Consider the following 57431-nt stretch of genomic DNA (forward strand, 5'->3'; position numbering starts at 1 on the left):
GTCCTTTGGTAAAATGCGCCCTTATTGCCCGCGCAAGCGCTCGTTGCCATGCATGCACGTTCAGAACAAAAACGCCAAACCCGCCAAGCGCTGCTTGAGGCCACCCTGCAACGGGTCGCCGACGGTAAGTCGTTCGCCAGTATCAGCCTGCGCGAAGTGGCCAAGGGTGCCGGTATCGTGCCCACGGGCTTTTATCGCCACTTTGCCGACATGGATAACCTTGGCTTGGCGTTGGTCCGGGAAGTGGGCGATGCGTTTCGCGACACCATTCGCCTGGTGCGCCATAACGAGCTTGAAATGGGCGGCCTCACCGATGCGTCGGTGCGGATCTTTCTCGACGCGGTACAGCACCACCGCAGCCATTTTCTGTTTTTGGCGCGCGAGCAATATGGCAGCTCCCCCCGCGTGCGCAGGGGCCTGCGGGCGTTGCGCTCGGACATCGGCTCAGACCTTGCGGCAGACCTGGCACGCATGCCACGCTGGCAACATCTGGACCGCCCGGCGCTAGAGCTGATGGCCGACCTGGTAGTCAAGACAGTGTTCGCGACCCTCCCAGAGTTGCTCGACCCTGAATACGCCGATGCCACCGGCATGAGCCCAGCGCAGAAGATCCGCCAGCAGCTGCGATTTATTTTCGTCGGCGCCAAACACTGGCCGGGCTTGGCACGACTTGCACCATAATGGTGCTATATACAATGCAACGCACCACGATAATTCATATATATGCCCTTTGATCAGGCATGCCTTGCCTTTTTTAAGGGGCTCGCCAAGGTACCCGGGGTTGGCAAGGCGATTGCTGTGCTAGCCCACAGAGCCTAGCCGGAAGCGCACACATATGTTGGTCATCCACCACCGGACCGCGGAAAAACCTGACTGGTCAGCCGAAATTCACCTCAACTACGAAGCACGTAGCAAAAGCCGGCTGCGCTGTTTTAGTGCCAGCGGCGAAGAGGTCGGGTTGTTTCTGGAACGCGGCCAGCCTCCGCTTCGCCACGGTGAATACCTTCAGGCGCAAGACGGGCGAATCGTAAAGGTATGCGCGTTGGCCGAAAAACTGTTGCACGTAACCTGCGCCAACAGTTTTGAATTGACCCGCGCCGCTTACCACCTGGGCAACCGCCATGTGGCCTTGCAAGTGGGCGATGGCTGGCTGCGCCTGTTGGACGACTACGTGCTCAAAGCCATGCTCGAACAGCTCGGCGCCCGCGTCGAAGCTATCGAGGCCCCCTTCCAGCCCGAACACGGCGCTTACGGCGGTGGTCACCACCACTCGCACCACGGCGACGAACAGTTCAATTATGCCCCGCGGCTGCATCAGTTCGGCGTGCGTACATGACCCCCGCCTGGGCCATGTTGCGTTTGGCCAGCCCGCAGTTGCCCATTGGCGGCTATAGCTATTCGCAAGGGTTGGAAATGGCCGTGGAACAGGGTTTGGTGAACAGCCCTGGCACCGCCGCCACTTGGTTGCGTGACCAACTGGCACTGAACCTGGCACGCTTCGAGGCGCCCTTGCTGCTCGCTCACTGCCAGGCGGCCCACCAAGGCGATTGGGCCCTGCTGGGCGTGCTTGCGGAGCAACACCGCGCCAGCCGTGAAACTCGCGAAATGCAGCTTGAAAGCCGGCAAATGGGTTATTCGCTGCGCCAGTTGCTCGAAGGCTTGCCGGAGCTGGATGCCCCCGCGCGGCGGTTTTTGCACGGTACCGCAGAGCCTCATTTGGCCCTGGGCTGGGCCTTGGCCGCCCGTGCCTGGGGGCTTGAGCCCAGCGAGGCGCTGGCCGCCTGGCTGTGGAGTTGGCTGGAAAACCAGCTGGCGGTACTGATGAAAACCCTACCCCTCGGCCAGCAGGCCGCGCAACGCCTGACCAGCGAGTTGCTGTCGGCCTTGCAGGCAGCACAACAGCAGGCTGAACACACCGACCCCGACCATGTGGGCAGCGCGCCCTTTGGCCTGGCTTTGGCGAGCATGGCGCATGAGCGCCAGTACAGCCGCCTGTTCCGTTCATGAGGAGAACATGATGAACACCCAACCCCTGCGCGTCGGCATCGGCGGCCCGGTGGGCTCCGGCAAAACCGCGCTGACCCTGGCCCTATGCCTGGCTTTGCGCGACCGCTACAACTTGGCGGTGGTGACCAACGACATTTACACCCGTGAAGACGCCGATTTTCTGGTGCGCAACCACGCCTTGGCGCCGGAGCGCATCATCGGCGTAGAAACCGGCGGTTGCCCGCATACGGCCATCCGCGAGGACGCGTCGATCAACCTCGAAGCCGTCGACCAGCTCAACCGGCGCTTCCCTGGCCTGGACTTGATCCTGGTCGAATCCGGTGGCGACAACCTCTCGGCCACCTTCAGCCCAGAGCTATCAGACCTTACCCTGTACGTGATCGACGTGTCGGCTGGCGACAAACTGCCGCGCAAGGGCGGCCCGGGTATCTGCAAATCGGATTTGCTGGTCATCAACAAAATCGACCTCGCCAGCCAGGTGGGTGCCTCGCTCGAACTGATGAACAGCGACACCACCCGCATGCGCGGCGGCAAGCCTTTTGTGTTCAGCAACCAGAAAACCGGCCAGGGCCTGCAGCAGATCATTGAATTCATCGAGCGCCAGGGCCTGCTTAATGCGGCCTGACACCCCTACAACAAGGATTTGCACATGACCTTTAAACAAGCATTTACCGGCCTCGCCTGGCTGCTCGCCCCCGCGCTGGCCTTTGCACACCCCGGCCACGGCGACAGCGGCCTGCTCGCCGGGGTAAGCCACCCCTTGGGTGGGCTGGACCACCTGTTGGCCATGCTTGCCGTCGGCCTTTGGGCGGCACAGCAGCAAGGCAAGGCACGTTGGCTGCTGCCTTGCACCTTCGTCGCAACCATGCTGCTGGGCGGGGTGCTAGGTTTTGAGGGCTGGCAGTTGCCGGCCATGGAAAGCGGCATCGCCGCTTCGGTACTGGCCCTGGGGCTGGCGGTCGCGCTCGCCGTTCGCCCACCACTGACCGTGGCCATGGCCGCTACCGCGCTGTTCGCGCTGTTCCACGGTGTGGCCCACGGCCTGGAATTACCGGCCATGAACAGCCCTTGGGCTTACGCCGCCGGGTTCGTCACCGCCACCGCTACCCTGCATGCCATAGGCTTCGCCGTGGTGCGCCTGCTGCCAAGGGCTGCTGCCCCGCTGGTGCGGCTGGCCGGTGTCGGCTCGGCCCTGGCTGGCGCCTGGTTGCTGGCAGGCTGAGCCTGCCGCGCGGGCAGGTATCTGTTACAGTGCGCGCTTTTGCCCCCTGCTGTGACGACCATGCCCGCCCTCACTCCCCGCGCTGAACTCGCCGCCACCTTCGCCCGCCTTCACGGCCACTTCCTGCAAACGGTGGTGCCGCTGTGGGAGGGCCCAGGCTGGAACGCCCAGATGCAATTGGCCTATGAGGCCCTGGGGCCAGACCTTGCCCCCGCCCCGGTGCAGCGCTACCGCGCCATGGCCTGCGCCCGCCAGCTATTCTTGTTCACCTCTCTGGCCCCCCGCGAAGGCGCAGCCAAGCGAGCTACGGCGCTGTTCAAGTCGCTCGGCGCGCATTTTGCCGACCCGGCTCACGGCGGCTGGTTTTATAGCATCGATGCCGCCGGGCAACCGCTGGATCGCAGCAAAGACCTCTATACCCATGCCTTTATCGTGTTCGCCACGGCCCACTACCTGGCCCTAACCCGCAGCCCGGCCGCCGGAGCGCAATTGGACAGCGCGCTGAAGGTGATTGCCACGCGCTTCGCCCGCGGCGATGGGCTGTACCAGGCAGCGCTGGCTGAAAACTGGGCCGACCTGGGCCAAGGGCCTTTGCAAAACCCGCTGATGCATTTGGCCGAAGCCTTCCTGGCGGTGCTCGAAGCGCGCCCGGATACCACCTGCGAGGCGGCCCTGGTGGCCCTGTGCGACGCGATGCTGGCGCGGTTCATCGACCCAGAGCACGGTGTGCTAATGGAAAAACCCTCGGGTAGCGCCGGCAATTGGTTCGAGCCAGGCCACCAGTTCGAATGGTATTACCTGCTCAAGGCCTCACCGCTGTTGCGTGAGCACCCCCTGTGCGCGCAGTTGGAAAACACCTTCAGCTACAGCGAGCGAATCGGCGTACACGGCGGCGATGTACTGGCGATGCTGGCGGCCAGCGGAGAGGTCAAAGACGGCACCCGGCGCATTTGGGCCCAGGCCGAGTACCTGCGCGCGCTCACGCTGCGCCCCGGTGCCGACACCCGAGTGCTGGCGCAACTGCAGCGCCTGCAGGGGCAGTTTTTGCACCCGGGGGGGTGGTACGAATGCCGTGACGCCCACGGCGCGGTGAGCCGCCACGACATGCCGTCCACCACGCCTTATCACCTGGCCACGGCGTATGCCGCCACTCAGCGGTTACGCTCGATCGCGAACCCCGCCCACGATTGACTCACCGGCATCACTTCGAGCCTGTTGATGTTGATGTGCGCCGGCTGGTTCATGATCCAGAAGATGGTATCGGCGATGTCTTGCGGCTGCACCGGCTCAGCGCCGGCATAGGTTGCATCGTACTTGCTTTGGTCGCCACCGAAGCGCACCAGCGAAAACTCGCTTTCGCACAGCCCCGGCTCCAAATTGGTGACTCGCACCCCAGTGCCCTGCAGGTCGCAGCGCAGGTTGAGCGAGAATTGCCCAACGAACGCCTTGCTAGCCCCGTACACGTGGCTGCCGGGGTAAGGGTAATTGCCGGCCACCGACCCCAGGTTGACGATACTGGCGCCACGGCCATGGGCAATCAGCCGTGGCAACAGCAGGCGGGTGGCGTAGATCAGCCCCTTGACGTTGGTGTCGACCATGGTTTCCCAGTCATCGAGGTCGCATTTCGGCGCCGGGTCGGTGCCCAGCGCCAGCCCGGCATTGTTGATCAAGCCGGTGAGTTTTTCGAAGCCAGCGGGCAGGCCGTCAATGGCGCGCTCCATGGCGGCGCGGTCACGCACGTCGAGCACCAGTGGCAGCACTTCTACCTGCTGCGCCAATTCGCTGGCCAGCGCCTGCAGGCGTTCCTCGCGGCGGCCGGTGAGCACCAGTGACCACCCCGCGGCCGCGAAGCGGCGGGCGCATGCCTCACCAAAGCCGGATGTAGCACCGGTAATAAAAACAGTGGAAGCCATCATGTTCTCCTCATAGGGGCACTGTACGCAGGGGCGACAGCATGCATCGCTCGGCACCGCGAGGCAAGGCAACCGCACAGGGCCTACCACGGTTTTCCCGCAGGTTATCCACAGAACAGTGCACACCCTTTGGGCGGCGATGGGTGCGCGTGCAACTGCCAGTGGCGTCGCGCAGAAAACGCCCCAGAAAAGTTTTTTTGTTGACGCCCGGCGTCGGGCGCTCATTCCGTTCTTGGGCCATTCAAGGGCCGTCGCGCTCAGCCCTTTGAAATGGCCGCCTAGGGGCATGTACTCATGGATTTCCCACAGAGTTATCCACAGGCCACAGCGGGGCGGCTACTGGATATCAAAACAGTTGACAACTGCGCTATTGCCTCACAAAAAACACGCTGTACAAAAAATAGCCAATTTTTTAGAACCCGCGGCTGGCGGGGCTTACAGCGGTATGCCACCAACTTGTTCACAGGCGATTCCACATAATGCGTGGACAACTCAGCCCGCAGAAAAAACCCTTTGAAACGCGCCAAAATGTCGCAGCCCAACATCGGTAGAAAAAGGTTTTCCACATTGGCCGCAGCGCCGTTGGAAGGCGCATCAATGGCCGCCGAGGTAGGCATTGCGCACTTCGTCGTTGGCCAATAGCTCCTTGCCGGTGCCGGCCATGCGGATCTGCCCGTTGACCATCACATAGGCGCGGTCCGACAGCTTCAGGGCATGGTTGGCATTTTGCTCTACCAAGAAAATCGTCATGCCCGTTTGCGCCAGCTCCCGCAGCGTCGCGAAGATTTGCTTGACCACGATAGGCGCAAGCCCCAGCGAAGGCTCATCGAGCAACAGCAGCTTGGGCCGGCTCATCAATGCACGGGCGATGGCAAGCATCTGCTGTTCGCCCCCGGACATCGTCATGGCCCGCTGGTTGCGGCGCTCTTTCAAGCGCGGGAACAACTCGAACATCCGCTGCATGTCTTGGCTGGCGTGCTTATCGCCAATGGGGATGGTGCCCATCAGCAGGTTTTCTTCCACGGACATGTCCGGGAACACGCGCCGCCCTTCCGGCGACTGAGCGATCCCGTTAGCGGCAATGTAATGCGGCGTTTTTCGCGTGATGTCGGTGCCCTGGTACAGGATCTGCCCAGCGGCGGCCCGGGGCTGGCCGAAGATCGACATCAGCAGGGTGGATTTACCCGCGCCGTTGGAGCCGATCAGGCTTACCGTTTCGCCCGGGGCGATGTGCAGCGACACCTTTCTCAGCGCCTGGATCGGCCCGTAGAACACATCCACATCCTTGAATTCGAGGATCGGTGTACTCATGCCACTTCCTCCTCGTCTGCACCCAGGTAGGCGGCGATCACCTTCGGGTCGTTGCGGATGGCTTCGGGTTTGCCGGCGGCAATCACATTGCCGTGGTCCAGTACCACGATGTCATCGGAAATGCTCATCACCATGCCCATATCGTGCTCGATCAGTACCACCGTCATGTCGTGGTGATCGCGCAGGTGCCGGATCATGCCACTGAGCGCTTCGGTTTCTTGTGGGTTCAGGCCGGCGGCGGGCTCGTCCAGGCAGATGATCTGCGGGCGCGTGCACATGGCGCGGGCGATCTCCAAGCGGCGTTGCTGGCCGTAAGACAACTCACCGGCCAAGCGGTTGGCGCTGTCGACCAGGTCGACCACCTCCAGCCAATAGAACGCCGTGTCGAGGGCACTGCCTTCGGCCTTGCGGTAGCCCTTGGTATTGAAAATACCCGCCAGCAAGTTGCGGTTGACCCACATGTGCTGGGCCACCAATAGGTTCTCGACCACGGACATTTCTTTGAACAGGCGAATGTTCTGGAAGGTGCGGGCCATACCGGCCCGGTTTACCAAGTGGGTACCGCCAAACATTTTGTAGTACACACGGCTGGCAAAGCGTGAAGGCGAGACGAAATCCGGGCCCTCGAAGGGGCCGCCGAGCAGCCTGAGCACGTTGACCTCGCCGCCTTTCGCATTGAGGTGGATGTTGCCCGCGGTGGCACGGTAAAAGCCGGTAAGGCAGTTGAATACCGTGGTCTTACCGGCCCCGTTGGGCCCGATCAGGGCAAAAATCGAATTGCGTTTTACCTTCAGGTTCACGTCCGACAAGGCCTTGATACCGCCGAAGTGCATCATCAGGTGCTCGACCGAAAGAATGATATCGTCGCTCATGGCGCCACCCCTTTACGCAGCGCCACACCGGTGCGGCTGACACGGATCAACCCACGGGGCCGCCATATCATCATCAGCACCATCAGCATGCCGAACAGCAGCACACGGTAATCGGCAAAGCTGCGCAGCAACTCCGGTGCCGTGCTCAGCACGAACGCAGCGATCACCACCCCCACCGTTGACCCCATGCCGCCCAGCACCACGATGGCCAGAATCAGCGCAGACTCGAAAAAGGTGAACGAGGTGGGGTTCACAAAGCCTTGGTAACTGGCGAAGAACACCCCGGCGATGCCAGCGGTGGAGGCGCCGAGGGTGAACGCTGAAAGCTTGACCAGCACGTGGTTCAGGCCCATGGCGCGGCAGGCGATTTCGTCTTCGCGCAGCGCCTCCCAGGCACGGCCCACCGGCATGCGGGTAAGGCGGTGCTTCACGTACAGCACCAAGAGCACGATCAAGAACAGCACCGCATAAAGGAAGATGAATTTGGCGTTTGCGTTGTATTCGAAACCAAAGAACTCGTGGATCGGCACACCGCCGTCCTTGGCCCGGCGGCCAAATTCGAGGCCCAAAAAGGTCGGCGACGGCACCGGCACGCCGTTGGGGCCGCCGGTAAAGTCGAGCCAGTTGTTCAGTACCAAGCGGATGATCTCACCGAACCCCAGGGTCACGATCGCCAGGTAGTCGCCGTGCATACGCAGCACCGGAAAACCCAGAATACAACCCGCCAATGCCGCAGCGATGGCCGCTAGCGGAATGGCCGACCAAAAGCCCAGCCCCAGATATTGGTAACCCAGCGCCAAGCCATACGCACCAATGGCGTAGAACGCCACATAACCGAGATCTAGCAGGCCCGCCAGGCCCACCACGATGTTCAGCCCAAGGCCCAGCAGCACGTAGATCAAGCCGCCAATCACCACCACCAATAGGTATTTGCTGGCAAACACCGGGAACACCAGGGCAACCACGATCAGCAGCGGAATGATCCAGCGCAACCGCGATTTGTAATCTGGCTGGCGCACGTGCACGCCGGCGCCGCCGCTTTCCAGGCCGTGCAGCATCGCCGCGCCACGGGGGGTCTGCAAGAACACACTGAGCACGCCACGTCCGACCATCACCGCCAGCACCATCCAGGCCACACGGGAAGGTTGCAGGTTGAAGCTGTAACCGTCGAGCACCACGCCGACGATGGGGCCGAACACGATCAGCGCCATCAGGGCGGCGACCACCACATCGATGGCGACTTTCTTGAAGTCGATAGGGGTTGAAGTGGCCATGGCTTACACCTTCGTCACCAGCGGGCGGCCCAGCAGGCCTTGGGGGCGGAAGATCAGGATCAGCACCAGCAGGCCGAAACTGAACACGTCTTTGTAGTCGGAGTTGACCAACCCGGAGAATTGCGACTCGGCAACACCGAGGATCAACCCGCCCAGCATTGCCCCCGGCAACGAACCAATGCCGCCCAGCACCGCGGCGGTGAAGGCTTTGATACCGATGATGAAGCCTGCATAAAAGTCGAAGGTGCCGTAGTTCATGGTCACCAGCACGCCGGCCAGCGCGGCCATGGCCGCGCCAATGATGAAGACGTAAGAGATCACCCGGTCGGTATTGATCCCGAGGATCGAAGCCATCTTGCGATCTTGCTGCGTGGCGCGGCACATGCGCCCCAGCTTGGTGTATTTGATGATGTAGGTCAGCACCGCCATGCCCACGAACGCGGCGATGATGATGAACAATTTGGTGAAGCTGATTTGCACGAACCCCTTGGCAAAGTCGAAACGCCAACCGCCTTCGAGCAGGGTGGGTACCCCCTGTTGACGCGAACCCTGGGCGATCTGTACATAGTTCTGCAGGATCAAGGAAATACCGATGGCACTGATCAAGGGTGCCAGGCGAGTGGAATTGCGCAGCGGCTTATAGGCCACCCGCTCGATCACCAAGCCGTAAACGGCGGTGACCACGATGGTGAAAATCAACGTGCCGAGGATCAGGAAGGGGAACGATTCCAAGCCGAAGTACGACAACACCGCCAAGCCGATCGCGGCCAGGTAGCACGACACCATGTATACGTCGCCGTGGGCGAAGTTGATCATGCCAATGATGCCGTACACCATCGTGTAGCCGATGGCGATCAAACCGTAGACAGACCCCAGGGTCAGCCCGTTGATCATTTGTTGCAGGAAAATACCGTCCATCATGCGCTCTCGTGAACGTAGTGGGCTGCCGCCGACATGTGCAGGGAAACGGCCCAGTCACAAGGCCGGCGGCGGTCAGGCGATTACAGCGAGGGCAGGCGCACAGCGGTTGGGGCAGCGCGCCCGGGCAGCGGTTATTTTTGTTTGTCCAGTTGCTTGTACTTGCCGGCGGCATCCCACTGGTACATCACGTAGTCCGAGACTTTCAGGTCCCCCTTGGAGTCCCAGCTTTTCTCCCCCATCACCGTGTTGACCGAATGAGCCTTCAGCCATTTGGCGGCATCCTCGCCCTTGGTGGACTTGGCACCGGCAAAACCGGCCGCCAGGGCCTGGACTGACGCGTAGGCGTACAGGGTATAGCCTTCCGGCTCGTAGCCCGACTTGCGGAACTCGTCCACCACTGTTTTGGAACCTGGCAACAGGCGCGGGTCGGCACCGAAGGTCATGTACACACCATCGACGAATTGCGCGCCACCTGCGGTGGTCACGAAGTCATCGGTCACGATGCCGTCGTCGGATACGAATTTCACATCCTTCAGGCCCTGCTCGCGCAGTTGCCGAACCAACGGGCCGGCCTCTGGGTGCAGGCCGCCGAAGAACACCACTTCGGCACCCGAAGCGCGGATCTTGGTGACCAGGGCGCTGAAGTCTTTCTCGCCGCGGGTCAAACCCTCTTCCAGGATCGGCTTCACGCCGCGCTTGGTCAGTTGGGCGGAGGTGGCGTCGGCCAGGCCCTTGCCGTAGGTGTCTTTGTCGTTGATCACCGCGACCTTCTTGGCCTTGAGTATGTCGACGATATAATCGCCGGCCACGATGCCTTGTTGGTCATCGCGCCCGCACATGCGCAGCATCGCGGTAAGGCCGCGCTCGGTCACTGTGGGGTTGGTCGAGCCCGGGGTGATGGCGATCACCCCGGCGTCGGCATAGACCTCGGAAGCCGGAATGGTCGAAGACGAGCAGAAGTGCCCGACCACGCCAACCACTTTGTCCTGGTCGACCAATTTGTTGGCCACCGCCACTGCCTGCTTCGGCTCGCAGGCATCGTCCCCGGGCACCAGTACGATTGTGTCGCCGTTCACGCCGCCGGCGGCGTTGATGGCATCGGCCGCAGCCTGGGCACCCTTCATATACTGTTGGCCGAACGTCGCGTTGGCGCCCGTCATGGGCCCCGCCACGCCGATTTTAAGATCAGCCTGGGCCAAGCCGGTGGTGCCCAGCGCTGCGGTAACAGCAAGCGCCAAGAAGCCTTTCTTGTAAAACGTTTGCGACATGAGTGGTGCTCCTAATCATTATGGTTGGCACAACAACTTAAGCCTGATCGGCCGAGCAAGCGGCGTGCCAGGCCCTTTTTGCCAGCATGCCGGTTTGCACACCCACAGGGCCAAATTGCCCCGGCCGCCCCGGCGGAACGGGCGGTGCAACCGTTCGCATTAGCGAAGGTGCAACCAAACATCAGGGAATGCGCAACTTAGCGCCGCCACCACTGCAACCTTGCAGGTGGGCGAAGCGCAACCACCGTGTAACACTATGCGTAACGTAACTGCACAGTCACGGTGCAGGTTTGCCGGGCAGCGCACCATTTGGATCACAACCGTAACGCCTTGACCTGGGGCGCACGCCGCAGGCACCCCGCCACGGCATACGCCGCGCCCCAGCGCGGGGCAGCGGCAAAAAGTGCTGGCCTAAGCGGCCCAAGGTGTGCCCAACTGTGCCCCTTGGTACATGCCTCTATACGACGTTTTCACCCCGCGGAGCCTTCATGATCGATAGCCCCTTTGCCGATCGCCTAGTCCAGAACCTGCTCGACACCGACCTTTACAAGCTGTCGATGATGCAGGCCGTACTGCACAACTACCCCAACGTGGAGGTGGAATGGGAGTTTCGCTGCCGCAACGGGGAAGACTTGCGGCCGTACCTCAGTGAGATACGCGTTCAACTGGAACGGTTGAGCGACTTGGCGCTGGCGGATGACGAAATGGCCTTCCTCGAAAGCATCAGCTTCATGAAACCGGACTTCCTGCGGTTTCTGCGGCTGTTTCGCTTCAACCTGCGCTACATCCAAACCGGCGTGGAAGACGACCAGTTGTTCATTCGGCTGCGCGGGCCATGGCTGCACGTGATCCTTTTCGAGGTGCCGCTGCTGGCCACGGTCAGTGAGGTACGTAACCGCTACCTACACCCGGGCGTGCGCGTCAGCGACGCCGTCGACCACTTGCACAGCAAGTTCGACTGGCTGCGCCGCCAGGCCACCAGCGATGAGTTGGCAGGCCTGCAGTTGGCCGATTTCGGAACCCGCCGGCGGTTCTCCTACCCCGTGCAAGAAGCCGTGGTGAAAACGCTCAAGCAAGACTTCCCGGGCCGCTTCGTCGGCACCAGCAACATGCACTTGGCGCGCATACTCGACCTCAAGCCGTTGGGCACCATGGCCCACGAATGGGTGATGGCCCACCAGCAACTGGGCCCCAGGCTGATCGACAGCCAGATCGCCGCCCTGGATTGCTGGGTGCGCGAGTACCGCGGCCTACTGGGCATCGCGCTGACCGACACGATTACCATGGACGCGTTTTTGCGCGACTTCGATTTGTACTTCGCCAAGCTGTTCGACGGCCTGCGCCATGACTCGGGCGACCCGCTGCTGTGGGCAGAAAAAGCCATCGCCCATTACCGGCGGCTGGGGATCGAGCCCCTGAGCAAAACCCTAGTGTTCTCCGACAGCCTGGACCTGAAGAAAATGCTCGGCATCTACCGCGCGTTGCATGAGCGCATCAACGTAAGCTTTGGCATCGGCACCAGCCTCACCTGCGACATCCCCGGCGTGCGGCCGATGAGCGTGGTCATGAAAATGACCGACTGCAATGGCGAGCCGGTGGCAAAAATCTCTGACGAAGCCGCCAAGACACAATGCCGGGATGAGAACTTCGTGTCTTATTTGCGGCATGTGTTCAAGGTCGTTTGAAGCCGATGCCTCAACGGCAGGCGCAGCTCGGTTCAGCGGGGCGCCCGCGTCACTCTACAAGCTTCAGGGTGCCCTTCATCCGCGAGATATGCGCCGGGTAGCTGCAAAAGAAGGTGTATTGCTCGGCCGGGTCCAGCGCTCTGACGTTGAAGGTCACTGAATCCTCCTCGCCGGCGCCGATCAGCTTGGTATGGGCAATGACTCGGGCGTCATCGGGCTTGAGGTAGTTATGGGCGAAACCGGCCTCCATGCCGTCGATGCTCACCGGTTGGGCATCGCTGCTTTTGCTCAGCACCCAGTTGTGCCCCATCACTTGCACGGGCAAACCGCCGGAGTGGGTCAAGTGCACGGTAAAGGTGGTGCATTGCTTGCTGACCTCGATGTGGTCCGTGTCGAAGGTCATGATGTCGGTGGAATCCACCGTGGTTTCGCAGGTAGCGGCGAAGGTGGTAATACTGGCCAAGCACAACGACGCCAGCAGGCAAGCTTTAACGAACATCAGCCTCTCCAGAGCCTCGCTCGGCTCTATCAGTTTTAATGAAACAATCAATAGGCTTAATCATGCCTATGGTGGCTACCGCGAACAACACCTTCAACGCGCAAGCCCATCATGACCGTGGTTTGCCCCGTGTATGCCGCGGCGCTTTTGCGCAGCATGTTCGCGCGTTACGCTGTGCAGCCTGTACGGGAGTGACCTTATGGCTTTGAAATCGATCTGTGTGTTCTGTGGCGCCAGCAGTGGTGCCAACCCCGCCTACCGCGAAGCCGCCACCCAGTTGGGCCGGCAGTTGGCGCAGCGTGGGCTGACGCTCGTTTACGGCGGCGGCAAGGTGGGCTTGATGGGGGTGGTGGCCGACGCCGCCCTGGCCGCGGGTGGCGAAGTGGTCGGCATCATTCCACAGGCCCTGAAAGCCTTGGAAGTCGGCCACGGCGGGCTTACCCGGCTAGAGGTGGTTGACGGCATGCATGCGCGCAAAGCCCGCATGGCAGAGCTGGCTGACGCCTTCGTCGCCCTGCCGGGCGGTTTGGGCACGCTCGAAGAGCTTTTCGAGGTATGGACCTGGGGCCAATTGGGTTACCACGGCAAGCCGCTGGGCTTGCTCGAGGTCAACGGTTTTTTCGACAAGCTCACCGGTTTTCTCGACCACCTGGTACAGGAAAACTTCGTGCGCCAACCCCACCGCGACATGCTACAAGTTCGCGAAGACGCCGACGCGCTAATAGACGCGCTGGCGCAGTGGCAGCCGACGGTGCTGCCGAAGTGGGCGGATCGGGCGCCGGATTGATTCATCGGCCGATAGGGCCAGCAGCGGCAACACGGCGGGGCAGCAAAAGGCACGGTAAACCATTGTGCAGCCACATTCTCAGCCTACCGGTATCACCGTCACCCTCACCTCCGGGTCATGGTGGCCGCCGCCCAGGATTACCCCACGCAGCGGGGACACGTCGGAAAAATCCCGCCCCCAAGCCAGGGTGATATGTTCAAGGCTGGGCTGCACATTGTTGGTGGGGTCGAAATCGACCCAGCCGCTTACCGGGCAGAACACCGACACCCAGGCGTGCGAGGCATCGGCGCCAACCAACCGCGGTTTGCCAGCAGGCGGCTGGGTTAGCAGGTAACCGCTCACGTACCGCGCCGCCAGCCCGCGCGCGCGCAGGCACGCCAGCATCAGGTGGGCGAAGTCCTGGCACACGCCGCGGCGCTGCTGCAGCACCTCGAGCAGCGGTGTGGCCACTTGGGTCGCCGTGTGGTCGAAGGTGAATTCGGCGAAAATCTTTTCCATCAGCGCCTGGGCGCCTTCCAGCAATGGCCGGCCTGGGGGGAAGCAACTGTCGGCGAACGCCACGAAGTTTTTCTTCAGGCGCACATAGGGCGACTCGAAACGAAACCGGCAGGCCTTGAGCAGGTCTGGGCCCACCGGCGCGCTGCTATAGCTCAATGCCGCGCGGGCCACCTCCCACGCCGGCGAGGCGCTAAAATCACGGGCCTCGCGGGCCAGCACGTCCACGACCAGTTGCGCGGTCACCGCCAGCGCGTCGTGTGGTCGCTCGAAGGCCAAGCGGGTCAACGGGTTACCAAACACGTCGAAGCCGTCGGTGCGCTGGCTCGGCAGAGGGGCGACCACCAGTTGCTGTTCGCGGCACAGTTGCCAGGCGCAGGGGCGCGGCCACAGATGGGCCAGTTGCTGGGCGAGCGATACCGTGCTGGAGTATTGGTAATGGGTTTCGTGATGGACATGATAGCGCGCGTGTTTCATCAGACCGACACCGTTCCGTGGCTGACGCCGTCGACATGGGCGAAGTGGCGCAGCGCCAGGCGGTCGGAAATACGCGCGCTGGCCTCGACGATATCGCCCAACAGCTCGGCCAGGCCCTCAAGCACCGCCTGGGTGCTGGCGACACCGAACAACGAATACTCAAGCGTGCCCAAGTCGAAATGCCCCAGCCGCTCGATCAGCGGCTTGAGGGTTTTGTCGCGCGGGGTAGAAAGGTCGTCGGCCAGGCGCCGCAACGAGCTGCCGAGCAACTTGATTTGAAACAGCACCGCGTGGGGGTTTTGGTCGTCGAGCAGCAGCAGGTCCAACACCGGGATCAACTGGGGCTCGGCCAAGTATCGCGAACGGTAGGTGATGCTGCTATTGCCCAGCTCCAGCAACCAGCCCAGGTTAGGCGCCTCGAACGCGGCCGGCTGGCGTACGAACGCCGCCAGGCTGGTACTTAAGGTTTGCAGGCGCTCGATACGCCGGCCGACCATCAGGAACCGCCAGCCTTCGTCTCGGGTCATGTCGTCCAAGGCAAAGCCGGACAGCGCGGCCAGCGACATCAGCAGGCGATTGAGAAAATCCAGCACCTCGCCCAATGCCGGGGTGTCACCGTCCAACGTCTCCACGTCGCGCTGCAGCTCGACCAAGGCGTGCCAGTTTTCCCGCGACAGCTTGCCCCGCACCTGTGCGGCCGCCCCATGCAGGCTGCGCAGGTTCGCGTGCAGGCTGAACGCCCAGCCCGGATCGAGTAGCGCCACCAGCAGGCGGCTTTGCAGGTCGCCCTCTTCAGGCAATAACTTCAGGCGCTCGGCCAGAGCCACCGCGCCGGCCAACGCCTGGGGGTCGTCGTCTTCGACATAGCGCGCCAGGATAATCCGCAGCAAGCGGGCGATGCCGTCGCAGCGTTCACAATAGCGGCCGAACCAGAACAGGTTTTCTACCACCCGCGAGGGCAAATAAGGGTCGCGCCGCACCAGGTCGGAAAGCCCGAGGGTTCGCTGCGCGCGCCATTGCTCCAAGCCGCCCGCGCCTTCGCCGAGCACCCAGGTGTCTTTGCTGGCGCCGCCGCGCTGCATGGCGATCACCTCGGCATCGGCCATGCCGGCGACGCGGGTCAACCCACCCGGCAGTACGCGGTAGCCATCCTCACTGGCCACGGCATACACGCGCATGCCAATCGCCCGCGGCAGCAGTACGCCAGCATCGGCCTGCCACACAGGGGCCTGGGACAACTGGGCGATTTCCTGAGCCACGTAGGCATAGGGCCGGCCCTGAATGCGCTCCACCAGCGCCTGGCGCCGCTTGGCGCTTAAGTCCCGGCCGAACACCGGGGCGAAGCTTTGCGAGGTAAATGCCGCCCTGAACACTAAGCTGTCGAGCTTTTGCAGCGCTTGGTCCATCACCGGCGGTTCGCCGCACCACCACGTCGCTACCGAGGGTAGCTTCAGCGGCTCGCCAAACAAGTGCTCATTGACCTTTGGCAAAAAACCCAGCAAACCCGGCGACTCCAGCACGCCGCTGCCCAGCGCATTGGCCACCAATACGCGGCCCAGGCGCACCGCCTGCAGCAGGCCGGGCACGCCCAAGGCCGAATCGGTACGTAGCTCCAGCGGGTCACAAAAAACGTCGTCGAGCCGGCGCAGGATCGCATGCACGCGGCGCAGGCCACCGAGCGTTTTAAGGTACACGGTGGCATCGCGCACGGTCAGGTCGCCGCCTTCGACCAGCGGGAAACCCAACTGGCGCGCCAGGTACAGATGCTCGAAATAGCTTTCGTTGAAGCGCCCCGGCGTGAGCACCACCACCAACGGCGCTTCATGGCCATGGGGGGCCAGGCGCGAGAGGGTTTCTTGCAGTGTGCGGAAGAACCCCGTGAGGTGGCGAACCTGCAGGTCACGGTAAAGATCGGGAAATGCCCGCGACACGATCTGGCGGTTCTCCAGCGCGTAACCGGCGCCCGAAGGGGCCTGGGTACGGTCGGCGGTCACCCACCAACGGCCGTCGGGGGTGCGCGCCAAATCCACCGCGTACACGTGCAGGTAGATGCCGCCAGGCGGCTGGATGCCCTGGCATGGCCACAGGAAATGGCTGTGCCCATACACAAGCTCCGGCGGCAGCAGGCCCTTGCTTAACAGGTGTTGCGGGCCGTAGAGGTCGGCCAGCACCGCGTTGAGCAAGGTCGCCCGCTGCGCCACACCCTCGGCCAGGGCATCCCATTCGCTGGCGTCGATCAGGTTGGGTAGCAGGTCGAGTTCCCAGGGGCGGTCGGCGCCCTTGGGGTCGGCGTAAACATTGTAGGTAACGCCGTTTTCCTGAATTTGCCGGGCCAGCAACGCTTGCCTATGGTTAAGCTGCGCCGGCGTCATGCGCTGCAGGCGCTCGAACAGGCGGCGCCAGTGCGGGCGCACGCTGCCATCGCTCTGGAGCATCTCGTGATAGGTCCCCGCCGTCAGCGGATATCGGTCAAGCAGGTCTGGCATGGGGGGCTCGGCAGCAATTCAGTGACAGGCTGCCCCTTAGGGGCAGCGCATATCGAGGGTCATCGGCCACAGCGGGTTGATCTGAAGGGCGGGCACAGCTATGGCACCGGGAGTGTGCCCGAGGCGGAAGAAACGCGCCAGCCGGCGGCTCTCGGCTTCATTGGCATTGACCGGAAAGGTTTCGTAGTTGCGCCCCCCTGGGTGCGCCACATGGTACTGGCACCCGCCCAACGAGCGCTGCATCCAAGTGTCGACCAGGTCGAACACCAGCGGTGCGTGCGGAACGATGGTCGGTTGCAGCGCGCTGCTTGGTTGCCACGCCCGGTAACGCACGCCGGCGACGAACTCGCCCACCGTGCCGGTGGGGCGCAACGGCACCGGCCGGCCGTTGCAGGTGAGCACGTAGCGTTCCGGTGGCAGCCCGCTGAGCTTGACCTGCAAACGCTCCAGTGACGCATCTATATAGCGCATGCCGCCGCCAGCGACGCCCTCCTCGCCCAGCAAATGCCAGGGCTCCAGCGCGCGGCGCAGCTCCAGCTCGATGCCCGCCACCGCATAATCGCCCAGCTTCGGAAAGCGAAACTCGTGGTGCACATCGAACCAGCCGGCGTCAAAGGCATAACCGGCCTGGCTCAGCTCGGCAAGCACGTCGGCGAAATCCTGGGCGATAAAATGCGGCAGCATGAAGCGATCATGCAGCTCGGTACCCCAGCGCGCCAAGCGCGCCGGTGCATAAGGGCTTGCCCAGAACCGCGCGACCAGAGCGCGCAGCAGCAACTGCTGGGCCAGGCTCATGCGTGCATGGGGCGGCATCTCGAACGCGCGCACGGTCAACAGGCCCAACTGCTCGTGGCTGTTGCCTGTCGGGTAAAGTTTATCGATGCAGAACTCTGCCCGGTGGGTGTTGCCGGCCGCATCGGCCAACAGGTGGCGCAGCAGCCGGTCGACCAGCCAGGGCGGGCAGGGGGCACCGGCCTCGGGCATCTGCGCAAAGGCAACCTCCAGCTCGTACAGCGCATCGCCGCGGCCTTCATCGATGCGCGGCGCCTGTGAGGTGGGGCCAATGAACAGCCCCGAGAACAGGTACGACAGCGACGGGTGGTTATGCCAATAGCTGACCAGGCTGCGCAGCAGGTCGGGCCGCCGCAAAAAAGGCGAAGCGGCGCGCGTGGCGCCGCCCAGGGCGAAATGGTTGCCACCGCCGGTGCCGGTGTGCCGGCCGTCGATCATGAATTTTTCGCTGGCCAGCCGGCACTGGCGGGCCTGCCCGTAAAGGAATTCGGTGCGCTCGACCAACTCGCCCCAGCGTCCGCTGGGGTGAATGTTCACCTTGATCACGCCAATGTCTGGGACCACACGGAAGCTGACCAGCCGTGGGTCCGGTGGTGGCTCGTAGCCTTCTAGCAACACCGGGCAGCCCAGGGTTTCGGCGCTGGCTTCGATGGCCTGCACCAAGGTCAGGTAATCGTCCAGGTGCGCCAAGGGTGGCATGAAGATGTACAGCCTGCCGCCCCGAGGTTCGGCGCACAACGCCGTGCGCACCGGCGCTGCTTCCTCATCTAGGGCTGCTGGCTGCTGCAAAGGGTCGCTGGCCTCGGCCACCCAGGGCTGCGGAGCCAGGGGCAAGCGATAGCCCAGGGCAGAGTCGCCCGGCACCAACCAACAGTTGCCGTCGCCCTTGTACCAACGGCTGGTGAGCCAGCGCCCGGCAGCGCTGCGCGCCAGGGGCAGTACCTGCCCGGCGGCCCCGCCCCCGCCCTCGGAAAACACCGCGCGCAGGCGGCCGCGCGCCTGGTCATCGGCTGCTGGCAAGTGTTGCGGGTTCACGTCGGCCGGTAAGCGCGCTTCGCGCCAGCGGTAATACTGGGTGTCTTCGAAGGCCGGAAACGCCGCGTGCGCCGGCAACCCCAAGCGCTCGGCGACCTGTACAAGGAATTCAGCAGCCAACGTGCTGGTGGCGCCATAGTCGCGCTGCTCATTGGCAATCAACTGCCCGTTGTGCCAGATCGGTTCGCCGCTCGCCTGCCAAAAGCAGTTCAGCGACCACCTCGGCAAGGGTTCACCTGGGTACCACTGGCCCTGGCCGCAATGCACCAGGCCCTGTGGCGCATAGTGCTGGCGCAGGCGATGGTAAAGGTCACTGGCCAGGCGCCGCTTGTTTGGGCCAAGGGCAGTAGCGTTCCACTCGGCGCCGTGCGGGTCGTCGACCGAGACGAAGGTGGGCTCGCCGCCCATGGCCAGGCGCACATCCTGTTGCTCCAGGGCGGCGTCGATGTGTTCGCCCAAGGCCAGGATGCCTGCCCACTGCTGCTCGCTGTAGGGTTTGCTTGCCCGGGGTGCCTCCCAGATCCGCTGCACCGACATCTCGTGGGAGAACTCGCATTCACAGGGTTCGACCGCGCCGGTGATTGGCGCCGCCGAGGTGGGCGCAGGGCTGCAAGCCAGAGGGATGTGGCCTTCACCGGCGAACATCCCGGAAGTGGCGTCCAGGCCGATCCAGCCCGCGCCCGGTAAGTAAACCTCGCACCAGGCGTGCAGGTCGGTGAAGTCCACGTCGGTGCCGGATGGGCCGTCCAGCGCCTCGACGTCAGCGGCAAGCTGGATCAAATAGCCAGACACGAATCGCGCGGCCAACCCCAGGTGGCGTAGCACCTGCACCATCAACCAGGCCGAGTCGCGGCAGGAGCCGCGCCCCAGCTCAAGGGTTTGCTCCGGTGTTTGCACCCCTGGCTCCATGCGGACCAAGTAGCGCACATCGGTGCTCACCCGCTGGTTCAACTCGACCAAAAACTCCACCGTAGGCCGTGGCGTGCGGCTGATGCGGGCCAGGTAAGCCTGTAACGGCGCCGTCAACGGCAAGGTTTCCAGATAGGGCGTCAGTTCCCGGCGTTCATCGGCGCCATAGCTAAATGGGCAATACTCGGCGTAAGGCTCGAGGAAAAAGTCGAAGGGGTTGAACACCGCCATTTCAGCGACCAGGTCGACATCGATGCGTAACTGCTCGGCTTTTTCAGGGAACACCAAACGCGCCAGGTAATTACCTTGAGGGTCCTGCTGCCAATTGATGAAATGCTCGCGCGGCTCGACGGTCAGCGAATACGAAAGTATCCGCGTGCGGCTGTGGGGTGCCGGGCGCAACCGCACGATCTGCGGCCCAAGCGCAACCGCTCGGTCATAGCGGTAATGGGTGACGTGGTGCAACGCGACATGGATCGACACAGCGTGCCTCCTGCAGGGGCAGAGCATTAAGGCCGCGCAAGAGTTATGCCATGGGCAAACGTGTGCGGCGGCACCTGCCTCAGCTAAGCACAGCGCCACGAAGGTGCCAGCAAAGGCAACGTTATGCTGCCAATGCACGCTTTAAGGGCATCGCCTTAACGCGGAATCACCGGCTGGCGCGCCGGGCGCTTCTTGCCTTTGTTGCTTTGCCCCCGCGCCTCTTGCTGGCGGCGCGCCTCGGCGGCGGCGCGGGCTTCTTCACGCTTGCCCCAGGGCTTGCTGCCATCACTGCCACGGGGCGGCAGGCCGGTGTGTTGCGTGAGCAGCACCTGCTGCTTACCCGCTTTAGGGCTGCCTGCCGGGGTCGAGTTCTTGCGCCGCGCACTTTGGTAGCTGTCGGTTTCAGGCTGGTGCGCCGGAATCAACTGGTGCTTGCCCGGGCCAATCAAGTCGGCACGGCCCATGCGCTGTAGCGCCTCGCGCAACAGCGGCCAATTCTTCGCATCGTGGTAACGCAAGAACGCCTTGTGCAACCGGCGCTGCTCTTCGCTCTTGACCACGGTTACCGCTTCGCTTTTGTAGGTGACCTTACGCAGCGGGTTCTTGCCCGAGTGGTACATCGCCGTGGCCGAGGCCATGGGCGAGGGGTAGAACGCCTGCACTTGGTCGGCCCGAAAGCCATTGCCCTTCAGCCACAAGGCCAGGTTCATCATGTCTTCGTCGCGGGTGCCGGGGTGGGCGGCGATGAAGTAGGGAATCAAGTACTGCTCCTTGCCCGCTTCTTTCGAGAATTTCTCGAACATGCGCTTGAAGCGATCATAGGTGCCGATGCCCGGCTTCATCATCTGGTTGAGCGGGCCGTCCTCGGTATGTTCGGGCGCAATCTTCAGGTAGCCGCCCACATGGTGCGTGACCAACTCTTTCACATACTCAGGCGATTCCACCGCCAGGTCGTAGCGCAGGCCCGAGGCAATCAAGACTTTCTTCACCCCTGGCAACCCACGGGCACTGCGATACAACTGGATCAACGCCGAATGGTCGGTGTTGAGGTTTTCACAAATACCCGGGAACACGCAGGAGGGTTTGCGGCAGGCCGCTTCGATTGTTGGGCTTTTGCAGGCGATGCGGTACATGTTGGCGGTGGGGCCACCGAGGTCGGAGATCACGCCGGTAAACCCGGGCACCTTATCGCGGATTTCTTCGATTTCGCGAATGATCGACTCTTCCGAGCGGTTCTGGATGATCCGCCCTTCATGCTCGGTGATCGAGCAAAAGGTGCAGCCGCCAAAGCAGCCACGCATGATGTTCACCGAGAAGCGGATCATTTCGTACGCCGGGATTTTCTGCTTGCCATAGGCCGGGTGCGGCACGCGCGCGTAGGGCATGCCAAACACGTAGTCCATTTCATCGGTGCTCATGGGGATGGCCGGCGGGTTGAACCACACGTCTACCTCACCATGCTTTTGTACCAGCGCCCGGGCGTTGCCTGGGTTGGTTTCCAAGTGCAGCACGCGGTTGGCATGGGCATACAGCACCGGGTCGTTGCGCACTTTCTCGAACGATGGCAGGCGGATAACCGTTCGCTCGCGGGAAAGGCGCGGGTGCGGCAGCAACTCGACCACCTTGGCTTGTTGCGGGTCTTCCTCTGGCCCCTTGGCCTGCTCGATCGCGCAGGCCGCGGTGTCTTGGGTGTTCACGTAGGGGTTGATGATCTTGTCGACACGGCCCGGGCGGTCGATGCGGGTGGAATCGAGCTCGAACCACCCGGCCGGGGTGTCGCGGCGCACGAAGGCGGTGCCGCGGATGTCGGTCATGGTGTGCAAGCCCTCGCCCGCCGCCAGGCGCTGCGCCACTTCCACCACCGCCCGCTCGGCATTGCCGTACAGCAGAATGTCGGCGCAGGCGTCGATCAGGATCGAATGGCGCACTTTGTCTTGCCAGTAATCGTAATGGGCGATGCGTCGTAACGACGCTTCGATGCCGCCCAGCACAATCGGTACGTGCTTGTAGGCTTCCTTGCAGCGCTGGCTATACACCAAGCTGGCGCGGTCCGGGCGGCTGCCGGCTTGGCCGCCGGGGGTGTAGGCATCGTCGGAGCGAATTTTTTTGTCTGCCGTGTAGCGGTTGATCATCGAGTCCATGTTGCCGGCCGCCACGCCGAAGAACAGGTTCGGCTCGCCCAGCTTCATGAAGTCATCCTTGGACTGCCAGTTCGGCTGCGCAATGATGCCCACGCGAAAGCCTTGGGCTTCCAACAACCGGCCGATGATCGCCATGCCGAACGAGGGGTGATCGACGTAGGCATCACCGGTCACGATGATGATGTCGCAGGCATCCCAGCCCAACTGGTCCATTTCTTCCCGGCTCATGGGCAGGAAAGGCGCTGGCCCGAAACATTCGGCCCAGTATTTGGGATAGTCGAACAACGGCGTGGCTGCTTGCATGGCGATGACCGGTTGGAGTGCGAAAGGGCGATGAGTTTTCGCGGCCGCGAAATATAGCACAAAAAATGATCAAATTCTAAACAGCGGCCTGGCAGGGCCTGGCCGGGAAACAGCGATGGGCACGCTTATAGGCCACAAACCGATGTTCGGCTACTCGTCGTCGAACTGGTAACTGCCTGGCGCCAGGTTTTCGAAGCGGGTGTATTTGCCGATGAACGCCAGCCGCACAGTGCCGATAGGGCCGTTACGCTGCTTGCCGATGATGATTTCGGCCACACCCTTGTGTTCGGTTTCGGGGTGGTACACCTCGTCACGGTACACGAACATGATCACGTCGGCGTCCTGCTCGATGGCCCCGGATTCGCGCAAGTCAGAGTTCACCGGGCGTTTGTTGGGGCGTTGTTCCAGCGAGCGGTTCAATTGCGACAGGGCCACCACTGGGCAGTTGAATTCCTTGGCCAACGCCTTGAGCGAGCGGGAGATCTCGGAAATCTCATTGGTGCGGTTGTCGCCACTGGAGCCGGGAATCTGCATCAATTGCAGGTAGTCGACCATGATCATCCCCACCTCACCGTGCTCGCGCACGATGCGCCGCGTGCGGGCGCGCATTTCCGACGGGCTGATGCCCGCCGTGTCGTCGATGAACAACTTGCGGTCATTGAGCAGGTTCACCGCGCTGGTTAACCGCGGCCAATCGTCGTCGTCAAGCTTGCCGCTACGCACCTTGGTCTGGTCGATACGCCCGAGCGAAGAAAGCATACGCATGATCAGCGAGTCGCCGGGCATCTCCAGGGAATACACCAATACTACTTTATCGGTGCGCATCAGCGCGTTCTCGACCAGGTTCATCGCAAAGGTGGTCTTACCCATCGACGGCCGGCCCGCCACGATCACCATGTCGGCCGGCTGCAGGCCGCTGGTCTTGTCGTCGAGGTCGGCGAAGCCGGTGGTCAGGCCGGTGATGGCCGCGTCGGTGTTGAACAACGTGTCGATGCGGTCGATGGCCTTGGCCAATAGCTCATTTACCCCTACCGGGCCGCCGGTTTTGGGGCGCGCTTCGGCGATCTGGAAGATCTGCCGCTCGGCTTCGTCGAGAATCTCACCGGCATTACGGCCTTCCGGGTTGAACGCGCTGTCGGCGATATCGCTGCTGATGCTGATCAGTTGGCGAAGCGTGGCACGCTCGCGCACGATCTGCGCGTAGGCCTTGATGTTGGCCACCGAGGGGGTGTTCTTGGCCAACTCACCGAGGTAGGCCAAGCCACCGACTTGGCTGCTTTGGCCTTCCTTGTCCAGTTGCTCGGACAAGGTCACCACGTCGAAGGGCTGGTTCTGCTCTGCCAGGCGGGCGATGGCCCGGTAGATCAGGCGGTGGTCATGCCGATAAAAATCGCCGTCCGAAACCTGGTCGAGCACGCGTTCATAGGCGTTGTTGTCCAGCATCAAGCCGCCAAGCACCGCTTGTTCGGCCTCGATGGAATGGGGCGGGACCTTCAACGCAGCGGTCTGCAGGTCGAATTGTTCGGGGGTCGATATCTCGTTCATGGCCACAAGAAATTCGGAGTATCAAAAAACAGGGAGGCGCGCACTGCCAAGCAGTTGCGCGCCCCCATGTTATTAGCCAGCAAGCCAGAATACTACCTGCCAGCCTGCAACACTGACGGTAATCAGGCTGCGACGACAACCACGCGAACGGTAGCTTCAACGTCGCTGTGCAGGTGCACGGCAACGTCGTATTCGCCAACGTTACGGATGGTGCCGTTCGGCAGGCGAACTTCCGCCTTGGCCACTTCAACGCCCGAGGCGGTCAACGCATCGGCGATGTCGTGGGTGCCGATCGAACCGAACAGCTTGCCTTCGTCGCCAGCGGTGGCCGTGATGGTCACTTCCAGCTCGGCCAGTTGGGCGGCACGGGTTTCAGCCGAGGTTTTCTTATCGGCAGCGGCTTTTTCCAGCTCGGCGCGGCGGGCTTCGAACGCAGCCAGGTTGGCTTCGGTCGCAACAGTCGCTTTGCGTTGCGGCAGCAGGTAGTTACGGCCGTAACCACCCTTCACATTTACTTTGTCGCCCAGGTTGCCCAGGTTGGCGATTTTTTCCAGCAGGATCAGTTCCATTTGGTATTAACCTCTTAACTTTTAACCTTCACCGTTCGCGGAGTCCTTGTCGGCACCCCCTGCGGGGGCCAGGCGGCCGCGAATATCAATCAGGCTGTCGACAATAGCCACCAACACCAGTACCGGATAGATCGCTTGCAGGAACAGGACCAGCATGATGTACAACCCAACCAGCCAAAAGCGGCGCAGTTTGCCCAGCGCCACCAGCCCGTGAACCAGGGCCAGCGCGGCGAACATCAACGGCACACTGCACAGCGGCGTGAGCATGGCGACCTGGACCCCGAAATTGGGCCCCACCAGCATCAGCGCCAACAGCACCAAGGCCGCGGCACGGGGGATACGCGTGGCGCGAAACTCACGCCCGAACCCACCAGGGTTATACAACACTGCCTGCCAATAGCGGCCCAACATCAGGGCCAACACACTGCCAGCTTGCAACAATGCCGCTATCAAACCGGTGAGTACCGGGGCCACCAACGCCTCCAGGCGCGCCTGCTCCTCCAGCGTAAGCTGTTGGTAGATCCCTTCGAGCGTGCGCGGCATGTGCGTTTGCAGCAACTGCGCCAACTCGTCGATGGGCTCACGGTAAACCGTGCCCAGGATCACGCCATACACCAGGCCAAGCCCAATGCTGGCGAGCAGCACCTGGTGCCAGGGCCGGCCACCGCGCAACAGCGCGGCCAGGCCGAACGAACCGAGCAGCACCATCAGCGTGCGCGGTTCACCGAAATACCACCAAACCAACGCCGGCAGTACTCCCCAGGCCAGAACGCTCAAGGCGTCCTTGGTGCCCCGCCGCAATAGCACAAGGCATACCGCGGCGGCACTCAACCAATACAACAGCGGCAATGCCGCACATCCTGCCACCACCAGGGTGGCCTGCACGCGGCCGCGCATGATGAAATCAGCCAACGGTCGCATGGGTTCTATCCTTCTACTGCGAGTTCAGTGCCTAGTCTCAGCGGCCGTGGCTGTCGGTGTAAGGCAACAGGGCCAGGAAGCGGGCGCGCTTGATAGCGGTAGCCAGCTGACGCTGATAACGAGCCTTGGTACCGGTGATACGGCTTGGAACGATCTTGCCGGTTTCGGATACGTAAGCTTTCAGGGTGTTGAGATCCTTGTAATCGATCTCTTTGACGTTTTCTGCAGTGAAGCGGCAGAATTTACGACGACGGAAGAAACGTGCCATTTAACAGGCTCCTCTAAAGGTCCGTGGATTACTCGTCAGCGTTATCGTTGCTGTCGCTGTTGTCACTGTCGTCGCCATCGGCGCTGTCAGCGTTCTCAGGACGGTCGCGACGCTCACGGCGCTCGCTGCGGTTTTCTTCAGCCTTGAGCATCTCGGACGGGCCGGTAACGGCTTCGTCGCGGCGGATGATCAGGTTACGGATAACGGCATCGTTGTAGCGGAAGTTGTCTTCCAGCTCGGCCAGGGCCTTGCCGGTGCACTCAACGTTCAGCATCACGTAGTGAGCCTTGTGAACATTGTTGATCGCGTAGGCCAATTGACGACGGCCCCAGTCTTCCAGGCGGTGAATCTGGCCGCCGTCTTCTTCGATCAGCTTGGTGTAACGCTCGACCATGCCGCCGACTTGCTCGCTCTGATCCGGGTGGACCAAAAAGATGATTTCGTAATGACGCATGAATGCTCCTTACGGGTTGTAGCCTGCCGCGTGAGCGGTCAGACAAGGAGTTGATGGTTTTTCGTACTTGCCCATGGCGGGGCAGGGCTTGGCCTGCCGCCACGAGCAAGGGGCGCAATTGTAGAGAAGCACCCCTGCTGGCGCAAGCGAATTGGTGATTATTTGAACAGTGGCTTCAGGCCGGAACGCGCCGCTGGCGAACCGCCTCGAACAGGCACACCCCGGCCGCCACCGAGACGTTCAGGCTGCTGACACTGCCGGCCATCGGCAACTTCACCAGGTAGTCGCAATGCTCGCGGGTTAACCGGCGCATGCCCTTGCCCTCGGCGCCCATCACCATCACCAGCGGCCCCTTGAGGTCCTGATCGTAGATCAGGGTGGTTGCTTCACCGGCCGTACCCACCACCCACAAACCACGTTGCTGGAGTTTTTCAAGGGTGCGCGCCAGGTTGGTCACCGCCACCAGCGGCACCACTTCGGCGGCACCGCAGGCCACTTTGCGTACCACAGGGGTGAGGGTCGCGGATTTATCCTTGGGTACGATCACCGCGGCCACCCCAGCCGCATCGGCACTGCGCAGGCAGGCACCGAGGTTGTGCGGGTCCGTTACGCCATCGAGCACCAGCAGCAACGGCGCCCCTTCGGCGCGTTCGAGCAGTTCCTCGAGCATGGCCTCGCCCCACACCTGGCTGGGGCTCACGTCGGCCACCACGCCTTGGTGCACGCCATCCACCCAGCCGTCCAGCTCCTTGCGGTCGGCGTGCTCCAGCGTTACCCGGTGCTGTGCCGCCAGGCTTAACAATGCCTGCAGGCGCGGTTCGCTGCGCCCTTCGGACAACCAGATGTGTTTTACCCGCTTGGGGTGGTGGCGCAGCAAGGCTTCGATGGCGTGCACACCGTAGATTTTTTCCAGCGTGCTCATGCCTTGCCCTTGCGTGCCGTAGCCTTCGCTGGCCCCTTGCGGTGCTTGGGTGCTTTACCGTCGGCCTTCTTGCCGGTCGCCGGCTTGTCGCCACCGTGCTTGGCCTCGGCCATCAGGGCCTTCTTCATTTCTCGGCTCTTGCGCAATTCGGTATTGCTGGCCACCGCATGGGAGGAATGGTAGGCATCGGCCAGGGCCGGGTCGCCGCCACTTTTGCGCTTGCGCGGGGTGGGTGTGGCGTCGGCAGGCTTGGCCGCCGCGGGGGCGGAAGTGGCGGCGGGTTCGCTGGCAGGCAAGGCAGCGCCCGGCGCCTCGGCCTTTTTCCCGCGGCCCTTGCGGGTGCCAGGGCTGGCCACCGACTGCTCGGCCAGTTCGAAATCGATCTTGCGCTCGTCGAGGTCAACGCGCATCACCTTGACTTGCACGCTGTCGCCCAAGCGGAAGGTGCGCCCGCTGCGCTCGCCGGTCAGGCGGTGGTGCACCTGGTCATAGTGGTAGTAATCCCCCGGCAATGCCGAGACATGCACCAGCCCTTCGACGTAGATGTCTTTGAGTTCCACGAACAGCCCGAAACCGGTGGTGGCCGTAATCACGCCAGGGAAGGTTTCGCCCACCCGGTCGCGCATGAATTCGCACTTAAGCCAGTTGACCACGTCACGGGTGGCCTCGTCGGCGCGCCGCTCGGTCATCGAGCACTGCTCACCCAGTTGCTCCAGCGCTGCCTCGTCATAGGGGTACAGGCGCGCCTTGGGTACGCTCGCCGCGCCAGCACGCACGACGTGTGGGGTTTCCCGCCGCGAGCGGATCACGCTGCGGATCGCACGGTGCGTCAGCAGGTCTGGGTAGCGGCGGATCGGCGACGTGAAGTGAGTGTAGGCGTCGTAGTTCAGGCCGAAGTGGCCATTGTTCTCACAGGTGTACACCGCCTGGCTCAGCGAACGCAGCATCACCGTTTGGATCAACTGGAAGTCTGGGCGGTCTTTGATCGATTGCAGCAGTTGCTGGTAGTCCTTGGGCGTTGGGCCATCCTTGCCCTTGTGCAGGGCCAAGCCCAACTCGCCCAGGAACGTGCGTAGTTTTTCCAGGCGCTCCGGCGGCGGGCCGTCGTGCACCCGGTACAACGCGGGGATTTCATGCTTGCTGAGGAACTCGGCGGTCGCCACGTTGGCGGCCAGCATGCACTCTTCGATCAGCTTGTGCGCATCGTTGCGCTGGGTGGGACGGATCTCCGCGATCTTGCGCTCGGCACCGAAGATAATCCGCGTTTCCTGGGTTTCGAAGTCGATAGCGCCACGCACATGGCGCGCGTCAACCAGCACCTTGTACAGCGCATGCAGTTGCTTGAGGTGCGGCAGCACTTCGGCGTATTCGTCGCGCAGGCCGCGGGCTTCGGCGCTGCGCGCAGGCTCCAGCAGGGTGCTGACCTTGTTATAGGTCAACCGCGCGTGGGAATGGATCACCGCTTCGTAAAACTTGTAGTCGACCATTTGGCCGGTTTTATTGATGGTCATTTCACAGACCATCGCCAGGCGGTCTACGTGCGGGTTCAGCGAGCACAGCCCATTGGATAATTCCTCGGGCAGCATCGGCACCACACGCTCGGGAAAGTACACCGAGTTACCGCGCACTTGCGCTTCGTCATCGAGCGCCGAGCCGACCCTCACGTAGCTGGATACGTCGGCGATGGCCACATAAAGCCGCCATCCGCCGGAGAACAGCTTGAGCTTGCCCAATGGCTCGCAAAACACGGCGTCGTCGAAGTCGCGAGCGTCTTCGCCGTCGATGGTCACGAACGGCAGTTGGCGCAGGTCGACACGGTTTTCCTTATGCTTGTCCTCGACGAAGGGCTTGAGCTTGCGCGCTTCTTTCTCAACCGCCTCGGGCCAAACGTGGGGGATATCGTAGCTGCGCAGTGCCACGTCGATTTCCATGCCCGGCGCCATGTAGTTGCCCAGCACTTCAACGACGTCGCCCTGCGCCTGGAAACGCTGGGTGGGCCAGTGGGTGATCTTGATCTCGACGAACTGGCCGATTTTCGCGCCGTTGTTACGGCCCTGGGTCACCAGCACTTCCTGCTGCACCTTGGGGTTGTCCGGCTGAACAAAGCCGATGCCGCCCTCTTCGAAATAGCGCCCCACGATCGACTCATGGGCCCGGCTGACCACTTCGACCAGCATGCCTTCGCGGCGCCCGCGCCGGTCGGTGCCCGACACCCGCGCCAAGGCGCGGTCGCCGTCGAATACCAGGCGCATTTGCACCGGGCTCAGGAACAGGTCGGCACTGCCGTCGTCGGGGATGAGAAAACCGAACCCGTCGCGGTGGCCACTGACCCGCCCGGCGATCAGGTCCAGCTTATCGACCGGCGCGTAGGTACCGCGGCGGGTGAAGATCAACTGGGCGTCACGCTCCATCGCCCGCAGCCGGCGGCGCAAGGCTTCGATCTGGTCTTCACTGCCCAGGCCGAACTCTTCGACCAATTGCTCGCGACTGGCCGGCGAACCACGATCGGCAAGGTGCTTGAGGATCAGTTCACGGCTGGGGATGGGGTTATCGTATTTTTCCGCCTCGCGAGCGGCCTCGGGGTCGAGGGACTGCCAATCGGCCATTAGTCAGTATTCACCTTGTATAGTTAGCGGTTAGTGTGGCATACGCGCATTGAAACCGGAAATGCCAGGGTTAAACAGCCCTGCCAAGGGTGGCGCGGCCCGGCCCTACCCTGCAGCAATTTTTTTTGCGTTCAGGGGTTTACAGCCTAAAACCCGCTCCGTATAGTGCGCGCCATCGACGCAATGCGTCGGTTTGCCCAGATGGTGAAATTGGTAGACACGCCAGCTTCAGGTGCTGGTGACCTTACGGTCGTGGAAGTTCGAGTCTTCTTCTGGGCACCAATTTCAAGCAATGTTCTCATTTGAACGTTGCACTTAAAAGCCCGCGAAAGCGGGTTTTTGCGTTCAAGGGTTCGTATAACGGTATGGGCTGGCACCGCCGGGGCTCTCTCGAAGTTTGCCGGCGGGGCTTTACAGGGCATTTAAGCCGCCGTATAGTGCGCGCCATCGAAAGGCCCCAAGCATTTTTCGATGAGCCCAGGTGGTGAAATTGGTAGACACGCCAGCTTCAGGTGCTGGTGACCTTACGGTCGTGGAAGTTCGAGTCTTCTCCTGGGCACCAATTCATAGGTAACGGCCGAATATGGCTTTACCCCCAAAAAGCCCGCTTAAGCGGGCTTTTTGCATTCAGGCGCGGAACTGCCCCAGGCTGGTTTTCAACTGCGCGGCCAGGCCATCGAGCACTTGGCTGCTGGCGGTGGTTTCCATCACCACCTTGGCCGATCGCTCGGCCTGGGCATGAATCACTTCCACGCGCCCTTTCACCGCCTGGGCGCCCCGGGCCTGATGTTCGGCGGCCTGGGTGGCCAAGCCGATCGCGGCGTGGATTTCTTCTACCGAGGCCTGCACGGCCTGCTGTAACCGCGCACTGTCGCGTAGCACCAGCAAGCCTTCGCTGGCCTGGCGCCCAGCCTGGTTGATGGCCGCCACCGCCTCCTTGGCGCCACTTTGCAGGGCACCGATATGGGCCTGGATATCGCCGGTAGAGCTTTGCGTCTTGCTCGCCAGCGCCCGCACTTCATCGGCCACCACCGCAAAGCCACGGCCTGTTTCGCCGGCACGGGCTGCCTCGATGGCAGCGTTGAGCGCCAGCAAGTTGGTTTGCTCGGCAATGCCATGGATCACTTCCAGTACCACTTCGATCTGCTGGCTTTGCTCGGCGAGGCGCTCGATCACCTTGGACCCGGTATGCACCTGCCCCGCCAAGGCTTCGATCAGCGTGCCCACTTGGTTGGCGGCCTGGGTGGTTTGGTCCGTCGCCTGGCGGATCTCCACCACCTGCGCCAGGGCCGCTTGCATCGCCACGCTTTCCGCCTGGGCCTGGTCGGCCATGGTCGAAAGCGCCTGCAAGCTCGCCGCCACTTCATCACGCTGGCGCGTGGCGGCCGCATCGGCACCGGCGTTGCGCTGGGCCATGGCGTTGATCTCGACGCCCGTGCGCTGGGCCACTTCCCCCGCTTCGCGAACGATGGGTTGCAATTTCGCCACGAAACGGTTCACAGCACCGGCCATTTCGCCGATTTCATCGCGGCTATCTAGGCTTATACGGCGGGTAAGGTCGCCCTCGCCCGCGGCCAAGTCGTCCAATGCCCCAATCAATAGGCGCAATTTGCTGACCACGCGCCGGCCCAATACCACCGCCACCACCAGTAGTACGGCAATGCCCACCAGTGCCAGGCCCACGCCAATGCGCCAGCGCAGCAACCCAGCCGCCTCAGCCACAGCACTATGGGTATTGGCCTGCATGGCGGTGGCGCCACTTTGCGCCACCTGCAAGCGGTCACGCAGCGCCTTGCTGCTTTGCGTCGCCGCGGCGGCAACGCTCTGGCCGACCAAACGGTCACTGCTGTCGATCAGCGCGGTGAAACGGTTGTTCAGGTCGGCTACCTGGGCATCCACGGCGGCTGTGGACACGCCCATGAGCACCTTGCCGATTTCTATCCCGTTCGGGCTAATCGGTTGCTCGACGTAATACACCGCAGGGTCGTTACGCGCGGCATCCAGGGCTTTGTCCAGCGCCCGCTCGCCGTTGCCCCTGGCGACCAACGCCTGGTTGATGGCGTTCTCACGGTTCAGGTAGCGTGTTAAGTGCGCGCCTTGGGCGTCGTCGTAGACCACGAACAGCACATTGGGGTTACGCTGCGCGCGCCGGGCGAATTCGCTCAGGGTTGGGATGTCGTTATCCCACATCGCCCTGGGCGCCACCGATGCCAACAACATCGCCATGTCATTGGCCGAGTCTTTGAGGTTCTGTTCGAGGGTGGCGCGCATTTGCTGCTGCTCTTGCTGCAGGCGCGCCGTCAGCCCGCTGGCCAGGCTTTGCCGGGTGTCGGCCGAAAGCTTGTCCAGGCCCGCGCTCACCTCGGCGCTGGCTTGGTCCAGCTCATCGGTCAAGCGCTGGCTGTCGGCGCCCATACGTTGGCCCAAGTCTTGTTCCAAGGCCCCCACCGTGCTCCGGGTAAGGGCGACGGCCACGATCACTTGCACCAAAAGCGCGATGCCCAAGGCAATGAATACAGGCCGCAGCAAGCGGCTACGCAGCAATGAGAGAACGGCCGACACGGTAGAATCCTCGCGGAATGCGCCATCAAAATAATGGCCATACGTTCGGCACTCTACACAGCAAACACCATGCCGTTGCGGTGGGCATGAACGACAAAAGGCACCCGCGGGTGCCTTTTATGTTGAAGCCCGGTCGATATCAGGCGAACGGATGGCGCAGCACGATGGTTTCGTTGCGGTCCGGCCCGGTGGAAATAATATCGATCGGGGCGCCCAGCAGCACTTCCAAACGCTGGATGTAGGCTACGGCGTTGCCCGGCAACTCTTCCAACGACTTCGCGCCCAAAGTGCTCTCGCTCCAGCCGGGCACTTCTTCGTACACCGGCACCAGGCCGAGGTAGCTGTCGGCATCGGTCGGCGCATCGATCACTTCGCCCGCTTCGTTCTGGTAGCCCACGCACACACGAATGGTTTCCAGGCCGTCGAGCACATCGAGCTTGGTCAGGCACAGGCCAGAAATACTGTTGATTTCGATGGCACGGCGCAGGATCACCGCATCGAACCAACCGCAGCGGCGTGCCCGGCCGGTGGTAGCACCGAACTCATGGCCACGCTTGGCCAGGTAGGCGCCAGTGTCGTCGAACAATTCGGTCGGAAAAGGGCCAGAGCCTACCCGGGTGGTGTACGCCTTGGTGATGCCGAGGATGTAATCCAAGTACATCGGGCCGAAGCCGGAACCGGTGGAAATACCGCCCGCGGTGGTGTTGGAACTGGTTACGAACGGGTAGGTGCCGTGGTCGATGTCCAGCAGCGAGCCCTGGGCGCCTTCGAACATGATGTCTTTATCGGCCTTGCGCAGCGCGTGCAGTTGGGCAGTCACGTCTTGCATCATCGGTTCGAGTTCGTCAGCATAGGCCATGCACTGGTCGAGCGTGGCCTGGAAGTCGATCGGCTCTTCCTTGTAGTAATTGACCAGCACGAAGTTGTGGTAGTCGAGCAGTTCTCCGAGCTTGGCGGCAAAGCGCTCGCGGTGGAACAGGTCGCCCACGCGCAGGCCGCGGCGTGCGACTTTGTCTTCGTATGCCGGGCCGATGCCGCGGCCGGTGGTGCCGATTTTGTGCTCACCGCGGGCCTTCTCACGGGCTTGGTCCAGGGCTACGTGGTACTGCAGAATCAACGGGCAGGCCGGGCTGATGCGCAAGCGCTCGCGCACGGGTACGCCTTTTTCTTCGAGCTTGGTGATTTCGCGCAGCAGTGCGTCAGGCGCCACCACCACACCGTTGCCGATCAGGCATTGCACGCCCTCGCGCAGGATACCAGAGGGGATCAGGTGCAGAACGGTCTTCTCGCCGTCGATCACCAGGGTGTGGCCAGCATTGTGGCCACCCTGATAACGCACTACGGCGGCAGCATGCTCGGTCAAGAGATCGACGATCTTGCCTTTGCCCTCATCACCCCATTGGGTGCCCAGGACCACGACATTCTTACCCATAACACTTGTCCTCATTCGCGCAAACTTGGTGCTGGCCATCAGGGCCGGCAGGGAACCTGTTCAATCAAAGGGCAGCGACTTGCCACTGCCCGGCTTGCAAAATCAATTGGCGGTCGCAGTCGGCCTGGCGCGCGGCGGCGGCCGGCTGGCCAGGCAGGGCCTGGACCACGCGTAGGCCTTCGGCACGCAACTGGCGCACCACTTGCCACAGGGCCGCGTCGGTGCTGTCTGGCGCCCAGATACCGCCACAGGGCAACTCGACCAGCGCGCTGCCCCACGTCACCAGGCTGCGCAAGTCGGTCGAAAACCCCGTGGCGGGGCGCGCCCGGCCAAAGTCGGCGCCAATATCGTCATAACGCCCACCTTGGGCGATGGAACCGCCGCTGCCAGGTACGAAGGCGGCGAATACCATGCCGGTGTGGTAGTGGTAACCACGCAGCTCGCCCAGGTCGAAGTACAGCGGCAAGCCTGGGAAACGCACCGACAGGCGCTCGGCAATGTCGAGTAATTCGTCCAAGGCCGCCAACACCGGCGACGGGGCGCGCGCCAACACCTGGCGCGCTTCGCCGAGCACTTCGCGGCCGCCGCACAGGTTGACCAACGCGCGCAACATACCGGCCAAGTCTGCCGGCAAATGCGCGGTCAGCTCGGTCACTTCGTCTATGGCTTTGCGTTGCAGCGCATCGAACAACTGTTGCTCGGTATCTCCCGGCAACCCGGCGGCACGCGCCAGGCCCCGGTATATGCCCACGTGGCCCAGATCCATATGGACGCCAGGCACCTGCCACAGTTCGAGCATCGCCAGCATCAGGCTGACGATTTCGACATCGCTGCTGGTGCTGGCATCGCCATACAGCTCGGCGCCCAATTGGATAGGGCTGCGCGAAGTCGCCAGCGCCCGTGGCTTGGCATGCAGCACGCTGCCCGCATAGCACAGGCGGGTCGGCCCCTTGCGGCCCAGCGAGTGCGCGTCTATACGCGCCACTTGCGGCGTGATGTCAGCGCGAAAACCCATTTGCCGGCCAGAGAGGGGGTCGACGACCTTGAAGGTGCGAAGGTCCAGGTCCTGGGACGCGCCGGTAAGCAGCGATTCCAAGTATTCGATATGCGGGGTTACCACCAGCTCATAGCCCCAGCTCTGGAACAGGTCCAACACCTGGCGGCGCGCTGCCTCGATGCGCGCCGCCTCAGGCGGCAGTATTTCTTCGATACCATCCGGCAATAGCCAGCGGTCAACCGTTGCCATTACGCCAATCCCCTCAATCCGGGCGGCCAAACCTTTGGCCTGGCCTTTTGTGAAGCAGGCAAAAGCCCCGGCGCTGGCCTGTTGATAGCGAGCGCAACCCAGGGCCCATACCCTCGAAATGTTCACCGGGCCGTTGCCATCGAGGCATTCAAACCCGCAGACGCAAAAAAGCCGGGAATTTCCCGGCTGCCGCATCATACACACGTTTTGCCGAACGATCACCCCACCCGGCGGCTGAACCGCCCAGTGGGGCTGCGCTCAGGGCCTGGCCTTTTCCATGTAGCGGAAGAAGTCACTCTTCGGATCGAGCACCAGCACATCGTTCTTGCTGTTGAAGCCGTCGCGGTAGGCCTGCAGGCTACGGTAGAAACCGTAGAATTCAGGGTCTTGCGAATAGGCCTTGGCATAGATCGCGGTTGCCTGGGCGTCGCCATCGCCGCGCACTTCCTCGGATTCACGATAGGCCTCGGCCAGCAGTACACGGCGCTGGCGGTCGGCGTCGGCACGAATACCCTCGGCCAATTCGTTACCCTTGGCGCGGTGCTCGCGCGCCTCGCGCTCACGTTCGGTGCTCATGCGTTCGAACACGCTGCGGTTGACTTCCTTGGGCAGGTCGATGGCCTTGACACGCACGTCCAGCACTTCGATGCCCAGTTCCTGGTTGGCCATGCGATTGAGCGACGTGGTGATGTCGGCCATCACCTTGTCGCGTTCGCCCGACACCGCATCGTGCAAAGTGCGCTTGCCAAACTGGTCGCGCAGGCCTGACTCGAGCCGGCGCGCCAAGCGTTCGTCGGCGATCTGTTTCATACCCGAAGTAGCAGTGTAGAAACGCTCGGCGTCCTTGACCCGCCACTTGGCGTAGGCGTCGACCATCACGGCCTTCTTCTCTAGCGTCAAGAAGCGCTGGGTGGGGGCGTCGAGGGTCATCAGGCGGGCGTCGAACTTGCGCACCTGGTTGATCACCGGGATTTTGACGTGCAGGCCAGGAGGTACGTCGGCTTCGACCACACGGCCGAATTGCAGCATCACGGCGCGCTCGGTTTCGAGAACGATGTAGAAACTGTTCCAGGCCACGATCGCCAGCACAACGGCGACGACCAGGGCGATCACGGATTTGTTGCCCATCAGCGGCTCTCCCTCGTACGCACGTCACGCTGCTGCTGTTGCAGGTCGGCACCGGCATGGGCCCCGGCATCGGCGGAGCCGGGCGCCGATGATGCCGACGGCGGTGCGCTGCGCGATTTTTCGATCATCTTGTCGAGGGGCAGGTACAACAGGTTTTGCCCCTTGTCGCCATTGACCAGGACCTTGCTGGTGTTGCTGTAAACCTCTTGCATGGTGTCGAGGTACAGGCGTTCGCGGGTCACGTCCGGGGCCTTGCGGTATTCAACAAGCAATTTGCTGAAGCGGTCGGCTTCACCCTTGGCCCGGGCCACGACTTCGTCGCGGTAGCCGTTGGCGTCTTCGATAATCCGCTGCGCCTGGCCCCGAGCCTCGGGCACCACGCCGTTGGCGTAGGTTTCGGCCTGGTTGCGCGAGCGTTGTTCGTCTTCACGGGCACGGATCACATCGTCGAACGCTTCCTGGACCTCACGCGGCGCGGCGGCGCTTTGCACGTTGACCTGCGTCACGGTGATACCGGTACGGTAGGTGTCGAGGAAGCGCTGTAGGCGTTCCTTGATCTCAACGGCCATTTGCTCGCGGCCCTCGGTGAGCACCTGGTCCATCGCCGTGGAGCCCACCACATGGCGCAGGGCGCTTTCGGTGGCATGCTGCAGGCTGATCTCGGGCTGGTCGACGTTGAGCACGAAGTCACGCAGGTTGGTGATCCGGTATTGCACGGTCAGCGGCACCTCGACGATGTTCTCGTCTTCGGTGAGCATTTGCCCCTGCTTGGTATAGGCCCGCTCGCGCGTGACGTTCTCCATGTACTTGCGGTCGATGGGCGGGAAATAGATATGCAACCCGGCACCCACGGTTTCGTAGTACTTGCCCAACCGCAACACCACCGCCTGCTCTTGTTCGTCTACCACGTACACGGCGCTGTATAACCAGATGGCCGCCAGCACCGCCAGGCCAATACCCAGCAAGCCGAAACCGCCACCCTTGGGCGCACCGCCGCCTGAGCCGGACCCTCGTTTTTTTTTGCCACCGAACAACCCGTTCAGGCTCTCCTGCAGCTTGCGGAAGGCTTCATCGAGGTCCGGTGGCCCCTTGCGGTCACCGCCGCCACCACCGCGACGACCACCCCAGGGATCCTGGTTGTTCGAATTGCCACCCGGCTCATTCCAAGCCATAGCGCTCTCCATCTTATAAAGCAAAGACGCGCCCACGGCGCGCCGGCCAATGCTACAGAATGCCTGCCCCCCGGCCAAACGGCGGCGAAAGGCTTTTATTGCAAAGTGTGTTGCTCTATGAATATTTCGGGCTCCATCCCTTCACGGCTGACCAAACGGTTAAGTTCCACCCGCGGCAAACGCACCGCCAGCACACTCGCGCCTATAGCGTCGTGGTGCTCGCTCTGCACCGCCCCGAGGGCAAAAAACTGAGCGCGTAAACGCCCCAGGTGCTGGGGCAAGCATAGGGTCCCGACGAACAAGTCGTGGCCGAGCAATTCGGCAATGGCCTGCTCGAGCAGTTCCAAACCCCGGCCGTCGCGGGCCGACAACCATACCCGCTGCGGCTTGCCGTCTTCGCCGCGCTGGATCTGCGGCTCGACGCTCTGCAGCAGGTCGAGTTTGTTGTACACCTCCAGGATCGGCAAGCCTTCGGCACCGATCTCGCCAAGCACCGCCAATACCTGCTCGATTTGCGCCTGGCGCTCCGGCTCATGCGCGTCGATCACATGAACCAGCAAATCGGAGTTGCTCGATTCCTCGAGGGTGGCCCGAAACGCTTCGACCAGTTTGTGCGGCAAGTGCCGAATGAACCCCACCGTGTCGGCCAGCACAATCGGGCCGAGGTCTGCCAGCTCAAGCCGCCGCAGGGTAGGGTCAAGGGTGGCGAACAACTGGTCCGCCGCGTAAACCTGCGCCTGGGTAACGGCATTGAAGAGGGTCGATTTGCCGGCGTTGGTATAGCCGACCAGCGAAACCGATGGGATATCCGCGCGCCGCCGCCCTCGCCGGGCCTGCTCTCGCTGGCTGCGGACCTTCTCCAAGCGCCCTTTGATCTGGCGCAGGCGCACCCGCAACAGGCGGCGGTCGGTTTCGAGTTGGGTTTCACCCGGCCCACGCAGGCCAATACCCCCTTTTTGCCGCTCAAGGTGGGTCCAGCCACGGACCAGCCGGGTGCTCATGTGTTCAAGCTGAGCCAGCTCGACCTGCAGCTTACCCTCGTGGGTACGGGCACGCTGGGCGAAGATGTCGAGGATCAGGCCGGTACGGTCGATCACCCGGCACTCGAAGGCACGCTCCAGGTTGCGTTCCTGGCTCGGCGTAAGGGTATGGTTGAAGATGACCAGGTCAGCTTCCTCGGCTTTGACCAGGTCGCGCAACTCCTCAACCTTGCCACTGCCGATCAGGTACTTGGCGGTGGGCTGATGCCGCGAAACGCTGATGAAAGCGATCGTGTCGGCACCGGCGGACACTGCCAGTTCCTGAAACTCCTGCGGATCTTCACGCGCCTCAGGGTCTTGACCTTCCAGGTGAACGAGGACAGCACGTTCACCGCCACCGTGGCGCTCGAAGAACAAAGCAGGCTCCTATAGTGTGGATCAGGCGTTGCCCGATTCCGATTCGCTTTGGTCGGCATCACTGGCGCTCGGCAGGCGAATGGGGCGTACCGGCACGACTGTGGAGATCGCGTGCTTGTAGACCATCTGGCTGACGGTATTTTTCAACAGGATAACGAACTGGTCGAAGGACTCGATGGTGCCTTGCAGTTTGATGCCATTGACGAGGTAGATCGACACGCCGACCTTCTCTTTTCGCAAAGTATTCAAGTAAGGGTCTTGTAGCGAATGCCCTTTTGACATGTGCCGCACTCCTTTAAGGTTCAGTAATAAAAACGTCAAAAATGATGGCGCCTGTCGCCTTCCCCCAAGGATAGACGGCAATTGCAAAGCTCAGCCCAATATGGTGCCCGAACCCAGGTATTTCAAGGACCGCGTCAAGTTGTCGCAGGCAAGGCTGTCGAGCCACATCAGCCCAGGCCAACTGCGCAACCAAGTAAATTGCCGTTTTGCCAGTTGCCGCGTGGCGATGACACCGCGCTCGCGCATCTGCGCAGGCGACAGTTTGCCATCAAGGTAATCCCACACTTGCCGGTACCCCACCGCCCGCATGGACGGCAGCCCCACATGCAGATCGCCACGTGCGCGCAGGGTTTTGACTTCCTCGACGAAGCCCTGTTCCAACATGGCCTCGAAACGCCGCGCAATACGCCCGTGCAATACGGCGCGATCCTGCGGGGCAATCGCCAGGCTGGCAACAGTATAGGGTAATTGTGGCGCGCCCGATGCCCCTGTTTCGCGACTTTGCGCCAATTGCTGCGCGCGCAGGGCCGTCATGCTTACGCCGCCGGCCCGATACACCTCTAGGGCACGGATCAAGCGTTGTGGGTCGTTGGGGTGAATCCGCGCCGCCGAAACCGGGTCAACGTCGGCCAATTGCGCGTGCAGTGCGGCTAAACCGTCGCGGCGTGCCAGGGCTTCGAGCTCCTGGCGAATGGCTGGGGCGGCGCTGGGCATGTCGGCCAAGCCGTCGACCAGCGCCTTGAAATAGAGCATGGTGCCGCCCACCAACAGCGGGATATGGCCGCGTGCGGTGATGTCGGCCATCGCTTGCAGGGCATCGCGGCGAAAATCCGCGGCGCTATAGGCTTGGGCGGGGTCGAGAATGTCGACCAGGCCATGGGGGTGTGCGGCCAGTATCGCCTTGCTGGGCTTGGCCGTGCCGATATCCATGCCGCGGTACACCAGGGCCGAATCCACGCTGATCAGCTCGCACGGCAGGGCCTTGGCCAATTCGATGGCCAAGTCGGTTTTGCCCGACGCCGTAGGCCCCATCAGGAAGATGGCAGGAGGCAGGCCAGGCAGGTTAGCGGCCACGTAAAAACAGCTTGTCGAGGTCGTCCAGCCCCATTTGCGTCCAGGTTGGCCGCCCATGGTTGCATTGGCCACTGCGCTCGGTGTTTTCCATGTCGCGCAACAGGGCGTTCATTTCTGGCAGCGCCAACCGGCGGTTAGCTCTCACGGCGCCGTGGCAGGCCATGGTGCCAAGCAGTTCGTTCAGGTGCGCCTGGATACGGTCGCTGGTACCGTATTCCATCAGGTCGGTGAGCACGTCGAACACCAACTGGTTGGCCTCGGCTTGCTTGAGCAGCGCCGGGATCTGCCGGATCGCCAGGGTTTCCGGGCCCAACCGCTGCAGTTCGAAGCCCAACCGGGAAAACCACTGGGCGTGCTCCTCGGCGCAATCGGCCTCGCGCTGGCTCAGGGCGATCGATTCCGGCACCAGCAGCGGCTGGCCGCTGAGGCCCTCGCTGGCCATGGCCAGCTTCAGCCGCTCATAGGTGATGCGCTCATGGGCGGCGTGCATGTCGACCAGCACCAGGCCATGGGCGTTCTCCGCGAGGATATAAATACCCTTGAGCTGCGCCAGGGCGTACCCCAGCGGCGGTATGTCGCCCTGGGTGTCGGGCAGTGCCGGGGCGCTTGCCCCCGCTTCCGGCAACGGCGCGAAGAACGCCTTGTACAGGCCCTGGGCCTCTTGGGCAGGCAACGGCTGGCCCTGGGCCGGCCGCGGAACATATTGGTAACCGGCGCCGCTGCCCGAGCGCTCGCCCAGTGGCCGCCCACCATAGGCCGCTGGCGGGCTTTCGAGCAGGTTCGCGGCCAGCCTCATTTCGCCCTGGGGGCCGAACTCCCCGGCTTGCGCGCCGCTGGGCCGGGGCACCGCGGCCTCAGCCGGTTGCGCCGGCAGGTGGTCGTCGGGGCGCACTTCGGCCAGGGCGCGGTGCAAGGTGCCGTACAGGAAGTCATGGACCATGCGGCCGTCGCGAAAGCGCACTTCGTGCTTGGTGGGGTGCACATTCACATCCACCGTGGCGGGGTCCACTTCCAGGAACAATACGAAGGTGGGGTGGCGGCCATTGAACAGCACGTCGCGGTAAGCCTGGCGCACCGCATGGGCCACCAGCTTGTCGCGCACGGTGCGGCCGTTCACGAAAAAATACTGCATGTCGGCCTGGCTGCGCGAAAACGTGGGCAGGCCTACCCACCCGCGCAAGCGCAGGCCGTTGCGCTCAACATCGACGGGCATGGCCTGTTCGAGGAAACTACCGCCGAAAATAGCCGCGACCCGCCGCGCCTGGGCACTTTCATCGGGGGCCGCGTGCAAGCTGAGGATGCCCTTGCCGTTATGGCGCAGGTGAAACGCCACGTCGAAGCGCGCCAGCGCCAGGCGCTTGACCACTTCTTGCAAGTGATCGAACTCGGTTTTTTCGCTTTTGAGAAACTTGCGCCGTGCCGGCGTGTTGAAAAACAAGTCGCGCACCTCCACCGAGGTGCCCACCGGGTGCGCCGCTGGCTGCACCCGCGAGGCCATTTCACGGCCCTCGGTTTCGACCTGCCAGGCTTCGCTGGCGCCAGCGGTGCGCGAGGTTAGCGTAAGCCGCGCCACCGAGCTGATCGAGGCCAAGGCCTCACCCCGGAAGCCCATGCTGATCACCCGTTCGAGGTCTTCGAGGTCACGGATCTTGCTGGTGGCATGGCGGGCCAGGGCCAGCGGCAGGTCATCGGCCTCGATGCCGCTGCCGTCGTCGCGCACCTTCAGCAGCTTCACCCCGCCCTGCTCGACGTCTATGTCAATGCGCCGGGCACCGGAGTCCAGGCTGTTTTCCAGCAGCTCCTTTGCCACCGAAGCTGGGCGCTCAACCACCTCGCCCGCGGCGATCTGGTTGGCCAGCCGCGGGCTAAGCAGTTCTATCCGGGCAAGTCCGGTCATTGCTGGGCCGCCAAGGTGGTGGCCGGGGGAATGGTCAGCATTTGGCCTACCTTGAGTTCATCGTTCTTCAGGCCATTGGCGCTGCGCAGGGTTTCTACCGGAACATCATAACGAACGGCAAGCATGGCCAGGGTTTCGCCCGGGTGAACGCTGTGCTCGCGGGCGCTGCTGGCAAGCTTGCCCTCGTCACGCAGCCAGGCTATGTAGGTGCCCGGCGGTGGGTTTTGTTCGAAGAACACCTTTACCCCTGCGCGGATCGAACGCGCCAAGGCTTGTTGGTGTTCCGGGCTCTGCAACTTCGAGGCTTCATTGGCGTTGGAGATGAACCCGGTTTCGACCAAGATCGACGGAATATCCGGCGACTTGAGTACCATGAAGCCGGCCTGTTCGACCCGCCCTTTGTGCAGCGAGGTGACCCGGCCAATGTTGCTGAGCACCTTTTGCCCCACGTTCAGGCTGCTGGTCAGCGTGGCGGTCATCGACAAGTCGAGCAACACCCCGGCGAGCATGCGGTCTTTGTCGTCGAGGCTGACATTGCCGGCACCGCCGATCAGGTCGGAGCGGTTTTCCGTATCGGCCAGCCAGCGCGCGGTTTCGGAAGTGGCGCCGCGGTCGGAGAGGGCAAATACCGAGGCGCCGAATGCCGCGGATGATGGCGCGGCGTCGGCATGGATCGACACGAACAGGTCGGCACCCTTCTTCCGGGCGATTTCGGTACGCCCACGCAGCGGGATGAAATAGTCGCCGCTGCGGGTTAATTCGGCGCGGAAACCTTTTTCTTGGTTGATCTGGCGCTGCACTTCGCGGGCGATCTGCAGGGTGATGTCTTTTTCATGCTGCCCGCGGGAGCCGGACGCGCCCGGGTCTTCGCCGCCGTGGCCGGCATCGACGGCGACGATGATGTCGCGTTTGCCACTGGGTGCGGCGGGCAATTTGAGGCCTGGGTTGGCGGGGCTGACCGGAATGGCCGGGGCCGTCGCGATGCCTGCCGGCGGCGTGGGTGCGGAGGCTTCGGCAGCGTCGGCAGGCTGGTCGTATAGGTCAACGACCAACCGGTTGCCGTACTGCTGGTTGGGCGGTAGCACGAAGCTTTTGGGGGTTACCGCCTTTTTAAGGTCGACCACCACACGCAGGTCCGTAGGCGTGCGCTGGGCCGTGCGCACGCTAGTAATGGGCGTGTTGGCGGTGGCAACGTTGAGCGGCGCGGCCAGGCTGGCGCCGTTGATGTCGATCACTAACCGGTCGGGTGCCGTGAGCGTGAACACACTGTGCTGTACGGGGCCAGATAAATCGAAAACCAGGCGGGTGTTGTCGGGGGCGCGCCACAGGCGCATGCTTTTTACCTGGGTAACCGCCCAGGCTTGTGCGGCGCACGCCGCAAACAGCAGCCCGATCACCGCAACCAGTGCGCGAATGCGCATATGTCCCCACCCCTAGATGAATTCGTTCGCCAACGCGGTGCTCCAGCTTTCGCCCCGTGCGCTGTGTGGCGCCAATTGCAGCGAACGCCCATGCGTCTGGGCGCTTATGTTAATGATGATGTCGGGGTTTGGCAAAACGCCGTACCCTTTTTCGGCCCATTCGACCAAGCACAGCGCAGTGCCGTCGAAGTAGTCGCGCACGCCCATGAATTCCAGCTCTTCAGGGTCCGCCAGGCGGTACAGGTCGAAGTGGTAGACGCGCACGCTGCCCATTTCGTAGGGTTCGACCAAGGTGAAGGTGGGGCTCTTGACCGCACCTGGGTGGCCAAACCCACGGATGATGCCACGTGACAGGGTGGTTTTCCCCATGCCCAGGTCGCCTTGCAGGAACACAACGCCCACGCCGCCGGTGAGCGCCCCCAGGCGGACGCCTAGGGCTGCCATGGCCTCTTCGCCGTTGATGCACAGCGTTACCGGCGGCATGGGGCGATCTCTTCGAGCAACTGACGAATGGTCGGAATCAGATCGGCCGCCGCGAGCCCGCGGCCCTTGGCGCCCTGCCGCTCGCCGGCCATTGCGTGCAACCATACCCCCAGGCAGGCTGCGTCAAAAGCCTGCACATGCTGGCCAAGTAAGGCGCCGATTAGGCCGGCAAGCACATCGCCCAGGCCGCCGGTGGCCATCGCCGGGTGGCCATGTGCGCACACCGCCAGGCTGCCGTTGGGGGCAGCCACCAAGCTGCCGCTGCCCTTGAGCACGACCACACAGCCGTAGCGCTCGGCCAATGCCCGCACCGCAGCGGGGCGGTCGGCCTGCACCTGGGGCGTCGATAGGCCGAGCAGGCGCGCGGCTTCGCCGGGGTGGGGGGTGATCACCGCCTGCGCGGGCAACCGCACCGCACCCTGCGCGACCAAGTTAAGTGCATCGGCATCCCACACCTGGGGCTTGTCGCTGGCGGCAGCCACCGACAGCAGGCTACGGCCCCAGGCGCCCTGCCCCAAGCCGGGCCCGACCACCAGCACCGACGCCGGCTCGGCCAGTGCCAGCAATTGGTTGGCCGACTGCACGGCGGCGGCCATGACCTCTGGCAACCGCACCAGGGCCGCGCCCACATGTTCGGCACGGGTGGCCAGCGACACCATGCCGGCACCGCCGCGCAGGGCCATTTCGGCGCTCATCAAGGTGGCCCCGCCGGTGCCGTGGTCGCCACCGATCACCAGCACGCGGCCAAACTGCCCTTTGTGGGCGGTCGCCGCGCGACGGGCGGGCAGCACCAGGTTATCCGGCGCCAGCAGGCGCGCCGCCGGCGGCTGGGCGGCGATGATCGAAGCGCTGGCCTGCAAACAGTCGAACACCACCTCGCCAACCTGGTCGGCGGCCTGGCCGGTGAACAGGCCCAGCTTCAAGCCGATGAAGGTGACCGTTAGCTGCGCGCGCACGGCTTGCCCCAACACGCTGCCGGTGTCGGCACACAGCCCGGACGGAATATCTACCGCTACCACCGGCAAGCTGCTGTTATTCAGGGTTTCGATCACCGCCGCATAGGGCGCCCTGACCTCACCCTTGAGCCCCGTGCCAAGCAGGGCGTCCAGCACCACCCCAGCCAAGCTGGCGCCGGCGTGCCACGGCGCCATCGGTACCTGCCCGGCCACCGCCTGTGCGTGGGCTTGGGCAGCATCGCCGCGCAGGCGGCCGGGCTCTACCACTTGCCATACCTGCACGGCCCAGCCGGCGCGGTGCGCCAGGCAGGCCACCAGGTAACCGTCGCCGGCGTTGTTGCCGTGGCCGGCCAGCACGGTCAATTGGCCCGCTTGTGGCCAACGGCGGCGCACTGCACGCCACGTGGCCAGGGCAGCACGCTGCATCAACTCGAAACCTGGGGTACCGGCCGCGATCAGGCGCGCATCGAGTTCACGCACCTGGGCGGCGCTGTACAGGTGATCGGAAAGGCGGTGGTCGGTCGGCATGGGTCTACCATCGGCGCGGATGTCTGGCAGAATTATACGCACCAAACAGCGGTTTCCTCAGCTCATGACTTCCCTGCCCCACAACCTCCCCGCGCTGGCCGAACAAATCAAGGCCTGGGGCCGCGAACTGGGCTTCCAGCAAGTGGGCATTGCCACGGTCGAACTCGGCGAACACGAGCAGCACCTCAAACGCTGGCTGGCGGCGGGCTACCATGGGGAAATGGACTACATGGCCGCCCATGGCGATAAACGCTCGCGGCCGGCCGAATTGGTGCCGGGTACCGTCCGGGTAGTCTCATTGCGCATGGACTACCTGCCAGGTGATACGCAAATGGCCCAACGCCTGGCGCAGCCGGAAAAAGCCTATGTGTCGCGCTACGCCCTGGGCCGCGACTATCACAAATTGATCCGCAAACGCGTGGCCCAGTTGGCCGAAAAGGTCCAGGGGCTGATCGGGCCGTTCGGCTATAGGGCATTCGTCGACAGCGCCCCGGTGCTGGAAAAAGCCATTGCCGAGCAGGCCGGGCTAGGCTGGATCGGCAAGAACACCCTGGTGCTCAACCGCCAGGCCGGCAGTTATTTTTTTCTCGCCGAGTTGTTCCTCGACCTACCGCTGCCGGCCGACCCCGCCTACGGCAGTGAACATTGCGGGCGCTGCAGCGCCTGCCTGGATATTTGCCCCACCCAGGCCTTCGCCGGCCCCTACCAACTCGATGCCCGGCGCTGCATCTCTTACCTTACGATCGAGCTTAAAGGCCCCATCCCCGTCGAACTGCGGCCGTTGATTGGTAACCGCGTGTTCGGTTGCGACGATTGCCAGATCGTTTGCCCGTGGAACCGTTTTGCCCGGCCATCGGGCGAAGGGGACTTCGCGCCGCGCCATGGCCTGGACAACACTGAGCTGGCGGCGCTGTTTCGCTGGGATGAGCCCACCTTCCTCAGCCAAACGGAAGGCTCGCCCCTGCGCCGGGCCGGCTATGAGCGCTTTTTGCGCAACCTGGCGGTAGGGCTGGGCAATGCACCGGCTACGGTGCCCGTGCTCGAAGCACTCAAGGCGCGCCGCGAACACCCCTCGGCGCTGGTGCGCGAGCATGTTGGGTGGGCCTTGGCAAGGCACGGCGCGGCCCCGCTGAAGGGCTGATGGCCACGCACGTTGCACGGGGGGCTGGGCAGGCCCGCGCCGGTTCACACCCTGATGAAATGCTTACGGTAATGCTGCAATTCGGCAATAGACTCGCGGATGTCATCCAGGGCTAGGTGCGTGCTGCCCTTGCTGAAGCTGTCTTTCACATGGGGCGCCCAGCGTGCGGCCAGTTCCTTGAGGGTCGAAACGTCCAGGTTGCGGTAATGAAAGTAGCCTTCCAGCGCCGGCATATGCCGGTAGAGGAACCGGCGGTCTTGGCAGATGCTGTTGCCACAGATCGGCGATTTGCCCTTCGGCACCCACTGTTCGAGAAAGGCGAGGGTTTGTGCCTCGGCCTCAGCCATGGAAACGCTGCTCGTGCGCACGCGCTGGGTCAGCCCAGAGCCGCCGTGTTGGCGGGTGTTCCATTCGTCCATGCGGGCAAGCACTTCATCGCTATGGTGGATGGCGATCACTGGCCCTTCGGCCAAGGTGTTGAGCTCGCTGTCGGTAACGATGGTGGCCATCTCGATGATGACGTCGCTGTCTGGGTCCAGCCCGGTCATTTCCAGGTCGATCCAGATCAGGTTTTGTGGGTTTTGCATACTGTGCTCCTTGGCTACTGCTGCGCAGTTTAGCCCAGTCATCGTGCTAAACTCGCGTGCTTCAACCCGCCGGCGGCTTATACCGCGCTTACACGAGAAGTTCATGGCCAAACGCCAGCTCACCCGCCGCCAAGCCTGGCGCATCGACAAGGTCCAGAATGAGCGCGCCTCCCGCGCCGCCAGGCGCGAGTCGCAAGCGCTGGAAACCCTCGAAGGGGGCGACCTGGGGCCGGAGCAAAACGGCCTGGTGATCGCCCACTTCGGGGTGCAGGTCGAGGTCGAAGGCCTGGGCGGTGACCACGACGGCCAGGTTGCCCGCTGCCACTTGCGCGCCAACCTGCCCACGCTGGTAACGGGCGACCATGTGGTGTGGCGCGCCGGCAACCAGGGGGACGGCGTGATCGTGGCGCAGTTGCCCCGCCGCAGCGAGCTGTGCCGGCCCGACTCACGTGGCCAGCTCAAACCTGTGGCCGGTAACGTCGATCAAATCGTGATCGTGTTCGCGCCGGCACCCGAGCCCCACGCCAACCTGATCGACCGCTACCTGGTCGCCGCCGAGCATGCGGGCATCCAGCCGCTGCTGTTACTGAACAAGGCCGACATCCTCGACGAGCAAAACGGCCCGGCACTGCATGCGCTGCTGCAGGTGTACCGCGACTTGGGTTACCCGCTGCTGGAAGTGTCGGCGCACCAGGGCAATGGCATGCAGCACCTGCAGGAGCAACTCAAAGGGCATACCAGTGTGTTCGTCGGCCAATCGGGTGTGGGCAAATCCTCGCTGGTCAACGGCTTGCTGCCCGGCGTAGGCACACGTGTAGGGGCGCTGTCGCAATGGTCGGGCCAGGGCACCCACACCACCACCACGGCCCGGCTGTTCCACTTCCCAGGCGGCGGCAACCTGATCGACTCACCTGGCATTCGCGAATTCGGGCTGGTGCATGTGAGCCGTGACGACGTCGAAGCGGGGTTCATCGAGTTCGCAGGGTTACTGGGGCACTGCCGCTTCCGCGACTGCAAGCATGATCGGGAGCCGGGCTGTGCATTGCTCGAAGCGCTGGCGGCCGGGCGCATCCACCCGCAACGCATGCACAGCTACCGCTCGATCATCGCCAGCCTGCCCAAGGAAACCTTCTGACCGCCCATTGGGGCCTGGTGCCCAGGGGCACGCACGCCCATTGACGCGTGGGTATTGCTCCCGGGCGAGGCGCCGTGGCAAGCCATCGCAGGGCTATGGCGAGTAGGCGGCACCGCGCCCCAGCAGCATAACCGCGGCCACCATGGGGTAGCCGACGGCTGAAGCCTCCACTCGGAAAACATAACGTTTTTCAACCATTGTGGCCTCGCCCTCCGAAACTGCCAAAGGTAGCACCGTTTACCGTTCACGAGCGCCGGCCATGCCTATCTACCCTTTGTTCGCCAGCCATTCCTGGAGCTACTGCGACGCCCATGCGCGCCTGATACAAATGCTCAGGGCCCACCCGGAAATAGACGTACGCAGTTTAGCCGTGCCGAACCGGGCGCCGAACCTCGATGGGCCCGCCGCCGATACGCTGGCGTTTGCGCTGGAGGCCAAGATTCGCCCCTGCGCGGTGGTGCTGATCATGGCCGGGGTCTATGCAACCTACAGCGCCTGGATCAACCCGGAAATCGAGATCGCCAAGCGCTTGGGCAAGCCCATCATCGCGGTCAAGCCCTGGGGGCCCCAACGTATTTCCGGGCCTGTGCGCGCGGCGGCCAACGAGGAATGCCCGTGGAACAGCGTCAGCATCGTGCGGGCCATCACCCGGTGGGCATGAGCGGCGGGTATTTCCGCGCACTGGCCAGCAAGCGGCATGTGGGATGAGCGTTTTCATTTCGTACCGGCACACCGACCGTTCCCAAGCCTTGGCCGTGCAAGAGCGGCTTCGGCATCAAGGCATAGACACGCGCCTGGACGTGATGGATGAGCCGGCGCGCAGTACCGGTGACATTGCCCGGCTAATCACCGGGCGCATCCGCGAAGCTACGCATTTGCTGGCGGTGGTATCACAGCCTATCGGCCAAGCCTGGTGGGTACCGTTCGGCATAGGCGAAGCCGCCATTACCGATACGCGCATCACCACGCTTCAGGTGGGGCTGGCCAAGCTGCCGGAATACCTCGACCAATGGCCGCTGCTACGTACCTATAGCGACCTTAGCGCGTTCATATACGAGTACCACAAGGACCGGCAAGCCGCATTGCTCGATTCGATCGGCCTGCAACGCTGCGTGTTTCGCGAAGGCGTTGGCCACAGCTGCGGGGCACTGCGCACGGCGGAAGATTTCCACCGCGCGCTCAGGCAGCGCCTCAAGGGCGTGTGACTAAAGCGGCTTGCCGGCGCCCTGCATTTGCAGTGCGCCGCTGTCGAAAATATTTAGTTTTTCGCGTAGCTCACGCGGCTGAACCGGTGGGTTGGGGTCCAGGCGTGCCGCGCCAGGCGCAGTGCCAGGGGCCGGTACGGCGGCGCCTGGGCCCGGGGCAGGTGCGGCGGGGCCAGGGGGCGGCGCCGCCGCATCCGGCGCAGCGCCATCGCCACCTTCGGCCGCGCCGCCTTCGATGGCGCGCTGGGCCTTCTTGGTCAGTACGGTGATGTCGATCCGGCGGTTGATCGGGTTGAGCGGGTTGTTGCGGTCGAACAAAGCCGAAGAGCCATAGCCCACCACCCGCGCCACCTGCCCTTCTGGATAGCTGCCGGCCACTAGCGCCCGCCGGGCGGCGTTGGCGCGGTTGGCCGACAACTCCCAGTTGCCGAAATCGCCGGCGGCTGAATAGGGCTTGGCATCGGTGTGGCCACTGATGCTGACCTTGTTCGGCACTTCCTTGATGGTATCGGCCATGGCCAGCAGCAGGTCTTCGAAGTAAGGCTTCAGCCGCGCGCTACCGAGGTCGAACATAGGGCGGTTCTCGGCATCCATGATCTGGATGCGCAGGCCATCCTGGGTGATCTCGATCAAGATCTGGTCCTTGAACTTGGCCAATTGCGGGTTCTGGTCGATCTTGTTCTGCAACTCTTGCAGTAACAGTTCCAGCCGGTCCTTTTCAACCTTTTCGGCAATGTTCTCGGCCTGGTCCGGGGTTAGCTGGTTTTGCGCCTCCGGCCTGGGCGGTGCTTCGTTGGTGTCCGGGTTCAGCGTGTGGTCGGGGGCCAACTGGGGCGAACCGCCCAGGTCGATGACATAGGGCGAGCCACCTTCGGTGAAACCGATCGGGTCTTTGAAGTAACCGGCAATGGCGAGCTTTTGCTCCGGTGTGGCATTAGACAACAACCAAAGCACCAAGAAGAACGCCATCATCGCCGTAGCAAAGTCGGCGAAGGCGATTTTCCAGGCGCCGCCGTGGTGCCCGGCGGCGAAGCGTTTTACCCGCTTGATGATGATTGGCTGGTTGTTTTCCATGGCTTAGCGACCGCGCACGGCTTCTTCAAGCTCGGAAAAGCTCGGCCGGTGCGCCGGGTACAGCACCTTGCGGCCGAATTCCACCGCCAGCGTGGGCGGCATGCCCGAGGCCGAGGCCACCAACGAAGCCTTGAGGGCTTCGTAAACGTTCAGCTCTTCCTTAGCGTCGTGGCCCAGGCATTGCGACAGCGGGCCAAAGAAGCCGTAGGCGGCCATGATACCGAAAAAGGTACCGACCAATGCCCCGCCCACATGGCCACCGATGGCGGCTTTATCACCGTCGCCGAGCGCCGCCATGGTCACCACGATACCCAATACCGCCGCCACGATACCGAACCCGGGTAGGCCTTCGGCAACGCTCTGCACTGCGTGGGAAGGGTGCTCCAGCTCTTCCTTCATGCTTTGCAGCTCCATGTCGAACAACCCTTCGAGCTCATGGGGCGCCATGTTGCCCGACGTCATAATGCGCAAGTAGTCGCAGATAAACGCGGTCATGCGCGCGTCCTTGAGCACGCTGGGGTACTTGGCGAAGATCGGGCTGGCGGCGGCGTCTTCGATATCCGCTTCAATGGCCATCATGCCTTCGCGGCGGCTTTTGGTGAGGATCTCGTAGACCAAACCGAGCATTTCGATATAGAACGCGTGGGTGAACCGCGAACTGAACATCTTCAAGGCTTTCTTGAATACGTGCAGGGTCATCGCGCCCGAATTGGCCTGAAGGAACGCGCCCAGGCAGGCGCCGCCGATGATCATGACCTCGAAAGGCTGGATCAAAGCCGCCAATTGGCCGTGAGACAGGAGGTATCCACCGATCACGCTCGCGAATACGACGATGATGCCGATAATTTTAGCCATAGGTCAGGAGCACTTCGAAAACCAAAGGGGGCACGGCACTGACTGCCGCTTCAATCTCTGCTTCTAACTATCGGCCGAAGTGCGCCAGACTATAGTCACCCCTTGTGAAAAATCAGACCCCAACCTGCAGGCTCCCTATGCCAGTCGCCATACCGAACTCCGTGGACACCTGGGTCAAAGCGTTAGCCGATGTGCGCCTGCCGGTTCCCACCCACAGCCATGACCGGGTCTCGGCGTACCTCAACGACAGTAGCCGTTCGCTGCGCGAAATCGCCGAGTGCATGCAGCAAAGCCCGGCACTGGTGCTCAATGTAATCCGCGAAGCCAATGCCCACGCCAACAGCGCGCTGATCGAGCCCGCCGAGAGCCTGGAAGTGGCCATCACCCGCATGGGCCTGCAACGCACTGGCGAATTGCTCAAGCGCTTGCCGGCGATGCCCTCGGCAGAAATCCCGCAGGCGCTGCGCCAGCTGCAACTGGTTAGCCAGCACGCCAGCCAACTGGCCAATGGCTTGTTCGCGGCGCGGTTGGCGCGGCTGTGGCAAGAAGTACACTGGGGCGCGTTGCTGTTTCTGGCGCCGCTGTGGCCGATTGCCCTGACCCAGCCGGGCTTGATCGAAGACTGGGAGTTGCGCGTGGTACGCCGCGGCGAACCCGCCGTTAACGTGGAGCGGGCGTTATTCGGCGTGCCGCTGCTCGACATATGCCAGGCCTTGGCCGAGCGCTGGCGCTTGCCGCTCTGGGTGCTGCAGGGCTACCGGTCGCTGGGGGCCGAGCGCCGCTCGCTGGCCAGGGTAATGCTGATCGCCCGCGACTTCGGCGACCCACTGCGCCAACAACAGCGGCTAGATGCAGAGCCGGCGCTACGCCGCTTCGCCAACCAGCCGGCCATTAGCATCCTCCTGGCCAATGGCCTGGCCCTGGCGGCACAGCAAGGCTGGGCCACCCACCATGCGCTGCGCTGGGAATACCTGATCGCGCTGTACACGCAAATGCCATTGGGCGATGTTCAACAGCAGGTGCACCAAGAGTCGGTACACAGCGCGCGGCAGGTGGCCCAACCGGACCTCTGGCACCCGGCAACCGCGCTGATCTGGCCGTGGCATGAACGCCGCCCACTGCAACCGGCCCCACCCCCTTCGGCCGAGGCCCTGGTGCAATGGCGCAGGAACTGCACCGACCTATTGGCAGAGCCCAGCCCGTTCAACAATGCCATGCACCTGGCCACCACGGCGCGGGATGCACTGGTGGCCTGCGGCATGCAGCGGGTGTTGCTGCTGATGCCCGATAAAAGCCAAACCGTGCTGCTGGTACAGCAACTGGCCGGGTTGCCCAAACCGGCGGCGCAGCTCAGCTTCGCCCTGGACCAAGGCGCCGTGTTGAAGCGCTTGGCCCAAGAGCCGGGGCAGATACGCGTTACACCGGCCAACAGCGGGCAATTTTCCCACTTGATCCCGGCCAGCCTGCGCGTGCTGTTTCGCGGCGAACACCTGCTATTGCGCTCGCTGGCCAGCCATGGCCGGGTGGCGATGCTGGTGGTCGCCGACCAAGGTGGCGGGCCGTTGTCCGACATTACTGTGCAAGCCTTCGGTAAAACCGCGCAATGCATCGAAAAGGCGCTGGCCGCCTTCAGCAATCGCAACAAATGAGCCTTGCGTTACAATCGCACCTTTTCTTGCACAAGGTGAGCCCACATGCCTGATTTCTCCGGCCTGCCACTGGTCATCGAACCGGCAACGCTCAACGCCCGCCTCGGTTGCCCCGAGTTGGTCCTGGTCGACCTCACCAGCGCTGAACGCTACAGCGCTGGGCACATTCCCGGTGCACGGTTCGTCGACCCCAAGCGCACGCAACTCGGCCAACCACCGGCCCCGGGCCTGCTCCCGGGGCTGGATGCGCTTCAAGCGCTGTTCGGCGAATTGGGCCATCGCCCGGAAGCCGTCTACGTGGTCTATGACGATGAAGGCGGTGGCTGGGCCGGGCGCTTCATCTGGCTACTCGACGTGATCGGCCATGGCAACTATCACTACCTCGACGGTGGCCTGCTGGCGTGGGAAGCCGACGGCCTGCCGCTGAGCCGCGAGGTACCCGCCCCGGCAGGCGGCCCGGTGGCCTTGGAGTTGCACGAAGGCCCCACGGCCAGCCTTGACTACCTGCTCAGCCGCCTGGGTGCCGACGACCTGGCCATCTGGGATGCCCGGGGCCCGTTGGAATACAGCGGCGAGAAAGTCGTGGCCGCGCGGGGCGGGCACATCCCTGGTGCCGTGAACTTCGAATGGACGGCTGGCATGGACCCTACCCGCCAGTTGCGCATCCGCCGAGACCTTGCCGCACGGCTGGCGGCGCTCGGCATCACCCCCGACAAGGAAGTGATCACCCACTGCCAAACCCACCACCGCTCGGGCTTCACCTACCTTGCCGCCAAAGCCCTCGGTTACCCACGGGTGAAGGCCTACGCCGGTTCTTGGGGCGAATGGGGCAACCGCGCCGACACGCCCATCGACGTTTAAGGAATTTACATGAAAGATCGCTTGTTCATCCTTGCCCAATACCTGCTGCCGCACCATCTGATTTCGCGGCTGGCCGGTTGCCTGGCCGAATGCCGGGTGCGCTGGGTGAAAAACGCCTTCACCGGCTGGTTCGCCGGGCATTTTCGCGTCGACATGAGCGAAGCACAGGTCGAGGACATAACCGCCTATGAACACTTCAATGCGTTCTTCACCCGCGCTCTGAAGCCCGATGCGCGGCCCCTCGACCCCACCCCTGGGGCTGTGCTGTGCCCGGCCGACGGTGCCATCAGCCAACTGGGGCCGATCGAACATGGCCGCGTCTTCCAGGCCAAAGGCCATAGCTTCAGCGTGCTGGAACTGCTCGGGGGCGATCCCGCGATCGCCGCGCCTTTCATGGGTGGCCAGTTCGCCACCGTGTACCTGTCGCCGCGTGACTACCACCGCGTGCACATGCCGCTGGCCGGTACCCTGCGCGAAATGATCTACGTGCCAGGGCGCATTTTCTCGGTCAACCAAACCACCGCCGAGGACGTGCCAGAGCTGTTCGCCCGTAACGAACGGGTGGTATGCCTGTTCGACACCGAGCGTGGGCCGATGGCCATGGTGCTGGTGGGCGCAATGATCGTGGCTTCAATCGAAACCGTATGGGCTGGGCGGGTGACCCCACCCAAGCGCGACCTCAAACGCTGGCGCTACGACGAAGCGGCACGCGGGCCGGTGCACCTGGAAAAAGGCGCGGAAATGGGCCGGTTCAAGCTAGGCTCAACGGTAATCGTGTTGTTCGGCCCCGGGCAGGTCCAATGGGGGCATCCGCTCGAAGCATTATCGCCGGTTAAAATGGGCCAGGGCTTGGGCCTGCCCGCCGCCGGCAAAGCGCCGCTCGTTTGAACAATTGCTGCTACAGTCGGGCAATACATAAATGGCATTTTTGCTGCCGAACGACGGTCAAAGTTTCAGTGCTCCGTTAAAAGAATCAGGAACCCCGACTGCAGATGCCTCGCCCCAGACCTCACCTGTTGTTGCGCGCCCCTACGCCGTCGCAGAAGAGCCTGAGCTTTTGCGAAGCGCACCCGCGCGAGTTCAAGGCATGGATCGCTAGCCTGCCCAAAGCCAACATCGGCGAAATGGCACGGTTGCTGTATCAGGGGCTGACCGAGCTCAACCAATTGGTGACCAGCAGCGAGGTACGCCTGCAGCTACTGGAGCTGCTACGCCCAGAGGTATATTACGTTTGCCGGCATTTGGAAAAACACTTCCTGAACCAGGCGATCGTGCTCGACGAGCGCGCGCGAAAGGTGGCCAACCTTTGCCAGGCGCTGCAAAACCACTTGGCGGTGGGCTACAAGTACATCGTGGTGCGCCTGGCCGAAACGTCTCCCGCGGAACGCTCGGCGGTGATGGCCATCGCCTTGCAGCGTGCCATCCATGCCCTTAACGGGCCCTTGGTACGCGCCGCGCTGCTCTACTGCCCGCCGCCGGAAGGGCTGTGGGTAGAGCTGCATCAGTTGTACTTGGTAGCCGCCGACCAAAAGGTACAACACACACCGGTTGCCGACGAACTGGCGCACCACATCAAGGCCCTGACCCCGGAACAGGCCTACCTGTGCGCATTGTTGCTGGGCTGTTCGCGTTGCAACCAGATGCGCCAGAACTCCATCGGCCGCCTGGCCGAGGTGCTCGAGGCCTGGAGCCCATTGGCCCGCTTGCGGCCAGCGCTGGCCGAAAGCAGCCTGTTCGCGGTCGCCCCGGCCATCGATGGCCCGCCACGCTACAAGTCGCTGTTCCCCGAGCAACAATGGCCCACGCTAGTCGGCCTGGACACCCTGAGCGTATCGCAGGCGCTGCAGGCCTACGTCGCGCTGCCGCCGGCAGAGCGTAGCGCCTCGCGCCTGGTGGTGCCGCCGGCGTTCAGCCTCGACCTGCTGCAGCACCTGGCCGCGGCCTGGGGCAACGTTTCGGAGCGCACGTTCGAACGCATGCCGGGCACCGGTAACCTCACTCTGTGCCTGGGCATGAGCGCGCTGCATTACTACCTCGCCGGCGAGCGCTCGTTCGGCGAAATGCTAAGCCGCCCGTCGGCCGGCCAGCAGGCCCAGTTCAGCCAGGGGCAAAGCTGGGCGCAGATCTACGAGGCGAGCCAACATCACATCGTGATGGAAGAAATCCAGTACCCGGCGCCCAGTACCGAACCCGGCGCAACCGCGGCCCAGGCGCCACAGCACCAGGAATACCCCAGCTACAGCCTGCAAATCGTCAACCACAGCCCTGGGGGCTACTGCCTGGCCTGGCCACGAGAGGTGCCGGCACAGTTGCAGGCCGGTGAAATCGTTGGCATCCAGGACGTGCCCAGCCAAGGCTGGAGCGTGGCGGTAGTGCGCTGGATTCGCCAGGTACGCAGCGGTGGCACCCAAATCGGCATCGAACTGCTCGCGCCCCATGCCCAACCATGCGGGGTGCAACTGGTGCGCAGCGGCGAGCCGAGCAGCGAATACCTGCGCGGCCTGTTGCTGCCGGAAATCCGCGCCATCGATGTGCCGGCCACATTGGTGGCGCCGCGCCTGCCGTTCCAAGAGGGCCACCAAGTGCTCATCAACACGCAAGGCGATGAACGCCCGGCAAGCTTGGGCAAACGGGTTTCCGCCACCGGTAGCTTCAACCAGTTCGAATACCACACCGCCCACCAACCCGACGAGCCGCCGATCCTCCAGCCGGGCACCGAAGACGCCGCACCGGAGGAAAACTTCGACTCGCTGTGGCGCGATCTCTAAACCCCAGGGGCCGCCGCGCCGCGCACTCGCCGCGCTAGCTTGAAACGTGCGATGCGCAAGCTAGAGCCGTTGCTGGCCGTGGTGCGATGCCGCTCACGGAGCATCCGGGCGCTGGCCCAAGGCTTGCTCCGCCACTATCAGAAGCCTAAGCTAGCGGTCTGTGATGGCACTCGTCCATCACAGCCTCCTTCTGTTTCGTGAGGCTTTTCCCATGTTTGACGTTACCTCTTCAGGCAAATGGCCCACCGGCTATTTGATCAACCCCAACCCTGAACCGCTTGACCCGAAGTGGCTTAAGGAATTCAGCAGGATCCCTGCCGCGGCCGTGAGCGATTGCCTGGGCCGCAACGTAGGTGGCCTTGGCCTGAAGCCCTTTCACGGCAACACGCCCATGCTGGGCAACGCGCTGACCG

50 protein-coding genes and 2 tRNA genes (1 of these 52 running past the window's edge) are annotated in these 57431 nt (G+C 63.2%); 19 read left to right on the plus strand and 33 right to left on the minus strand.

What is annotated here, in order from left to right:
* Positions 1-48: 48 nt before the first annotated feature.
* The 6 genes from HAQ05_RS18840 (at position 49) to HAQ05_RS18865 (ending at position 4420) form a co-directional block, all read left to right on the plus strand.
* Positions 49-681: a TetR family transcriptional regulator gene (locus tag HAQ05_RS18840; protein ID WP_190423330.1), complete on the plus strand. Its 633-nt coding sequence runs from the start codon at positions 49-51 to the stop codon at positions 679-681.
* 154 nt (positions 682-835) lie between these two features.
* The gene (gene ureE / locus HAQ05_RS18845) at positions 836-1336 is read left to right on the plus strand and encodes an urease accessory protein UreE (RefSeq protein ID WP_190423331.1); all 501 of its coding nucleotides are present in this window, start codon (positions 836-838) and stop codon (positions 1334-1336) included.
* Positions 1333-2007, plus strand: coding sequence for an urease accessory protein UreF (locus tag HAQ05_RS18850; RefSeq protein ID WP_190423334.1), 675 nt, complete (start codon positions 1333-1335; stop codon positions 2005-2007). The genes ureE and HAQ05_RS18850 overlap by 4 nt, the downstream gene beginning before the upstream one ends.
* A gap of 10 nt (positions 2008-2017) precedes the next feature.
* Positions 2018-2632: an urease accessory protein UreG gene (ureG, locus tag HAQ05_RS18855; protein ID WP_190423336.1), complete on the plus strand. Its 615-nt coding sequence runs from the start codon at positions 2018-2020 to the stop codon at positions 2630-2632.
* 24 nt (positions 2633-2656) lie between these two features.
* Positions 2657-3229, plus strand: a complete 573-nt coding sequence (locus HAQ05_RS18860; protein ID WP_190423338.1) for a HupE/UreJ family protein — start codon at positions 2657-2659, stop codon at positions 3227-3229.
* A gap of 60 nt (positions 3230-3289) precedes the next feature.
* Positions 3290-4420: an AGE family epimerase/isomerase gene (locus HAQ05_RS18865; protein WP_190423340.1), complete on the plus strand. Its 1131-nt coding sequence runs from the start codon at positions 3290-3292 to the stop codon at positions 4418-4420.
* On the opposite strand, the gene HAQ05_RS18870 is transcribed toward HAQ05_RS18865, so the two are convergent.
* The 6 genes from HAQ05_RS18870 to HAQ05_RS18895 form a co-directional block, all read right to left on the minus strand.
* Positions 4381-5142 carry an SDR family oxidoreductase gene (locus HAQ05_RS18870; protein WP_190423342.1) on the minus strand — a complete coding sequence of 254 codons (762 nt, stop codon included), beginning with the start codon at positions 5140-5142 and terminating at the stop codon, positions 4381-4383. The two genes, HAQ05_RS18865 and HAQ05_RS18870, sit on opposite strands and share 40 nt — an antisense overlap.
* A gap of 594 nt (positions 5143-5736) precedes the next feature.
* Positions 5737-6453 carry an ABC transporter ATP-binding protein gene (locus HAQ05_RS18875; protein WP_190423344.1) on the minus strand — a complete coding sequence of 239 codons (717 nt, stop codon included), beginning with the start codon at positions 6451-6453 and terminating at the stop codon, positions 5737-5739.
* Positions 6450-7325 carry an ATP-binding cassette domain-containing protein gene (locus HAQ05_RS18880; protein WP_190423346.1) on the minus strand — a complete coding sequence of 292 codons (876 nt, stop codon included), beginning with the start codon at positions 7323-7325 and terminating at the stop codon, positions 6450-6452. Before HAQ05_RS18880 ends, HAQ05_RS18875 begins: the two co-directional genes overlap by 4 nt.
* Complete coding sequence (livM, locus tag HAQ05_RS18885; protein WP_190423348.1) at positions 7322-8599, minus strand: high-affinity branched-chain amino acid ABC transporter permease LivM; 1278 nt, start codon at positions 8597-8599, stop codon at positions 7322-7324. Before livM ends, HAQ05_RS18880 begins: the two co-directional genes overlap by 4 nt.
* 3 nt (positions 8600-8602) lie before the next feature.
* Positions 8603-9517: an ABC transporter permease subunit gene (locus tag HAQ05_RS18890; protein ID WP_190423501.1), complete on the minus strand. Its 915-nt coding sequence runs from the start codon at positions 9515-9517 to the stop codon at positions 8603-8605.
* A 134-nt stretch (positions 9518-9651) separates the two neighbouring features.
* On the minus strand, positions 9652-10788 hold the full coding sequence (locus HAQ05_RS18895; protein WP_190423350.1) for a branched-chain amino acid ABC transporter substrate-binding protein: 1137 nt from the start codon (positions 10786-10788) through the stop codon (positions 9652-9654).
* Positions 10789-11276: 488 nt separating this feature from the next.
* On the opposite strand from HAQ05_RS18895, the gene pncB reads away from it, so the two are divergent.
* Positions 11277-12473: a nicotinate phosphoribosyltransferase gene (gene pncB / locus HAQ05_RS18900; RefSeq protein WP_190423352.1), complete on the plus strand. Its 1197-nt coding sequence runs from the start codon at positions 11277-11279 to the stop codon at positions 12471-12473.
* Positions 12474-12522: 49 nt separating this feature from the next.
* On the opposite strand, the gene azu is transcribed toward pncB, so the two are convergent.
* Positions 12523-12972: an azurin gene (gene azu / locus HAQ05_RS18905; protein WP_190423355.1), complete on the minus strand. Its 450-nt coding sequence runs from the start codon at positions 12970-12972 to the stop codon at positions 12523-12525.
* Positions 12973-13171: 199 nt separating this feature from the next.
* Here azu and HAQ05_RS18910 point away from each other — a divergent pair, with 199 nt between their 5' ends.
* Positions 13172-13759: an LOG family protein gene (locus HAQ05_RS18910; RefSeq protein ID WP_190423357.1), complete on the plus strand. Its 588-nt coding sequence runs from the start codon at positions 13172-13174 to the stop codon at positions 13757-13759.
* Between the two features lie 78 nt (positions 13760-13837).
* Here HAQ05_RS18910 and HAQ05_RS18915 read toward each other — a convergent pair whose 3' ends face one another.
* The 11 genes from HAQ05_RS18915 to rnr all read right to left on the minus strand — a co-directional run bounded on the left by HAQ05_RS18915 (position 13838) and on the right by rnr (position 30165).
* Positions 13838-14731 carry a transglutaminase family protein gene (locus tag HAQ05_RS18915; RefSeq protein ID WP_190423359.1) on the minus strand — a complete coding sequence of 298 codons (894 nt, stop codon included), beginning with the start codon at positions 14729-14731 and terminating at the stop codon, positions 13838-13840.
* Positions 14731-17217: a circularly permuted type 2 ATP-grasp protein gene (locus tag HAQ05_RS18920; RefSeq protein WP_190423361.1), complete on the minus strand. Its 2487-nt coding sequence runs from the start codon at positions 17215-17217 to the stop codon at positions 14731-14733. The genes HAQ05_RS18915 and HAQ05_RS18920 overlap by 1 nt, the downstream gene beginning before the upstream one ends.
* Positions 17218-17253: 36 nt before the next feature.
* Entirely contained in the window at positions 17254-20436 is a 3183-nt protein-coding gene (locus HAQ05_RS18925; RefSeq protein WP_190423363.1) for a transglutaminase family protein, read from the minus strand.
* 155 nt (positions 20437-20591) lie between these two features.
* Positions 20592-22880: a YgiQ family radical SAM protein gene (locus HAQ05_RS18930; protein WP_190423365.1), complete on the minus strand. Its 2289-nt coding sequence runs from the start codon at positions 22878-22880 to the stop codon at positions 20592-20594.
* Positions 22881-23030: 150 nt separating this feature from the next.
* Entirely contained in the window at positions 23031-24425 is a 1395-nt protein-coding gene (dnaB, locus tag HAQ05_RS18935) for a replicative DNA helicase (RefSeq protein ID WP_190423367.1), read from the minus strand.
* Between the two features lie 122 nt (positions 24426-24547).
* Positions 24548-24994 (minus strand): 50S ribosomal protein L9, encoded by a 447-nt coding sequence (rplI, locus tag HAQ05_RS18940; protein ID WP_190423369.1) that lies wholly within the window; start codon positions 24992-24994, stop codon positions 24548-24550.
* Positions 24995-25015: 21 nt separating this feature from the next.
* Positions 25016-25915, minus strand: a complete 900-nt coding sequence (locus HAQ05_RS18945) for a hypothetical protein (RefSeq protein WP_190423371.1) — start codon at positions 25913-25915, stop codon at positions 25016-25018.
* A gap of 37 nt (positions 25916-25952) precedes the next feature.
* Entirely contained in the window at positions 25953-26183 is a 231-nt protein-coding gene (rpsR, locus tag HAQ05_RS18950) for a 30S ribosomal protein S18 (protein ID WP_040260021.1), read from the minus strand.
* A gap of 28 nt (positions 26184-26211) precedes the next feature.
* On the minus strand, positions 26212-26637 hold the full coding sequence (gene rpsF, locus HAQ05_RS18955; RefSeq protein WP_190423373.1) for a 30S ribosomal protein S6: 426 nt from the start codon (positions 26635-26637) through the stop codon (positions 26212-26214).
* Between the two features lie 175 nt (positions 26638-26812).
* Positions 26813-27559, minus strand: coding sequence for a 23S rRNA (guanosine(2251)-2'-O)-methyltransferase RlmB (gene rlmB, locus HAQ05_RS18960; RefSeq protein WP_190423375.1), 747 nt, complete (start codon positions 27557-27559; stop codon positions 26813-26815).
* A complete protein-coding gene (rnr, locus tag HAQ05_RS18965; protein WP_190423377.1) occupies positions 27556-30165 on the minus strand; it encodes a ribonuclease R in 2610 nt (869 codons plus the stop codon). The genes rlmB and rnr overlap by 4 nt, the downstream gene beginning before the upstream one ends.
* A 195-nt stretch (positions 30166-30360) precedes the next feature.
* Between rnr and HAQ05_RS18970 the strand changes: the two genes are divergently transcribed.
* Together HAQ05_RS18970 and HAQ05_RS18975 are read left to right on the plus strand one after the other, a co-directional pair.
* Positions 30361-30447 (plus strand) — tRNA-Leu (locus HAQ05_RS18970).
* A gap of 193 nt (positions 30448-30640) precedes the next feature.
* A tRNA-Leu gene (locus HAQ05_RS18975) sits at positions 30641-30727 on the plus strand.
* Positions 30728-30792: 65 nt separating this feature from the next.
* On the opposite strand, the gene HAQ05_RS18980 is transcribed toward HAQ05_RS18975, so the two are convergent.
* The 12 genes from HAQ05_RS18980 to HAQ05_RS19035 all read right to left on the minus strand — a co-directional run bounded on the left by HAQ05_RS18980 (position 30793) and on the right by HAQ05_RS19035 (position 45743).
* On the minus strand, positions 30793-32727 hold the full coding sequence (locus tag HAQ05_RS18980) for a methyl-accepting chemotaxis protein (RefSeq protein ID WP_190423379.1): 1935 nt from the start codon (positions 32725-32727) through the stop codon (positions 30793-30795).
* A 139-nt stretch (positions 32728-32866) separates the two neighbouring features.
* Positions 32867-34159, minus strand: a complete 1293-nt coding sequence (locus tag HAQ05_RS18985; RefSeq protein WP_190423381.1) for an adenylosuccinate synthase — start codon at positions 34157-34159, stop codon at positions 32867-32869.
* Between the two features lie 64 nt (positions 34160-34223).
* On the minus strand, positions 34224-35405 hold the full coding sequence (locus tag HAQ05_RS18990; RefSeq protein ID WP_190423383.1) for an ATP phosphoribosyltransferase regulatory subunit: 1182 nt from the start codon (positions 35403-35405) through the stop codon (positions 34224-34226).
* A 258-nt stretch (positions 35406-35663) separates the two neighbouring features.
* Entirely contained in the window at positions 35664-36533 is an 870-nt protein-coding gene (hflC, locus tag HAQ05_RS18995) for a protease modulator HflC (protein WP_190423385.1), read from the minus strand.
* The gene (hflK, locus tag HAQ05_RS19000; RefSeq protein ID WP_190423387.1) at positions 36533-37705 is read right to left on the minus strand and encodes an FtsH protease activity modulator HflK; all 1173 of its coding nucleotides are present in this window, start codon (positions 37703-37705) and stop codon (positions 36533-36535) included. The genes hflC and hflK overlap by 1 nt, the downstream gene beginning before the upstream one ends.
* Before the next feature lie 95 nt (positions 37706-37800).
* Positions 37801-39102 carry a ribosome rescue GTPase HflX gene (gene hflX / locus HAQ05_RS19005; protein WP_190423390.1) on the minus strand — a complete coding sequence of 434 codons (1302 nt, stop codon included), beginning with the start codon at positions 39100-39102 and terminating at the stop codon, positions 37801-37803.
* Between the two features lie 21 nt (positions 39103-39123).
* Positions 39124-39384 carry an RNA chaperone Hfq gene (hfq, locus tag HAQ05_RS19010; protein ID WP_190423392.1) on the minus strand — a complete coding sequence of 87 codons (261 nt, stop codon included), beginning with the start codon at positions 39382-39384 and terminating at the stop codon, positions 39124-39126.
* A 90-nt stretch (positions 39385-39474) separates the two neighbouring features.
* Positions 39475-40446 carry a tRNA (adenosine(37)-N6)-dimethylallyltransferase MiaA gene (gene miaA / locus HAQ05_RS19015; RefSeq protein ID WP_190423502.1) on the minus strand — a complete coding sequence of 324 codons (972 nt, stop codon included), beginning with the start codon at positions 40444-40446 and terminating at the stop codon, positions 39475-39477.
* 1 nt (position 40447) lies between these two features.
* The gene (mutL, locus tag HAQ05_RS19020; protein ID WP_190423394.1) at positions 40448-42355 is read right to left on the minus strand and encodes a DNA mismatch repair endonuclease MutL; all 1908 of its coding nucleotides are present in this window, start codon (positions 42353-42355) and stop codon (positions 40448-40450) included.
* Positions 42352-43776, minus strand: coding sequence for an N-acetylmuramoyl-L-alanine amidase (locus tag HAQ05_RS19025; RefSeq protein ID WP_190423396.1), 1425 nt, complete (start codon positions 43774-43776; stop codon positions 42352-42354). The genes mutL and HAQ05_RS19025 overlap by 4 nt, the downstream gene beginning before the upstream one ends.
* A 12-nt stretch (positions 43777-43788) precedes the next feature.
* On the minus strand, positions 43789-44259 hold the full coding sequence (tsaE, locus tag HAQ05_RS19030; RefSeq protein WP_190423398.1) for a tRNA (adenosine(37)-N6)-threonylcarbamoyltransferase complex ATPase subunit type 1 TsaE: 471 nt from the start codon (positions 44257-44259) through the stop codon (positions 43789-43791).
* The gene (locus tag HAQ05_RS19035; RefSeq protein ID WP_190423400.1) at positions 44247-45743 is read right to left on the minus strand and encodes an NAD(P)H-hydrate dehydratase; all 1497 of its coding nucleotides are present in this window, start codon (positions 45741-45743) and stop codon (positions 44247-44249) included. Before HAQ05_RS19035 ends, tsaE begins: the two co-directional genes overlap by 13 nt.
* Before the next feature lie 64 nt (positions 45744-45807).
* On the opposite strand from HAQ05_RS19035, the gene queG reads away from it, so the two are divergent.
* Positions 45808-46884 carry a tRNA epoxyqueuosine(34) reductase QueG gene (gene queG / locus HAQ05_RS19040; protein WP_190423402.1) on the plus strand — a complete coding sequence of 359 codons (1077 nt, stop codon included), beginning with the start codon at positions 45808-45810 and terminating at the stop codon, positions 46882-46884.
* Between the two features lie 44 nt (positions 46885-46928).
* On the opposite strand, the gene orn is transcribed toward queG, so the two are convergent.
* The gene (gene orn, locus HAQ05_RS19045; protein ID WP_190423404.1) at positions 46929-47471 is read right to left on the minus strand and encodes an oligoribonuclease; all 543 of its coding nucleotides are present in this window, start codon (positions 47469-47471) and stop codon (positions 46929-46931) included.
* A gap of 103 nt (positions 47472-47574) precedes the next feature.
* Here orn and rsgA point away from each other — a divergent pair, with 103 nt between their 5' ends.
* The 3 genes from rsgA (at position 47575) to HAQ05_RS19060 (ending at position 49811) form a co-directional block, all read left to right on the plus strand.
* Positions 47575-48606 carry a small ribosomal subunit biogenesis GTPase RsgA gene (gene rsgA / locus HAQ05_RS19050; protein WP_190423405.1) on the plus strand — a complete coding sequence of 344 codons (1032 nt, stop codon included), beginning with the start codon at positions 47575-47577 and terminating at the stop codon, positions 48604-48606.
* 259 nt (positions 48607-48865) lie between these two features.
* Positions 48866-49267: a TIR domain-containing protein gene (locus HAQ05_RS19055; RefSeq protein ID WP_190423408.1), complete on the plus strand. Its 402-nt coding sequence runs from the start codon at positions 48866-48868 to the stop codon at positions 49265-49267.
* 43 nt (positions 49268-49310) lie between these two features.
* On the plus strand, positions 49311-49811 hold the full coding sequence (locus HAQ05_RS19060) for a toll/interleukin-1 receptor domain-containing protein (protein WP_190423410.1): 501 nt from the start codon (positions 49311-49313) through the stop codon (positions 49809-49811).
* On the opposite strand, the gene motB is transcribed toward HAQ05_RS19060, so the two are convergent.
* Together motB and motA are read right to left on the minus strand one after the other, a co-directional pair.
* Positions 49812-50885 (minus strand): flagellar motor protein MotB, encoded by a 1074-nt coding sequence (gene motB / locus HAQ05_RS19065; RefSeq protein ID WP_190423412.1) that lies wholly within the window; start codon positions 50883-50885, stop codon positions 49812-49814. It abuts the gene before it with no gap.
* A gap of 3 nt (positions 50886-50888) precedes the next feature.
* Positions 50889-51740 carry a flagellar motor stator protein MotA gene (gene motA, locus HAQ05_RS19070; protein ID WP_190423415.1) on the minus strand — a complete coding sequence of 284 codons (852 nt, stop codon included), beginning with the start codon at positions 51738-51740 and terminating at the stop codon, positions 50889-50891.
* Positions 51741-51877: 137 nt separating this feature from the next.
* On the opposite strand from motA, the gene HAQ05_RS19075 reads away from it, so the two are divergent.
* The 5 genes from HAQ05_RS19075 to HAQ05_RS19095 form a co-directional block, all read left to right on the plus strand.
* Complete coding sequence (locus HAQ05_RS19075) at positions 51878-53389, plus strand: HDOD domain-containing protein (protein ID WP_190423417.1); 1512 nt, start codon at positions 51878-51880, stop codon at positions 53387-53389.
* Between the two features lie 45 nt (positions 53390-53434).
* Positions 53435-54250 carry a rhodanese-like domain-containing protein gene (locus HAQ05_RS19080; RefSeq protein ID WP_190423419.1) on the plus strand — a complete coding sequence of 272 codons (816 nt, stop codon included), beginning with the start codon at positions 53435-53437 and terminating at the stop codon, positions 54248-54250.
* Between the two features lie 3 nt (positions 54251-54253).
* On the plus strand, positions 54254-55138 hold the full coding sequence (gene asd, locus HAQ05_RS19085; RefSeq protein WP_190423504.1) for an archaetidylserine decarboxylase: 885 nt from the start codon (positions 54254-54256) through the stop codon (positions 55136-55138).
* A gap of 104 nt (positions 55139-55242) precedes the next feature.
* Positions 55243-57018: a molecular chaperone gene (locus HAQ05_RS19090; protein WP_190423420.1), complete on the plus strand. Its 1776-nt coding sequence runs from the start codon at positions 55243-55245 to the stop codon at positions 57016-57018.
* A 211-nt stretch (positions 57019-57229) separates the two neighbouring features.
* Positions 57230-57431: the beginning of an RraA family protein gene (locus HAQ05_RS19095; protein ID WP_190423423.1), read on the plus strand. Its footprint extends 494 nt past the window's final position; the window shows 202 of its 696 coding nt (coding positions 1-202); it begins with the start codon at positions 57230-57232; the stop codon falls past the right edge of the window.

This window comes from Pseudomonas typographi, from assembly GCF_014694385.1.
In the GTDB taxonomy this organism is placed as follows: domain Bacteria; phylum Pseudomonadota; class Gammaproteobacteria; order Pseudomonadales; family Pseudomonadaceae; genus Aquipseudomonas; species Aquipseudomonas typographi.

Excerpts from the sequence above, each read along its gene's own strand:
- HAQ05_RS18840 (WP_190423330.1), top strand. The coding sequence starts at position 49 with ATGCATGCACGTTCAGAACAAAAACGCCAAACCCGCCAAGCGCTGCTT.
- ureE (WP_190423331.1), top strand. The coding sequence starts at position 836 with ATGTTGGTCATCCACCACCGGACCGCGGAAAAACCTGACTGGTCAGCC.
- HAQ05_RS18850 (WP_190423334.1), top strand. The coding sequence starts at position 1,333 with ATGACCCCCGCCTGGGCCATGTTGCGTTTGGCCAGCCCGCAGTTGCCC.
- ureG (WP_190423336.1), top strand. The coding sequence starts at position 2,018 with ATGAACACCCAACCCCTGCGCGTCGGCATCGGCGGCCCGGTGGGCTCC.
- HAQ05_RS18860 (WP_190423338.1), top strand. The coding sequence starts at position 2,657 with ATGACCTTTAAACAAGCATTTACCGGCCTCGCCTGGCTGCTCGCCCCC.
- HAQ05_RS18865 (WP_190423340.1), top strand. The coding sequence starts at position 3,290 with ATGCCCGCCCTCACTCCCCGCGCTGAACTCGCCGCCACCTTCGCCCGC.
- HAQ05_RS18870 (WP_190423342.1), bottom strand. The coding sequence starts at position 5,142 with ATGGCTTCCACTGTTTTTATTACCGGTGCTACATCCGGCTTTGGTGAG.
- HAQ05_RS18875 (WP_190423344.1), bottom strand. The coding sequence starts at position 6,453 with ATGAGTACACCGATCCTCGAATTCAAGGATGTGGATGTGTTCTACGGG.
- HAQ05_RS18880 (WP_190423346.1), bottom strand. The coding sequence starts at position 7,325 with ATGAGCGACGATATCATTCTTTCGGTCGAGCACCTGATGATGCACTTC.
- livM (WP_190423348.1), bottom strand. The coding sequence starts at position 8,599 with ATGGCCACTTCAACCCCTATCGACTTCAAGAAAGTCGCCATCGATGTG.
- HAQ05_RS18890 (WP_190423501.1), bottom strand. The coding sequence starts at position 9,517 with ATGGACGGTATTTTCCTGCAACAAATGATCAACGGGCTGACCCTGGGG.
- HAQ05_RS18895 (WP_190423350.1), bottom strand. The coding sequence starts at position 10,788 with ATGTCGCAAACGTTTTACAAGAAAGGCTTCTTGGCGCTTGCTGTTACC.
- pncB (WP_190423352.1), top strand. The coding sequence starts at position 11,277 with ATGATCGATAGCCCCTTTGCCGATCGCCTAGTCCAGAACCTGCTCGAC.
- azu (WP_190423355.1), bottom strand. The coding sequence starts at position 12,972 with ATGTTCGTTAAAGCTTGCCTGCTGGCGTCGTTGTGCTTGGCCAGTATT.
- HAQ05_RS18910 (WP_190423357.1), top strand. The coding sequence starts at position 13,172 with ATGGCTTTGAAATCGATCTGTGTGTTCTGTGGCGCCAGCAGTGGTGCC.
- HAQ05_RS18915 (WP_190423359.1), bottom strand. The coding sequence starts at position 14,731 with ATGAAACACGCGCGCTATCATGTCCATCACGAAACCCATTACCAATAC.
- HAQ05_RS18920 (WP_190423361.1), bottom strand. The coding sequence starts at position 17,217 with ATGCCAGACCTGCTTGACCGATATCCGCTGACGGCGGGGACCTATCAC.
- HAQ05_RS18930 (WP_190423365.1), bottom strand. The coding sequence starts at position 22,880 with ATGCAAGCAGCCACGCCGTTGTTCGACTATCCCAAATACTGGGCCGAA.
- dnaB (WP_190423367.1), bottom strand. The coding sequence starts at position 24,425 with ATGAACGAGATATCGACCCCCGAACAATTCGACCTGCAGACCGCTGCG.
- rplI (WP_190423369.1), bottom strand. The coding sequence starts at position 24,994 with ATGGAACTGATCCTGCTGGAAAAAATCGCCAACCTGGGCAACCTGGGC.
- HAQ05_RS18945 (WP_190423371.1), bottom strand. The coding sequence starts at position 25,915 with ATGCGACCGTTGGCTGATTTCATCATGCGCGGCCGCGTGCAGGCCACC.
- rpsR (WP_040260021.1), bottom strand. The coding sequence starts at position 26,183 with ATGGCACGTTTCTTCCGTCGTCGTAAATTCTGCCGCTTCACTGCAGAA.
- rpsF (WP_190423373.1), bottom strand. The coding sequence starts at position 26,637 with ATGCGTCATTACGAAATCATCTTTTTGGTCCACCCGGATCAGAGCGAG.
- rlmB (WP_190423375.1), bottom strand. The coding sequence starts at position 27,559 with ATGAGCACGCTGGAAAAAATCTACGGTGTGCACGCCATCGAAGCCTTG.
- rnr (WP_190423377.1), bottom strand. The coding sequence starts at position 30,165 with ATGGCCGATTGGCAGTCCCTCGACCCCGAGGCCGCTCGCGAGGCGGAA.
- HAQ05_RS18985 (WP_190423381.1), bottom strand. The coding sequence starts at position 34,159 with ATGGGTAAGAATGTCGTGGTCCTGGGCACCCAATGGGGTGATGAGGGC.
- HAQ05_RS18990 (WP_190423383.1), bottom strand. The coding sequence starts at position 35,405 with ATGGCAACGGTTGACCGCTGGCTATTGCCGGATGGTATCGAAGAAATA.
- hflC (WP_190423385.1), bottom strand. The coding sequence starts at position 36,533 with ATGGGCAACAAATCCGTGATCGCCCTGGTCGTCGCCGTTGTGCTGGCG.
- hflK (WP_190423387.1), bottom strand. The coding sequence starts at position 37,705 with ATGGCTTGGAATGAGCCGGGTGGCAATTCGAACAACCAGGATCCCTGG.
- hfq (WP_190423392.1), bottom strand. The coding sequence starts at position 39,384 with ATGTCAAAAGGGCATTCGCTACAAGACCCTTACTTGAATACTTTGCGA.
- mutL (WP_190423394.1), bottom strand. The coding sequence starts at position 42,355 with ATGACCGGACTTGCCCGGATAGAACTGCTTAGCCCGCGGCTGGCCAAC.
- HAQ05_RS19025 (WP_190423396.1), bottom strand. The coding sequence starts at position 43,776 with ATGCGCATTCGCGCACTGGTTGCGGTGATCGGGCTGCTGTTTGCGGCG.
- tsaE (WP_190423398.1), bottom strand. The coding sequence starts at position 44,259 with ATGCCGCCGGTAACGCTGTGCATCAACGGCGAAGAGGCCATGGCAGCC.
- HAQ05_RS19035 (WP_190423400.1), bottom strand. The coding sequence starts at position 45,743 with ATGCCGACCGACCACCGCCTTTCCGATCACCTGTACAGCGCCGCCCAG.
- queG (WP_190423402.1), top strand. The coding sequence starts at position 45,808 with ATGACTTCCCTGCCCCACAACCTCCCCGCGCTGGCCGAACAAATCAAG.
- orn (WP_190423404.1), bottom strand. The coding sequence starts at position 47,471 with ATGCAAAACCCACAAAACCTGATCTGGATCGACCTGGAAATGACCGGG.
- rsgA (WP_190423405.1), top strand. The coding sequence starts at position 47,575 with ATGGCCAAACGCCAGCTCACCCGCCGCCAAGCCTGGCGCATCGACAAG.
- HAQ05_RS19055 (WP_190423408.1), top strand. The coding sequence starts at position 48,866 with ATGCCTATCTACCCTTTGTTCGCCAGCCATTCCTGGAGCTACTGCGAC.
- HAQ05_RS19060 (WP_190423410.1), top strand. The coding sequence starts at position 49,311 with ATGAGCGTTTTCATTTCGTACCGGCACACCGACCGTTCCCAAGCCTTG.
- motB (WP_190423412.1), bottom strand. The coding sequence starts at position 50,885 with ATGGAAAACAACCAGCCAATCATCATCAAGCGGGTAAAACGCTTCGCC.
- motA (WP_190423415.1), bottom strand. The coding sequence starts at position 51,740 with ATGGCTAAAATTATCGGCATCATCGTCGTATTCGCGAGCGTGATCGGT.
- HAQ05_RS19075 (WP_190423417.1), top strand. The coding sequence starts at position 51,878 with ATGCCAGTCGCCATACCGAACTCCGTGGACACCTGGGTCAAAGCGTTA.
- HAQ05_RS19080 (WP_190423419.1), top strand. The coding sequence starts at position 53,435 with ATGCCTGATTTCTCCGGCCTGCCACTGGTCATCGAACCGGCAACGCTC.
- HAQ05_RS19090 (WP_190423420.1), top strand. The coding sequence starts at position 55,243 with ATGCCTCGCCCCAGACCTCACCTGTTGTTGCGCGCCCCTACGCCGTCG.